Genomic DNA, 41,656 nt, shown 5'->3' with positions numbered 1-41,656 from the left:
TCGGAAGGCCTCGGCCACTATCCGGGCACCGACGCGCCGCGCCCTCCCACCACGGCTGCTGCGTCGCCTACACCCTCATCTGGGAAGAGCCCGTTTGTGGTCTATGCCGCCGAAGTGGGATACGGCTATGTGGGTGACGAGTACTGGACCACCTTCTCGTCGTTGACGCCTCACTGGACGAGCCAGGAACGGTCGATGATCCGGGAATGGTTTGAGTTGTTCCACGACCGTTACGGTGGTGCTCGCCCGACTGGTGCCTGGGCGAACCACTTTACGATCATATCGTGGCCTATTACGCATGCCGTCCTGCCGGTCTACCTGCAACGGCACCTTGCCCAGCTACTGTTTGATTTCAGAGGCGCTCTTACATCAGAACTTTTGGATGATCCCCGCGCCCTCGGCACCCGTCTTGCCCAGAGGGCGACGAATTACACAGAGCGGTTCCGCATCTTCTGCGAAAACAATACGTTGGTCGGGCAGGTAGCTGCTGCTCTGCTCTCCGGAGAGAACGAGCCAACATCATATCTCACAGGCCCGACGCTGGCGCGCCTTGTCGAGGGACTTTCTGAGGAGCAACAGGCACGCCGCTGGCTAAAAATGGCTCGTGCATCGGCCACTCGCTTGCGAGGTTTCCGCTCGGGTGGATCAGCCGCTGCCGTCAACACGACTGCCAAACGTCTGCCTCACGCCACAGATCCCCGACTCGTTCTGCGCCGCGACGGCGCTTGGAACGCCTACGCCGAGTTACCCGATTTGACCGGACCCAGCGCTGGCTTACCCAAGGTTTATGACCAATTACGGGTGTCACGTGTCTCGGTGAATGGCGGTGCACGTTCCATCCCACCAAGCGGCCTGCTCTATCCGGGGCAGGAAGTATGCCTTGTGCGGTGGCCACGGCCCGATCAGCCTTTTCTTCAGCTTGAACGCGGAGATGTTGAGATCAACCGCCTCTTATCCGAGTGGTGCGTCATTACGAAGGGACCATGGTGGCTGTTCCGTCACCAAAGCACGGGGCTCGCCATAGAGGTCAAGGGCAAGTTCGTTCGTCCTGGGCACCAGTACGTGCTCGTCGGATCCGACACTATCGATAAACCTCCGGTGCCGTGGTGCGCCGAGACCGCTATCGGTGCGAAGGGCATCAGGGCCTATGAGCTCTCGGTGCCGCCGCGCCTCAGCGAAAGTGAGGAGTCTGCCCTCCTTGCGGCAGAACTCTCTGTCGTTTCGCACGTAGCCATTCGTCCGGTCGGCATCGTCGCCAGCGCCTGGGACGGCGAAGGAGAAGCCGAGTGGCTGGCAGGTGAGCCAGCCCTGCTTGGCATCAAATCCGATCTCGTACTTCGACGCGCCCGCATTGTGGTCGATGGGGCGGTCTATTTCCTTGAGTGGACACCTGGCGAGCCCGAGTTACTGTTTGTGCTCGAAGGACTCACCGTTGGCACCCACGAACTCAACGTCGCTCTTCTCAGCCACGATGACCGCCAGATTGCATCCGGATCGCTAATGGCCACTATTCGCGATCCTCAGGTGCGGCCTCAGGGCGCCACTATGGGCGAAGGCATTCGCCTACTCGCGACTCCCTCCCGTCCCACGCTGGCGGAGTTGTGGGATGACCGCGCCGTTGTCACCATCGACGGCCCTGTCGGTACGGAGGCGGACCTCCGAGTCACGCTCCTCGACGGCCAGGGTGCCGTATTGACAGAACTTCACAGCACCCTGCGGTTGCCGATAGACAAAGCAGGTTGGCGGACGACAGCCAAGGCTGTTCGCACCGATCAGCGATTCAGCGACGCCTACGACGCGGCTGAATCATGTGCCCTTGCCGTCACCCGTGATGGCGTTGGATTCGCCGCACTAACCTGCGAGCGCGGCTTCCAACCCCTGCGCTGGCGCTTCTCACGTAACCACGATGGCGACGCAGTTGCCACACTCATTGATCAGGCTGACGGGGGCAGCACAACCTTAGCCTTTTATGATGTCGAGGCACCGCTCACCGCGGTGCAGATGAACCCGGCTAAGCCGTTCACTGTGCCCCCGCATGGCGGACTGGTCATCGCCAGATCAGGTGACGCCGTCGCCGCTACCATCCTGCCAACCAACCCGAACGCTGTGATAAACATGCCGCCGGCGCGCCCTGTCGTCACGTCGCAGTCCAATTCCGTCCGGGAGGTGCTGCATCTGGCCGAGGGCCACCAGCGCTGGATCGATGCTGCTCTCCCGGCGGACGCCTTTGCCGCCTATGAACGGCAGACCGTCGGTGATGCCATCGCCCAGGCGATTGGAATGCTCATCGGCGGCAGCCACTGGGCTGCTATTGAGCGCAAGCTGGCACATGCGCAGGAAAAGGCCGACTACCTTGGTGACATGCAGAATACAGTCGGCGTCTCGACCGAGCATAAAGCACTGGCGTCGACCATTGCCTTTAGTCTTTACAAATGGCTTAAACCCGAGGACCTGTTGCGAGGTTTCTACGACGCCATCACCCCCAGCTTGGCTGATTACGGCATTTCCGGCAAGCCGGCAGCATCACGCTTCCTCCTGTTACTCGCTGGGCGACCTGGCCACATCACCGAGTGGAAACCCGAAGACGCCTCTTTCATCCTAGAGAGAGTGTTGAAGTCGCCCGTGCTCTACCGAGCAGCGCGTTTCGCTGTACTTGGCACCCGCGCCCTTAACGACGCCGAAGGCGTGGAACGGAGCTTCTGATGAAACTGACCAAGCTGACAGTTGAGGACGCTTCGACCGTTGCCGTAGCGGCACTGGGGCTGGACACGGACGCCATTGACCTGTCTTCGCCCGAAGGCCTGGCAACTTCACTACGCCGGGCGGCCTCCTTCATGTGCCCGACCAGTCCTGGGCGCTTGGTGGACGCCGTGCTGGGAGCCCTGAAGCCGTTGCACGGGGACGAGCTGAAACGCGATGACCTCGTGGATCTACTCGATCATCTCGTGGCGTCGGGCGACTTACTCGAACTGCGTCAGGAGAGCGGGCGCTGGACTCGATTGCTGTATCTGGGACCGCCGTCCTACATTGAACGAGTGCCGGGCATCTACCTCCTCATGGGGGTGCGTCCCTTCGGGGCACCGCTCATTGGAGACGAACTAGCCGAGGCCATTGAGTACGAGGGACACACACGTACCCTGACTGCCGACTCAGACGGAGAACTGCGCTCGCGGGGGCTTCACCGGGTATCTATGGACAGTTGGGTGTCCAGCCCGAGCCCGGAGAGGGCAGCAGAGTTCATCGGACGGCACCGGGCGCGCCTAGACGTGGCAGCTGAAGGGGGCCAACTCGACGGGCTGTTGTTGCTCGATCCCTCATCTGAGGTCCGCTACTACCGGGGACGGTGGCGGCCACCTTGCCCGACTGACACCGGTGACTTCGTGGCGCGCAGGCCACAGGCCTACGGCGCGGACCTGTGGTGCCTCGTCCGCTTCCGAGCCGGGGAATCGCAGCGACTCATCGATTTCCCGGTGAACGATCCGGTCGTGCCAGGTCGGGATGAGGCTTGGCGTTACCAAGCGGCGGTAGACTCGCTGCGCGGCGCAGCGCAGCAGTTCCGTCTTCGTCGTGGCTTCGGTTCGAGCGCGTGCTTGACCATCGACTTCTTCTCGCCGCTGCCCGCTTTTGCAGAGCGCTACGTTCAGTTGGTCGGCCTCGCACTGCGCAAGACCCCAGGAACACTCTTTTCGTTCCGACTGCCCGCAGAAGCAGTCGGGGATGTGAGGGCCTTTCTGGCTGACATGCTTTGGATGACGGAGACGGAGGACAGCAGTGGTGACTGAAGTGCCCACGATCGCGGAAACAATCGACGAAATCCAGGCCGCTCTACGGGACTACATCGAGGCGACGTACCACGTAGGGCACCCGACGATCATTGAACAGCGCCGCCAACTCCTCACGACGGAGGGCGTCCTGTTCAGGGCACCATACATCGAGAGCACACCGCGATACCAGACCAACCGTCGATTTGCCGAGCTTGACCTCGATCCTCAGGTGCGTGCGCTACTCGGGCAACTCACTCAGAAAATGGGCGATCTTGACAAACTACTGTATGACCCGCCGTATACGCACCAGGCCGAGGCGCTGGAGTGGGCGTCGCGGGATGGCAAGAGCCTCGCGATCACGACTGGCACCGGTTCGGGTAAGACAGAGTCGTTCCTGCTGCCGATGCTGGCCAAGCTAGCAACTGAGGCTGCACACCACCCATCCTCGTTCGCAGCACCGGCTGTTCGTACCCTGATCCTCTACCCGATGAACGCGCTGGTGAACGACCAACTCGGACGCCTTCGGCTACTGCTCGGTGATCCGCGCGTAACGACCCAGTTCAACGCGTGGGCCGGACGACCGGCGCGATTCGCACGCTATACCAGCCGCACGCTATACCCGGGCGTGCGAACGGTCAAAAAGGATCAGCAACGGCTCGGCTCCATCGCGGACTTCTACCTGCTGCTCATCGACCTCGCTTCGGACCCCGCCGCACCGGGGCACACCCAAGCTAAGGCACTCAAAAAACAACTGCAAGAACGCGGGAAGTGGCCCGCTAAGCCAGATCTCAAGGGCTGGTTTGGGCCGACGGGGAGCCATTGGAAGGACCCCAAGACGGGCGAGTTCGTTCGGGCAGTAACACGTCCGCAGGACCCAGAGTTGCTCACGCGACATGAAGTCCTACAGGCGCCGCCAGATGTACTCATCACCAACTACTCAATGCTGGAGTACATGCTCATGCGGCCGTTGGAACGGCCGGTCTTCGACCACACGCGCCAATGGCTTGCCGAGAACCCGGAAGAGAAGTTTCTCCTGGTGGTCGATGAAGCGCATCTCTACCGGGGAGCGGCCGGAGCAGAAGTCGCCCTGCTGCTCCGACGCCTACGCTCACGGCTTGGCATCGCCTCTGAGCGCCTGCAGGTCATCACCACCAGTGCCAGCTTCAGTACCCCGGAACACGCTCTCTCTTTCTCGGCGCAACTCACCGGCAAAAACCGCGATGACTTCCGAACGGTGACCAGTGAGTGGGCGCTCCGCAGCAGAGCCTCCACCGGTTCGGGAGACGATGCGGCGTTGCTAGCCTCCGTCCCTTTGGAGGAGTTCTACGCCGGAAACACTGACGCTGATCGGACAGCCGCCATCTCCAGCTTCCTCAGCGAGCGAGTCGTCTCTGACCGCCACCGCAGCGTCGGTGCACTATTGCACGATGCGCTCGGTTCCTATGAACCGATGAATCTACTGGTTAATGAAACGATGCAGAAGGCCCAACCTGTCAGCGAACTCGGCAAGATCATCTTCCCGGGGGTCGCAGCGTCGCTTGCTGCCAAAGCCGTGACGACGCTGGTTTCGCTGGGGAGCGCAGCCCGACGAAGCCCAAGCGAGGCGGGTTTGCTGCCATGCCGCGTCCACGCATTCTTCCGCGGACTGCCCGGGCTCTGGGCGTGCCTAGACCCCGAGTGTAGCGCCCTGGATCGAAGCAACCTTCCACCAGGCCGTGGCCCCATCGGGAAGCTCTACGCACAGCCACAAGCCACCTGCGATTGTGGGGCACGCATTTTCGAGTTCTACACCTGTCGGCACTGCGGCGCAGCGTATGCGCGGGCCTACACAGATAATCTGCAGGATCCATCCTTTCTCTGGCACGAGCAAGGTGGCGCCTTCCAGTCCGCAAGCGGATCGGTCGCTGAGTTGTTCCCATTGGACCTCCTGCTCGAGGAACCGTCCCCAGAGAAGCAGGTTGAAGTCGCCGAAATCGACCTTGTGACGGGCCGGCTCAACCCGCCAAAGACACCCGTGCGGGGACGAACCGTTTTCATGCCTAAGTTTCGGAATGGCGAGACTGTCACGAGTGACGAAGAGGGTGGTGATGCCGATGACCATGCTAGGGCCAACGGTGAGTTCAAACCATGCGGCGTATGTGGACAAGTGGCTGGTTTCGGGCGGTCCTCAGTGCAGAACCATCAGACCAAGGGTGACCAGCCGTTTGAAGCATTGGTGGCGCGGCAGATTGAGGTCCAGCCACCCAGTGCACCGTACTCGGACTTCGCACCGCTTCGCGGTCGTAAGGTTTTAGTCTTTTCTGACTCGCGGCAGGTCGCCGCACGGCTGGCACCCAATCTACAATCCTACTCAATGCGCGACGTGATCCGCCCCCTCATTTTGAAAGGTTGGATGGACCTCGCCGCGCAACCAGGGGTCGGGCGACAGTTGAATCTGGAGCGGCTATACCTTGCCGTCACGGTGGCTGCCAAGGAGCTCAAGGTGCGTCTGCGTCCTGAACTGCGACAAGCAGAGTCCCTGCACGTCCTACAAGAAGTCGGCACGGCGATCGACCGTGGTGCTTTGTCAGGCGATGAAGATGCACGGTCGGAACTCTTGATGCTGACAGCGCGTCCGCCACAGTCCTTGCTTCGGGCCATGTATGCCGCGCTGACCGACAAGTATTACGGCCTAGCTTCGCTCGGGCTGGCTTCTCTACGTGAGAAGGCCAGCCTAACTGATGATCTATTGGCTCAGCTACCCGCCATTCCCGGGGTGGCTGAGACGGCCGAGGAGCGCCTGACGCTGCTCAGACTGTGGCTCGCTCAGTGGGCGACCCCGGCGCGAGGTATCTGGTTTCCCTCAATGACACAAGAGTGGTGGCAGCAGAAGGGCGGCGTCAAGCCGCATTCTGGGAAATTCCAGACCATTGACCGCTGGCTCGGCACCCCGGCTGCCAAGAAGGCATTCAAGAATTCCTGGCTACCTACGATCCTGCCGAGATTCTGTGAAGCCATGGGGAGCAAGTACCGACTGCTGGCCGGCAACGTCGCCCTCGAGGTTGGCGGGCTCTGGGGCTACTGCGAGCGCTGCCGCTTCACCCAACGGCCTTTTCCTGGGTCAACCAAGTGCGTTAGCTGCGGCGCCGATAGAGTGCGCACGCTTGACCCTGAGGTCGATGAGGTGTTCAAAGCGCGCAAGGGCTATTACCGGGAAAGTGCCGAGCGTGCTCTGAAGACTCCGGACAAGCCAATCATGAGTATCATCGCGGCCGAGCACACGGCACAGCTCAACGCCGCCCAGTCCGATGCCGTCTTCTCCCGAGCTGAAGAATACGAGTTGCTCTTTCAGGATGTCAACGTTGGTCTGCCTCGACCAGGCGAGCGAGAACGGGCGGCAATCGATGTGCTGTCTTGCACAACCACGATGGAGGTTGGAATCGACATTGGAAGCCTGTCCGGAGTGGCTCTGCGAAACATGCCGCCGTCACGGGCCAACTACCAGCAGCGGGCCGGTCGAGCGGGACGTCGCGGCAATGCAGTGGCGACTGTCGTCGCCTTTGGAGGCGCCGATACTCATGACGACCACTATTTCCGGAACCCCGACCTCATGATCCGTGGCGAAGTGGACGATCCAACCCTGACCCTAGACAACGACGAGATCGCCCGTCGCCATGTCATCGCCTATCTGTTGCAGCGCTACAACCAGGATCGCCTGCCGCAGATCGCGCCGGAAGATCAGCCACAACTGTTCGAAGTCCTTGGTACCGTGCGTGGCTTCACCGGGACTACGTCGCCGCTCAACCGCACCGACTTCGAAGAGTGGCTGAACCGCCATCGCGCGTCGCTCATCGCGGACGTGGATGCTTGGTTGCCGACCGAGCTCAAGCGCGAAGACCGCCAGGAGATCCTTGGCCACCTTGTGACGCGGACCCTTAGCGAGATCGATAAGGCCCTCGACCTCGAACCGACAGGAACTCTGTCCGAGCCAGAGGTCGGGGACGTTGCTCCGCAGGATGTTGAGGTGGAAGGAGGAGATGCCGGTGAGGACGGAGCCGAACTCCCGAGTGAGCTACGCAGCCAAACGAACCTGCTCGATCGGCTTCTCTACAAAGGGGTCCTACCACGCTACGCGTTCCCAACGGACGTCGCTTCATTTCATGTTTTCGATCGCGACAAGTCCGAACCGTTCCACACCGAATTCCGCTATGCGCCGAGTCAAGGACTACCCATCGCGCTCAGCCAGTACGCGCCGGGCAAGGTCGTTTGGATTGATAACAAGGAGTGGACCTCCGGGGCCATCTACGCGCCGATACGCAAGGAACTTTTTCAGGCCTGGCGTGACAAGCGACTGTACTTCGAATGTCAGGTCTGCCACTACGCCAAACTCTTCCCATACGAAGAGGCAGAACGGGGCAAAGTGCGAAAGTGCCCGGCGTGTGGGGCGGAGGGCAAGTTCGGTGAGGCAAAGAACTGGATGCGCCCACCTGGATTTGCCCACCGCGTGGGTGAGGACCCGGGGACCAGCCCCGACGATGCGCCTGCCAACAGCTACGCCACTCGGGCCAAGTTGGTCGCCGAAGGCCCTGAGGAGGACACTGCCTGGGATCATGTCACTGATCGGCTGGAGCAGATCTATCGCCGAGATAGGCTGCTGGTCACCAACACCGGACCGGGAAACGAGGGCTACACGTACTGCACACGATGCGGCTTGATCGAGCCGACGAAAGGTGCAACTGGCATTGTGTTGGGACCTCACCCGAAGCCTTACCCAGATGAGCGCCATCCCGATTGCCTGGGATCAGCCTCGACTCGGGGACTGGTCTTGGGAACTGATTTTATCTCCGACGTGCTGTTGGTGCGTCTGAAGGTCGAGAATCCGATCACGCTGCGGCCTGAGTTGCTTTCCACTCAAGTGGCGCTCAGAACGGTTGCAGAGGCACTAACCATCGCAGCGGCCGGCGAACTGGACATCGATGCCAGCGAGCTTCAAGCCGAATTCCGACCGGCATTGACACCTGCCGGGAACCATGGTCTGGAGGCCGAGATTTACCTCTATGACACTCTGCCCGGAGGAGCAGGCTTCACACGCCGCGTATATGGCTACGGCATTTCTATCTTTAGGAAGGCCTTGGAACGTCTCGAGAACTGTCCGGCGGACTGCGACGCATCCTGCTACCGCTGCCTGCGAAGCTTTCGCAACCGTTTCGAGCACGGATTGCTGGACCGCAAGGTGGGCGCGGCACTCCTCAGGTATGTGCTGGACGGCACAATGCCAACGTTGGGCGCTGAACGCATCAGTCAATCGATTGACAGACTTCTGGCCGATCTCCAATGCCGAGAAATCGAAGGCATCGAGTTTTTCAGAGATCATCCGGTTGTCGTCTCCGGGTTAGGAACTATCACTGCCCCCATTTTGGCTAGAGGCAAGGGACGCGACTATATCTTCTATGTCCAGAGTCCGCTGACGCGCGACCAGCCGCCCACGCGAGAGCTCTGGGACGCGAAGGAATTCGACGGTGTCTCCGTCTATCCGGTCGATGACATGGTGGTAATGCGCAATCTCCCCGTGGCCACCAATCAGGTGCTGGAGCGGCTGATTTGACGAAACCGCGAGTCTTCGAGACTAACATCACCTCTGGATAGGTGCTACTCGTTCATCAGTTGTCGGCGTGGAGTTATTCTTCACTCTCTCAAAGAGGCCACCGTGTGAGTACCGAGCACGATGACCTTGTTCGCGCCTGGGATAGCGTCGCCACGTGAGTCGAAGTGGTCGACGCCGCCGCGACTGCCGTCCCTGCCGCCGCGAAGCGATTCTGTCACCCTGCTCGACGAGGTAATCGTTGCGGCGCTTACGAGTACGTCCGCAGTACTTAAGCTGGCAAAGTTACGCTCAGATCTCGTGCGGGGCAGCGCGGGTTGTGCTGTCCGGCAAGGCTTCGTCGTCCTTTGGCAACGGAACCCGTGCGCCGTGACGGACAGGACGTACGAGGCTGTTCTGGCGCATGTTCTCCTGCACTCGTTCCTGGGCCGCGCGTCGCCGCCCCCATCGCTCGAGCCACCACTGTGCCACGGACTCGCCGGTATCGCGGGGTTCGGGATCGAAAAGATAGACCGGATCTGGGTCAATGCCGAGCGCGAAGTCACGGAGGTTCTCAACCAGTGGTACACCGTAGAGGATGCGTTTACGCCCGTGTCTCAATAATTCGTTTGTCGGCCAACCGAGTGCGGCCAGGCCGAGCCGAACTTTACGCAGGCGAGGACTGACCCCTTCACCGAAGATGCTGTTCACGCGTATTCGGTCTCCACTGAGTTCGGATAGACGTACCAGCGCCTGAACCGTAGCGTCGGAGAAATGTGATGTGCCAAATGACCGGGAGTGTCCCAATTCGTAGAACCCCATGCGGACGTCGCCAGCCCCCCCCATCACTGAAGCCGGCCAGAACAATCGATTGTATTGGCTGGAGCCCGTGCCATAGAGCGAGGTTGTGCCGACGAAAGCTAACCGGGCGTCGCGAGTGATCGGCCGTCCTGCCATCGCCGAGGCAATCTCGCTGGGGCGCGAATACTTGGCACGGTAAGCGGCGAGCGTAATGGGTGACACAGCAAGCGCGCCGACTAACTTACCCGCCGCTAATGAACTGTATGGCGCGATTGCCCCACACACCGTCAGATCGGCGATGACAGTGCCGACTCGTTCGCCACGAGCATGTCGGACCAGCCGCCCTATCTGTACCTTGGCCTTCGGGTCGTCAAGTGCTCGACGTAGGCCCATGGCCGTTGGCCTCGGGGTGAGATAAGTACCGAGCACTCCTTGGACTTCAAGTGTCTCGGCGAGTAGGGCTGATCGCTTCGACCGAAAGAGGTCGGTTTCGGCCCGAGCAACCCATGCGTCACTCTCGATGCTTCGGATTTTGCTGATCCGAGTGCCTTGGTAATGCTTAGCTCGGTGGCGCTTGGCATCCGCGCGGAGCCGCGCAATCACGTCCTGCGTGGGGTTCTTCAGGTCGTTTGGCTGCAGCAGGCCGTCGCGGAGCAGATCGTCCACATATATCTCAGAGCACTGAGCTTGGATGCGGTGCGCGAGCCAGCGGGCGATCTTGTCAGTAGGATTAGCTTGGAGCGCTTCCACGAAGTGCTTGGTGTCCCATTGCAACCAGCCGTCACGATCTGCGATCTGGACGATGGGACTGGAAATTGCGGCCAACCCGATGACCGAGTGATACTCGGTTGCCGCGTCACGGATCAGGATCGGCATGGACCGTCCGGGGACCGTCGAGTAGGCATTCGACCAGGTATGGCGGAAGTAGCGCCAGATGTCGTGCAGTTTGAAGCCGGTAAGCTCGCAAGTGCTTGTACCGTCCACGATTTGCACGTATGGCTGGATCGTGTGGGTCGCTCTGGGGTCTGCTTCGAGAGCATCAGCAAGTTCTCGTCCGTCTCGCATCAAGTTGAAGATCGACACGAGATGACCACCGTGGGGATGACCGTGCTCCATGCCTTCGATGAAGCGACGGACGCTGGGCTGTCGAAGTTGGGCGTCGCGGCGAAGGTGCTCTTGCCTGCGGACGCGAGCCTTTTCTGTGTCTCGATCCCCGTCGACGTGTGGAGGGCTAAGCAGAGGGACCTGTTTGTCGCCTCGCACGGTCCATCCCTGGTCGACGAGATCGAGAACTGTACGGGCAGCGGCGGCCAGTAGGGGCTTGTTGTAAAGGTCTCTAATCCCGGCCGCTCTGAACCAGATGCTTGGATTCATCTGCACTTCCGGGTCGAGGTGGGCGTGGACCAATAGCCTGCACAGACGAGTGAATGCCCTTCGTTCTGAGGCGCTTGCAGCGGCGGGGAGCGTGAGTGGGATAGACTTGGTGTCTTTTCCGGTCATGACTTCTGGAGCATCCGTCGGTATGTACTGCTCCATGCCTGTATCAAGTCGTTCAGCGGCTGTCCGGCTCGCTCCAACTGGACGGCGCTGCGAGCGAACGACAATAGGAACAACTCAATCGATGTGCGGAGTTGTTCTGCCACAGTCCCACATTCGAGTGCTTGGAGGGGCTGGTAGAGCGCAGCGAAAGCAGGATGGTCAGCGTTGAGCGTCAGGTCGAGCGTTCGCTGAGCCAGCGTTGATTGGAACATCACGTCCATCGGGAGGACGTCAGACCCCAACCGGTACTGGATTGCGCCACCTCGTCCGCGTGAGGTGATTACGGGAAGATCGGAGTCAGCTGCGGCCGCTATGCGGCATGAAGCCTCAGATACTGCTTGGAGCTTCACATTTTCAAAGGCTTGACGTACACGCGCGTTAAGGAGTCGAGCGATTGACTCCAGTTCGGGTTCAATGGCCTCACGCAACGTTGCAGAGGGGCGTATCCCTTGTTTGTTGTTCGTGATGCCGAAATGCTCATCAAGACTAGGTTCGAACTCGATCTCACAGCGCCACCAGTCATCGTAGTTTTCCTTACGCTTCCTCCCCATGAGGTGCCAGCCTCTGGCGATCTCACGCCCGGCGCGCAGAATGGATACCCCACCACCACCAACAATGCCGAGCCTGCGCTTCGTCACACTGTCGAGGTGATGCCAGCGCTGCAGGGGTAGCGTTGCGAACCGTACCTTGACGAAGGAGGTGCCGCCTTCGGTGGTCTCTAACTCGTACTGGAGTTCATCGAAAGCAAGCCGTGCCGTAGCGCCCTCGATCTTTGTCGTGAGTAGCATCGGATCGACCGCAATGACGGGCACCCCGTTGATCGTGATGTTCAGGCCGGCCACGAGAAAACGTCGGTACATCCGCCCCAGGTCACGGTGGAGCGACTTTCCAAGCCAAGCGAGTCGACGGTATTCAATACGATCGCACTGTATCCAGCGGACGCGGCACCCAGATTCACTGGTACTGTGGGCTCCACGATGGGCAACAAGCGTCGGACCGCTCCCAGCCACAATGGCATCGACGTCCAAGGCGACGGTGCTCTCGTACCCGCCGCTCTGCCAAGAGGTGACCTCTACGCGGCGCGCTTGGCTGAGACTGGCTGCTGGTAGCCCCATCCCAAATCGACCGAATGACTGGCGCGCGTCGAAACGCGACGAACCTCCGAAGCGCAGGCAAAACTCCAATTCAGCCTTGGACATGCCGGTTCCGTTGTCCTCGACCACAATTTCGGGAAACGCGTCCGCCGTATCGCGGCTGATTGTGACGGACACATCCGTGGCTGTCGCCTGCAGGGAGTTATCAATCAGTTCCGCCAACGCCGTGGCGATATTGAGATATCCGGACTCGCGTACGGCTCGGATGAAGTTCGACGAGACGAGGAGATCGTCGGCTCGGGTGGCCTGCGTGCTCATGCTCCTCCTGACATCTGTGTGAGCGTCCCTACATCTAGAGTAGCTGCTCGCGGCTGCCTCTCGCACGTCGTCGAGAGCACCTGGGTCCGCCATATGGCTTGGCTCGTATGGCTCTATGGTTGCCACAGCGGGCAAGAACTAGCATGACGATGCTGGTCGGGCCCATGATGAGGAACTTGAGAGCGTTCCACGTACCCCAGAGGACGACGAGGTTCAGCCATCCTGGGCCGCCGTTGGCGAACAGACTGGTGCAGGTGCTCGCGACGAGCAGGTACGGGAGAGCGAGCAGCATGGCGGGCGCACCCCACTTCAGGCCTCGCCTCGATCGGATCAGGTCGAGCAGGACGTTGCTGGGCATGTAGCGTCGCAGGTAGCAGCGAGCGTAGACACTCGTGGCCCAGAGCAGTCGGAACATGGTCTTGTCCTCTCGTCGCACGGATGTTGAGTGAGGCAGTGCGTCGGAGAGTGGCCGAACCGGCCTGCCCACGAGGGGCGCCATTGTGGAGGAAAAATCTGCCTCGTATTCAACTGTACGGCTCAGCGGTGACAGACGGAAGGCCTGGTCAGAGCGTCCGGCCGGCGGCGTGCCGCGGTGCGGGCCGTCGTGATGTTCTGTCACGGTCGTGGGACAGGTCGCGTAGCCGATCGACTGCAGCCCGGGCCCGCGCTGCGTCGATCTTCTGCATGTCTGTGTCGGCGGACGCTCCGAGCGGGGCGTCGCCGGTGATGCCGTAGCGGTCCCGGTAGGTGGCGATGGTGCGGGCCGCGTACCGCCAGGCTTGGGCTGCTCGTGCCTGCTTGGGCTGGGTGCCGAGTTTCATAATCCATTCGTGTTTGTCGGTGAGCGCAGCCTCGAGGAGTGCGTCGGCGCGAGTCTCGATGAGGCCACGACGCTCGGTGAGCGCCCTTCGGAACTCATCGTTCATGGTGCCGGTGGCTTCGGGGATGAGTCCGGCGATCAGGCGCGGTGCTTTGCGGGTGCGGCCGGATCCCGCCGGTCGGACGGTCGCCTTGGCGACGCGGTGGTGGAGGACGGCGGCGATGTCGTCGGCGTCACCAAATTCCCGGGCTTGCGTCAGCTGCGAGAGCAGAGTGTCGACGTCGTGGTGGTTGGCCTCGGCTCGGCGCAGTTCGGCGGTGAGTGCGCCGAACGCAGGTGAGGCGATCGCGGCGTCTTCGTCCTCATCGCTCAGACGGAGGTGCGGATAAGGGTGGCCCAGCGGTCATGTAGGGCTGCGGCGACGATGGTCTCGTATTCGGCGGCGAGTTGGCCGATGTTCGCCCAGGTGTTCTGCTCGCTGGTGATCGTCTCGTGAGCGGACTGTTCGGCGCCGTTGTGTTGGAGTACTCCGAACAGCGCCGATCGGGCGGTGGCCTCGGCGTTGTCGCCGGGGTGCGGACCAGCATGGTCCGATTCGGGCTTGTCGATGGCGACGTAGTCCATGTTCGTCTGCCGTCCGCGGGTGAGCGCGACGTACAGGTTCTCCCGCGTCATGCTCGCCTCGACCAGGACGTGCGAGGCGTCGACAGTGATGCCTGCGCCCGGTAGGAGGAGACGGCATAGCCGATGTACCCAAAACGCACTCGCCCATGATCGTGCGCGTGTGCACAGTCCCAGTCTACTGGTGACTCGGGTTATGGAACCCGGGTTCTCGCTGTAGTCGGTAGCGGTCGCCTCATCAGTATCAGTAACACTCAACCGTTCTGTGTTGCCCTTCCGACGTCAAGGGCGCGTCGAGACGTCTTGCGCTGAAGGGAACGTGACTGGCAGTAGTCCGCGCTCAGCGAAGACCTTCTTCGCGGTGAATGTCGCATTCAAAGCACGCGGGAATCCGCAGTAGACGGCTGAATGCAGGAGGGCCTCGATGATCTGTTGCGGGGTCAGCCCCACGTTCAACGCCGCGTTGATGTGAACATCAAGTTGTGGCTCGCAGCCGCCGAGGGCGGTGAGCACACCGAGGGTGACAAGTTGCCGGTCTCGGGGTTCCAGGCCTGGACGGGAGTAGATCTCCCCGAATCCCCAGGCCACGACCTGGTGAGCGAGTTCCGGGGAGATATCTTCCAGCGCGTCGATGACATTCGTACCGGCCTCTCCGTCGATTGCGTCTAGCACTCCCTTGCCGTGCTCGAAGCGTTGCTGTCGTTCGGTTTTCTCAGTCATCGTCATCCTCGTTCCTTCGGTGTGCATGGCGGGCGGCAAGGTCGTCGCGGTAGGTCGCGATCTTCGCCGCCAATGCCTTCTCGTGCGCGCGCAGCCTGGCGATCTGCTCGCGCAGACCCACTTGATGTGCTTCCAGCAACCGCAGGCGCGGTTCAGTGGTGATCGGGCCGTGTTCTCGGAGGGTCGCGTACTCACGCATCTGCGCGATCGGCATCCCCGTCTCGCGCAGACGCAGCAGGAACTTCACCCACTCCACGTCGGCTGGCGAGTACCGACGCTGATTGCCGGAGTTGCGTGCGACCGGACGGATCAGTTCAGCACGCTCGTAGTAGCGCAGGGTGTGCGCCGTGATGCCGGTCGCTGCGCTCATCTGTGCGACCGTGAGTTCCGTGTTTTCCTCTGCCACATCTACATGCTAAAAGTTAGAGCGCACTCTAAGTCAAACCCACCTATCAGGCTTCTCCGGAGCGGTGAGAATGACCGCATCGGTCGCACTCGGTTGCGCACAATCGCGTTGCGTGTGTCACAGACTGCGTTCTGGCCCGTCGCGGCCCGGATCGCGCCGGTGTGGTTCGCGGCCAAGCGGGTCAAGTTACCGCTCCCGCTGGGCTGCCCGCTGCCGCGCCTGCTCCTGCTCGGCGCGGATGGCCTTGATCCGCCGGGCGGCGTTGTTGACGGGGAGGCTGCGGAGTTCGTCAGCCTCGGTGCGGATCAGGGCAACTCTCGCTTTGGCGTCGCGAGCGTTGCGGTGGATTGATGGTGCGCATTCCGAACTGGTCGCCGCGTACCTGCTCGACTCCCAGTTCACGGGCCAGCAACGCGAACCGTTCTTGCTTGTGTCGGCGCCAGGTCATTCCTCGGTCCGTGCGCGCTGTTTCGACGATGCGAGCGGCATCAGGCACGCGGGGGTCTCTTTCCGCGTCGCCGCCTCGGCTACCCATGTGAGGAGCGTCTGGCGGGTGCGGGGCGGCTCGCTCTCCCACACGTCGCGCACTCTCAGCTCGCTGAGCCTGCGCCTGCTCCTTCGCGGCCTGGTGCTCAGCGCGGGCTTTTGCGTCTGCCGAACCTGCTGACGGTCGAGAGCTTGGCACTGGCGGTGGCTTCGCTCTCGACAGCGGCGACATAGGCCGCGCCGCCGATCTCGGCTTTCCGTACGAGCGGCCAGCGACCTCGGCACGGACCTGCTCGGCAGCATTCTGGGCCGCGTGGATCGCGGCACTGTCCTGCTCATCCTCGGCCCGGTGCGCGGCGCGTTGGGCGTCGAGGCGTGCGGCGATCTGCTCTCACCGCTCCGCCTGCCTCTGGGCACGCTCGGCCTCCCTGTCGAGACGAGCGAGTTCGTCAGTAACGAGCTGTACGGGCCCATCCGCAACAAGGCCGCGCACGGCTTTGACTGCTTGGGCGGTGGCGTGGTCGAGGCCACGGTCTGCCCGGTCGCGGTCCACCGCCTCGATGAACTGCGCCTTGGCTTCGGTCAGGTTCTTGGCAACTATGTGCAGATAGTTGGTGTCGCGGCCTCGGGTCATGCCGACGTAGATACCGGATGCGCTCGTCGCCTCCGAGAGGATCGTGTGTGAGGTGTTCATGGTTGCGGCCTTGGACGCCGTACGCGGTGGCCGCGTAGGAAAGGTGCGCATGCTCTCCCGCATCTCAGGCGGCAGGGCGACGGTGCGGGGGCTCCTGCGACAGCTGGCGGCTTCGCGGGCGTAAACGGTGCCATCCTCCATGACGTGCTGCACGATCCACTGTTGCCGATTCGTGACACCCAGCGCGGCGTCTTTCTTCCGCGTCTGGATCAAGTCACCAGCCCGATCGGCAACTCGTCGCTGCCGGTCGCGGTGATCGTGTCATCGACCTCACCACGCTCGATGCGGCCAGTACGGATGCGTTCGTTCAGCGCGGAGGCTTCGTCGTTCGTGGCGACCGTAATCGCCACATCCTCGCCCGCGTGTGCAGTGATGTGGTCGCGTGCATGCTTCTCATCAGCACGGAGGGTAACGAGCCCCATCGCGGCGAGTGGGTCGAACACTGCTCCGGGGTTCTCCCGGTTGCGCATCGCCAGCGTGAGGGCCGCGTGCTCAGCATCGGTGAAGCGGTGGAGTTCGGTCATGTCGTAGGTGCGGCCTCTGATCTGGGCGGCCATATCGAGCACACCGCCACGACCGACCGCGGGCAACTGTGCGCGGTCACCGACAAGTGCGACCGTCGCCCCCGCTTCGGCGGTGATCGTGGCGAGGGCATGGATCGCGCCCTGCTGCTTGAGCAGGGCCACCGTGTCCAGCGCCCGTCACTTCCCAGCCGCAAAGATACGCGTGCCGATCTGCATGTGGATATGCCGGTTCGGATCACCCGCCCGGGAGGTCTTTGTCGGATGCCGACGACCTGCACCCGCTCGATGAGGATGGTTTTCATCGGCCTCACGCGGCCCGACCCTGGTGACGGAGTGCTGACCGAGCTAACGCCGTATCTCCACAAGGGCGTCCTGCTGAGCCTGATCGAGGGCTTCGGAGACCTCTGGGTGGAGGGCGGCTGCGACGGAAAGGCTCTTTGCCGCGTTGATCGTCATTTCAGTGAACAACGGCGAGCCCTTCGACCTCTCGCCGGGCTCGCGCGGGGTACCCATCGACTCGCCCGTGATCGGCTCTGTCCAGTCCACCCATCCCTCGTATTCATCGGCGGTCAGGGATCGAGCGGCGGTGACCTCGCCGCGGGAGTCGAGCGTCGAGTACTCGGCCACGGCATCATCCGCACCCAGGTAGTACTCGTCCGCCCGCGAGCGATCGGCCTCGATATACCGGCGCGCGGCAGCCCCGCTGCCGTGGAACAGGATCACCCCCACCCTTCATCTGGGCCTCTCTCATGAGTCGTCTCATGAGAGAGGTGGGCACACCCCACCAACGGTGGAATACGTGCACAGTTGTTAGTCAGGATCAGACGGCTGTGGCAAGCCCTGATTCCTTCGGGGCGCTTACCGGGTGATCTAGTGCGGCGGGAATCGGTTCGAGGCCGGTACCGGCATTGCGGGGTTCGAGTGTGGCGAGGTAGTTCTCGATGGCGTTCGCGCTTTGGGTCAGCGCGGCTATGCGATCGTGGATGGTGTCGAGTTGGCGCCGCAACTCTGGGGTGACCATGGGACAGGCCCGTAGTCGCGTGCCGTCGGGCGCTGCACACGGCAACACAGTGCGGATGGACGAGAGGGTGAGCCCAGCCTCGGACAGAGCAACGATCTGCTCAGCCGTCTGCAAGTCTGCTCCGTCATAATCGCGGTAGCCGTTGAGGCCCCGTTGGGGAGTGAGTAGTCCTTCGTCCTCGTAGTAGCGCAGCATCCGGGGGGTCGTTCCCACCCGTCTGGCGAGTTCCGCGATTCGCATCATCGGTTCCTTCCAGGCTTGACCTTCACAGCACTGTCAAAGTTTAGCGTCGAACCCGTACCTCCACCAACGAACCGGAAGGGCGGGCATGGCAACGACACGGCGAACAGGGCGGGAGATCGGCGTCGAGACTGTGGGGTGGTTGTCGTTCGCGACGATGTTCATCGTCGGCACCGACACTTTCCTCGTCGCACCCCTGCTTCCCGAACTGCGAGAGCAGTTCCATGTGACCACTCAGGCGTCCGGGTGGCTGGTGAGCGCCTACGCGCTCGGCTACGCCCTATGCGCGCTGATTGCCGGCCCTATCTCGGACCGGATGGATCGCCGACGAATGCTCCTGGTCGGCATGACCGGCTTCGCTATACTCACCGCTTCCTGCGGTCTGGCATGGGGGTTCTGGTCGATGGCCGCGTTCCGGTTCCTTGCTGGCGCGGCCGCCGCACTGGCAACTCCACAGATCTGGGCATCCATCCCTCAGCTCGTACCTGCCGACCGGATCGTACGAACGATGGGCCGAGCCACTGCGGGCTTGGCGATCGCCCAGCTCGCCGGCATACCGCTGGGTGCGTTCCTCGCCGCCGCGTCGTGGCGGTTCTCCTTCTTCGCCATCAGCATCGCCGCCGCAATCGTCCTGGCGCTGCTGACGGTCTTCTTCCCGCCCGTGGCCCGGACGACAGCGCCCGTCGGCGCAGCTACCCGCGGGTATCGCGCGGTCTTGACATCCCGCCCGCTGGTAGTCGCCCTCATCGCTTACTTCGTGTTCCAGACCGGCAATTTCGCTGCCTTGTCGTTCTACGGCTCCTGGTTCGCCCGCGACTTCGGCCTGGACACCACAGGTATCGGCGTCGCCATGATCTTCATTGGAGGCGGCAACGCTGCCGGTTCTCTGTTCGGCCACCGCCTGGTCGCTCGCTGGGGTGCCTCCCGATCCCTTACCGTCGGAATAGTTGTCATGGCTGCCGGCTATCTCCTCGTCGCAGTGACCGGACTGCTTATGCCCGCCGTGGGGCTGCTGGCGATCATCATGCTTGCCGGAGGCTTTGTTTTCCCCGTCATGATGGCCACCCTCCAAGCCGGTGCAGGCCAGGCGCGCGGCACGGTGTCTTCCCTCTCGAACGTCGCCATGTACGCCGGCACCACCATCGGCGTCGGGATCGCTGGACCTGTCTTCGCCGAAACCAGCGGCTTCACCGGCGTCGCCATCCTCGCTATCACCGCCTACCTCGTCGCTCTCCTACTGTTCACCGCGGCGCGCTCGGCGCGCCCAACCTGACTGACGGTTCGCTAGAGCTCGCACCAATGCGAGTCCCCGTTCCGCAGCAGCGTTCCAATGCTCCTGTTGGGCACTCCGGGAGTGGAGAGTCCCGGTTCAACCATCACTGGGGTGATTCCGGCCGGGAGGGTTTCGAGTTCGTCGGGCAGGCCGCGAAACGGCCTTCTGACAAGTCGTGCTGCGCCAGCAGCGCGGCGCAAGCGGCACTCCCGCTGACGCACGGTTGTAGGGGCTCCCTGGCGCGCGCCTTCGCTTGGATCTCGGGGGCCACCTCCTTCGCGGGGGTGCTACCGTGACCAAACACACTCCACCCGAACCGAGCAACGGTGCTGGGTTCCAGGCCGGTACAACCGACTACGGCCTCGATACTCCGGAAGGGCTACGCGCTCTGCTGATCCGGCTTCATCAGTCCGGCCCGGGAGCGTGGCGGGATCCTGAAGCGGCCGAACTGATGCGTTACACCGCGGCCCGATACCGGCCGCTGGCCGGCAAGCACGGGCTGGACCCCTGGGAGATTGCTTCGGCAGCATTCGAGGTCATGCTCGTCCCTTCTACGCGAGAGGCTGACAATCTGTCAAGCCCTGGGTTTGTTAGAGACTCGCGTTGACCCGTTCGCCGACGGCGACGGGAGCAGGGTGGGCGGCGTAGTACGCCGTTTCAATCTCGACGGGTGGAACGTGGCCGATCTGGCCGTGCAGGCGTCGGTGGTTGAACCAGTCGATGTATTCGGCGATCGCGAACTCGAGGTCTTCGATGCTCTTCCAGGGACCGCGAATGCGGATCAGCTCCGCCTTGAAGAGCGAGGTGAACGCCTCCGCGAGAGCATTGTCATAGCTATCGCCCCGGCTTCCGACGGACGCGACTCGCCGGCGTCGGCGAGCCGCTGGGTGTAGCGGATGGCGCGATACTGGACGCCTCGGTCGCTGTGGTGGATCAGCGCGGACACGTCCCGGCCCCCGCGGGTGCGTGACCACAGGCCCCTCTTCAGTGCATCGAGGGCGAGGTCGGTGTGCAGGCTCGTGGACAGCTGCCAGCCCACCACGCGGCGGGAGAACACGTCGATCACGAACGACGCGTCGACCCAACCGGTGAACGTGCGGATATAGGTGATGTCCGCGACCCAGAGCCGGTTCGGCGCGGACGCGGTGAACTCCCGCTCGACGAGGTCAGCCGGTCGGTCTCTGGCGCCGGCTTCGTCTTTCGCGGCGTAGTAGGTCTGCGGGGCGATCGGCAGCTCCCCGCAGATCGGCTCGACCCCGAACTCATCCCTGTGCGCGCCGATGAAGCTGATCATCTGCTCTGTGGGCGGTCGAGCTCCGCCGCGAAGAAAGCCGACGCGCTGCGCAGGATCGCGTTCACCCGCCGCAGCTCACGGTTCTCCCGTTCCAACTCGATCAACCGCGCGTTCACGTCCGTCGGTGTGCCCGGCCGTGCCCCCTCATCGATCTCGGCGCGCTGCACCCAGCTGCGCAACGTGTCAACCGGGATCCCGAGCTGCTGACCGACGCGCGTACACACACCGCGGCGGCCACTGGACTCGTCGCGGGCGGCCAACACGAGCCGCACCGCACGCTCCTTCAACTCGGGCGGATACTTCTTCAAAGCAGGCATCTCCTCATCCTTCCGGGATGTTCAGAGCCTCCATCAAACCAAGAGCGAGACATACCCGGAGGCGCGGGAGAACCCGGAGGATTCGCTTGGCCTTTGGCGAATGTCTCGGACATCTACCAGCGGTGCGACGACCTGAACCGCGGACTGTGCAACCAGGCGTTCTTCACCAGGATCTGCATCGACGAGGACGGGGGCGGCGGGTCAGGGTCAAGTTCCAAAAGCCCTTCAACCTGCTGTGCGATCCCGAGGTGCAGGGCAACGCTCTGAACTGGGCGGCCGAAGCCAGGAAGAAGGGCCAAGCTCAAACCGGACCAAGGATGGTTCTTTTGGTCGAAAGTTTGAACTTGGCCCAAGCGGGGTGGATGACGAGACTTGAACTCGCGACCACCTGGACCACAACCAGGGGCTCTACCAACTGAGCTACATCCACCATTGCCGTCCGCGCTCGGACAGCTCGCTTATGATACCGGAACGAGCGACGTCTGCTCAAATCCACGGCGCTTTGTCTCGGATCGCACTGCGAAGGCCCGCAGACGCTGCGCGCCGTCAGGCGACGGTGCCGGTGTCCGGCTCGCCGGCGAAGTCTGCCTCCGGGGGCTCGTCGCGATCACTGAGCCCGGTGAGGCTGCCCTCGTAGCGGTGAGCGATGATCTTGGCTTCGGCGGTGGTGGGCCCGGGGGAGGCCACCATGACAGCCTCGCGGTAGTACTTGAGCTCCTCGATCGACTCCTGGATGTCGGCCAGTGCACGGTGGTTCCCGTGCTTGGCGGGCGCCTGGTAGTAGGCACGCGGATACCAGCGCTTGGCAAGCTCCTTGATCGAGCTGACATCGATGTTGCGGTAGTGCACCCACGCCTCGAGCTCGGGCATGTCCTTGGCCAGGAAAGTGCGGTCGGTGCCGATCGAGTTGCCGGCCAGCGGTGCCTTGCGCTCCTGCGGCACGTACTGCTTGATATAGGCAAGCACCTGCTGCTGAGCCTCCTGCACGCTCGTCGTGCAGTCCTTCAGCTCTTCGAGCAGGCCCGATGCGGTGTGCATCTGCGTGACGAACTCGCTCATATTGTCCACGGCGGCCTGGCTCGGCTTGACGAGTACGTCGACACCCTCACCCTGCACGTTGAGCTCACCATCGGTGACCAGGCAGGCCACCTCGATGAGCTCGTCGACGCTCAGGTCGAGCCCGGTCATCTCACAGTCGATCCACACCATCATGCCGTTGTTCACAGCGAGCAACTCTATCCCGCAGCCTTCCCCCCTTCGCCGGACGCCTTGCGAGCACGTTCCTCCAGGGCGGCCGTGCCGGTGCGCGGCACATATTTCGCGAGCCACCCGGCGCCGGCCAATCCGAGCAGCCCAACCACCAGCGAGCTGGTGGCCAGTCCTGCCACCGCTGCGACCCCGCTGATGATGAGCGGGCCCATCGCCGAGCCGGAATCCGAGAGCATCCGCCAGCCCGCGAGGAACGCCGCCCGCCCCTCCTCGGGAGAGAAGTCCGAGCCCAGGGTCAGGACGATTCCGCTGGACAGCCCATTGCCGATGCCCAGTATGCAGGCCACGAGCGTGATCGTGCCGAAGGAGTGCGTCAGCGGCATGAGAAGCAGACAGACGCTCATCGTCGAGATGGCCGGAATCGTCACCCACCAACGACCGAACGCGTCCATGATGGCCCCGCCGGGGAAGAAGAGCAGCACGTCGAATGCCATCGATATCGAATAGATGAGGCTCGTCGCCGCCGGTGACACCCCGTGCGCCTCTGCCCACAGCGGGATGATCGTCTGGCGCACCGAACGGATCAGCATGAGCGCCATGCAGCCGGTCCCCATCGTGAGCAGCACGTGGCTGTGCTTGCGCAGCACGCTCCACGTACTCATGTGGTGGGTGGCCCGCCGCTGCCGGATTGCCTGCACATTGTGTGCCGTCTCGCCGGGCAGATTGGGCATGAACAGCGTCACCAGGCCAGCGCCGAAGCTCATGAGGCCCGAGAAGGCGAAGGCCACGGGCATGCTCCAGCGGTTCACGACGGCCGCCGAGATGAGTGGCCCGACGAACCAGCCCACCCGGAAGACCCCGCCGAGGCTCGACATCGCCCGGGCCCGCCAGTGCAGCGGGATGTTCTCGGTGAGATAGGTCTGGCGGGCCAGATTGAACACTGACGCGGTGAAGCCCTGGAGGAAGACCGCGATGGCCAAAACCGGCAGCGAGTGCGTGAGGAAGATCAGGGCCATCGTCACTGCGTCGGTGAAGCAAGCCCCCGCGATGGCAATGCGCTCCCCGAGCAGCTCGGCCAGGATCCCCGCAGGCAGATCACCGACAACCTGGGCTATCCCGCGCAGGGCCGTGATGAACGCCGCGAGCCCCACGCTGGCACCCAGGTCGCGAGCCTGGATGGCGACCAGGGGGATGACAGCGCCGAAGCCGATGGAGGCGAGCAGGGTTGGCCCGTAGATGCCGAAGAGGGTCTTGCCCAGGGAGTGATTTCGTGTGGCCACGGTGCTTGAGTCTCTCACGGCTGCGCGAAGCCGTGGCCGGGCACTGCCATCCGGCACGCCCTCCTGCGGGCATCCGCTGCCACTGGCGCCGGCCACCCACCCACGCCCGGCGCCTGGAGGCAATGCCCAACCGCCGCTGGAGCACGACGGTGCCGAGCCCCTAGACTTGGCCACCGGAAGATTCACCACCGGGCCCGGTAGCTCAGGGGATAGAGCAGCAGCCTTCTAATCTGTCGCGCGTGGGTTCGATTCCCACCCGGGCCGCCACAGCGCACCGTCAGCTGCGCCCAGCTCATCCCAAGACTGCGCAGGTAGTCTGGCGCCGTGCCGAAGCCATCTCCTGCCATGGTCGTCGCCGACGCCAGGGCCCGCCGGTTGTCCGGTTTGCCCCGTGCCCACCGCCCCGGCGAAAGCCGACGCCAGCGCATCCTGCGCAACCCGCTGAGCTGGCTGGCGGCCGTGTTCTTCCCGCTCTGCGTGGTCCTGCTGTGGCAGGTCTACCTGAGCTACCGCCGCACCATCACCGAGGCAGTCGGGAACTACACCGCCGAACACGGTGGAGTGCGCTCCGAACCGACCGTCAGCCAGTTCAACGAGGCCCTGTGGCGCTGCACCAAGCTGGCCCTCGTCACCCTCGTCATCGGCGTGGTGGTCTTCTGGCTCATCGACCGGCTGCGCCCCACGAGCCTCTTGCTCAAGGCCGTCTGCCTGGCCTGGGGCGGTGCGGTGGCCGTGTACTTCGCCGCGAATGCCAACGACTGGGTGGCCAGCCGCCTCACTGTCGACAGGTCCGACCCGATGGGCAGCGCCCGCGCCGCCATCTACGTGGCTCCCTTCGTCGAGGAAGCCGCCAAGGCCACAGTGCTGTTCCTGCTGGCGATCCTGGTGCGCTACCGGATCGTTGGTGTCATGCAGTCGGTGGCGCTGGCGGGCATGTCAGCCGTCGGCTTCGCCGTGGTGGAGGACATCGTCTACTACGTCCGCACCTATCTGTACGGATCGATGGTCTATGGAGTGGACGCCAACCAGGCACTCCACGAGATCTACGTTGCCAGGGGCCTGCAGACCTGGTGGGGCCATCCGCTGTTCACCTCGTGCACCGCCATCGGCCTGGCAGTGGCGCTGCGCTCGCGCAGCACGTTCGTGCGCGTCCTCGCACCCGTTGCCGGTTACCTCTTCGCGGCAGGCCTCCACATGGCATTCAACGGCTCCCAGGTGGCCGGGGGCGGCCAGACGCTGTTGTTCATCGTGGGCGGTTCGATCATCCTCGCCCTTCTCGTGAGGCTGGTCGTGCACTGCCGCAGCGAGGCGCGGGTACTCGGTGCCCGGCTCCAAGACCTCGTGATCGCAGGTTGGCTCGACCCCCGGGACCCGATCGTGTACTCCAGCTTCTTGCGTCGGGGCAAGCTGCTGGTCGCGGCGCTGCTGCGTGGGCCACGGGTCTTCGGCGCCACGCATCGGATGCTGAGCCTCATGACCGAGGTCGCCTATCTTCGGGCGGCGGTCACTGCGGGCGTGGTCGATGGTGCGGCGAACCTGCACGGACGCGAGCTGCTCGCCGATATCGCCGCTCTGCGTCCGGTCGCGCTCCACGAGACCGAAGGGCTGTCCGTCAAACCCGACAACTGGACCTGGCAGAACATCGCCGCCCGGCTTCGCGGCTGGTGGCATGTCGTGCGCGGTCCTCGCCGGCCCCGTTTCGCCCCTCCCAGCGGCGCACCGGTACCAGTGGGCAGCGCCGCGCGCTGAGCGAGTCGTTCGGCTCGACGCCCGAGGGGTATCTCCCGTGCGAGAGTGGGACGGACACAGGAGGGAGCCCATAGTGGTGGCAGAGCACCTCAGCGGGGCATTGGTGCGGCTGCGCGATGCCCTGCGCGAAGTCGTCCTGCCATTGTCGGTGCCCGGGGCCGCGGAGCAACGGCAGGAGGCCGAACAGATCGTCGCCCAGCTCGACAACTACGTCGTGCCACGCCTGGCCCATCTCGATGCCCCGCTGCTGGCCGTGGTGGGAGGATCCACCGGTGCCGGCAAGTCGACCCTGGTGAACTCGCTGCTGGGGCGAGTCGTGAGTCCAGCTGGCGTCATCCGCCCTACCACGCGCAGCCCCGTCCTGGTTCACAACTCCGGGGACGCCCGCTGGTTCGAGTCCGATCGAATCCTTCCCGGTCTCGCACGGACCAGGGCGGTCTCATCGGGCCCCGGCGCCCTCCAGCTCACTGCCGACCCGAACCTTCCCGCCGGGCTCGCGCTGCTCGACGCCCCGGATATCGATTCGCTCGTGGACGAGAACCGGGCGCTGGCGGCCCAGCTACTTGACGCCGCCGACCTGTGGCTCTTCGTCACCTCCGCCGCGCGCTATGCCGACGCAGTTCCCTGGGAGTACCTCAACGCGGCTGCCAGCCGCGGCGCGAGCGTGGCGGTGGTCTGCGACCGCATCCCGCCTGCCGCGGCCCAGCTCGTGCCCGTCGACCTGGGCCGGCTCATGAGCGCCCGCGGGCTGGCCGATTCGCCGCTGTTCGCCGTGCCCGAAACCGTCACCGACGAGCACGGCAGGCTCCCCGAGACGGCCCTTGCACCGATTCGCAGCTATCTTGCGACGCTGGCGGCCGACAATCGGCGACGCGAGCAGGTGGTGCTGGCCACCCTTGACGGCGCCATCGGCGCGATCGTGCGTGCTGCACCCTCGGTTGCCGACGCTGCTCGGGCCCAGACCGAGGTGGTGCGCCAGCTCGCAGTCGATGCGGCGCACTGCTTCCATGAGGCCATTCATGCGGTGCGCCGGCAATCCGGCGACGGCACCCTGCTGCGCGGCGAGGTGCTGCTGCGCTGGCATGACTACGTGGGCACGAGCGAGTTCTCCCGCGTCATCGACGAGAAGGTGAGCTGGCTGCGCGACCGCATCACCCGCGCGCTGACAGGAGAATCGCCCCAGGGCGTTCATGCTGCCGCGGCCGCCGAATCGGGGCTGGAGGCTCTCGTGCGCGAGCAGGGCGAGGCGGCCTGCGAACGCGCCGCCGCCGCCTGGCGGGGCACCCCCGCGGGTCGCGCGCTCATGGCCGGTCATCCTGGGCTGGCACGCGCCAGCGACGAGTTCGCCACGCGCTGCGCCTCGGCGATCCGGCAGTGGCAAGCGGACGTGCTCGCCTTGGTGGCCGATCAGGGCAAGGGCCGCCGCAGGACCGCGCGGCTGGCCGCTGCCGGCGTCAATGGGGCCGGCGCGGCGCTCATGATCGTCATCTTCGCGCACACTGCGGGGCTCAGCGGCGCTGAGATGGGCGTTGCCGGTGGTACCACTGTGGTCGCCCAGCGGCTCCTGGAAGCGATCTTCGGCGATGAGGCGGTGCGCCGGCTGGCTGAGACTGCCCGGCAGAAGCTCGACGAGCGCGTCGTGGCCCTCATGGACACCGAGCTGGATCGTTTCACCGTGCTGCTCGCCGAACTGGGCGTCGACGACACTGTCGCCGAGCGGGTGGACGCCGCGATCGCCGAGGTGGTCGCCGTTCGGAGTGGTTCGCCCCGGCCGGGATCTCTCGCCGGATCGGGAGGTGGGTTCGCCCCCGCCGATGAACCCTCCGGGGCTGACGTCCGCCCGGCCCCTCGGCTCGACCAGGTGAGCGCCAGGGCGCAGGCCGGCGAGATCGTCGATGCCGAACTGGTGGACGAGCCACCGGCCCTGCCCCGTCCCAGCGGGGACGAGTCGGGCGAGGACGGGAGGCAGCGGTGAATAGGCGCGCAGCCGCCACGCCGCAGGCCTGTGATCTCGGTGCCCAGCTCGGCGCACTCGGCCAGGCTGCGGCACTGTGCCGGGGCAGGATCGACGAGAAGGCCGTCATGCGCGCCGAAGCGGTGGTGGCCCGCGCCGGCGCGCGCCTCTCGTTCAGCGGCGAGCGCAGCGTTGTCGCGCTGGCGGGTGCCACCGGTAGCGGGAAGTCGAGCCTGCTCAATGCCCTCGCCACAGCCCGCCTGGCCGAAGCCGGCGTGAAGCGCCCCACCACCTCGCGCACCTTGGCGGTGAGCTTCGGTGCTGGCGGCGATGACCGGCTGCTGGACTGGCTGGAGGTGCCGGTCCGCACCAGCGTCCACGGCATGCCCGAACTCGATGGGCTGGTGTTGCTCGACCTGCCCGACCACGACTCAATCCAGCTGGGCCACCGCCTCGAGGCGGACCGGCTCGTCTCCCTCGTGGACGCCCTGGTCTGGGTGGTCGACCCGCAGAAGTACGCGGACGCCGCGCTGCACCGGCGCTATCTCGTGCCGATGGCCGGATACGCCGAGATGATGATCGTCGTCCTCAACCAGGCCGATCGGCTCGCCGGCACCGAGCTCTCGCGCACCCTTGCGGACCTGAGGCGACTGCTTGACGCCGAGGGCCTGGGGGCCACCACCGTACTGGCCACCTCCACGCTCACCGGCCAGGGGGTCGACGCGCTGCGCGCACGCTTGGCGCATGTCGTTGCCGGCAAGCAGGCAGCTGCCCGCCGCAGCGCGGCCGACATCAGGGAGGCGGCCCAGATCCTGGCCGGCGAGCTGGGCGATGGTGTCTCGCCGGGTGTTGACCCGGCGCTCGCGGCGGCGCTCGAGGATACTTTCGCTCGCGCAGCCGGTATTGACATGGTGGGCCAGGCCGTTCTCGAGGCGACCCGCCGGCGCGGTGCTGCCGCCACCGGCTGGCCACTCGTCTCCTGGATCTCGGCAGTGCGCGCCGACCCCTTGAAGCGGCTTCATCTCGACCTGCCCCGCGCGGTTCGCGGCAGGCGACCGCGGCCCGAGGAGATCGCCCCGACCACCGTCCCCCGTACCAGCATCACCGCGCTGAGCGGGGGAGTGGAACGCGCCCGGATCGACAGCGCCGTGCGGGCACTGAGCGATCGTGCCTCGATGGGTCTGGCGCCACGGTGGGCCGAGGCGGTGCGGGCAGCATCGCTGTCGACGGCCGGGAGCCTGGCAGACGACCTGGACCGCGCAGTGGGATCGGCCGATCTGGGCATGGCATCCGGACGGGGCTGGTGGCGTCTCGTGCGGATCGCCCAGTGGACGCTGCTGACGGTGCTTGCGCTGGGCTGCGGCTGGCTCGCGGTGAACGCGCTGTTCTCCGGCACCTTGCCGATTCCGAGATGGCATGGCGCACCGGTGCCCACCGTGCTCGTGCTGGGCGGCGCGGGTGCTGGGATTCTGCTCGGTGTGCTCAGCCGTGCCGGGGTTGAGCTGTCGGCCAGGCGGCGCCGTGCTCGGGCGCTGGGCGCGCTGCGCGAAGCGGTCGCGAGGGTGGCTCGGGTTCACGTCATCGCGCCGGTGGCCGAGGAACTGGAGCGCCACGAGCAGGCGCGTACGTTGCTTGCGGCGGCAAGAGGCCAACGATGAATCCTGCGATGAGGACGGCACCCTACTGGCGCGTCGGCGCGCTGCCGCAGCGGGTGCCACGTCGTGTCCTCATGCTTCCCGGCGTGCGCTACAGCTGCGAGCGGCCGTTGCTCAGCTGGTGTGCCGCAATCGCCCATCAGCACGGCTGGTGGGTGCAACAGGCCTGGTGGTCGCTCGGTCCCGAGTCCAACAACGAGTCCGTGGTCGGCAGGGCCCTTGACCTGCTCGACGCGCAGGCACCGGATGCCGCTCACACGCTCGTCATCGCCAAGTCCATGGGCACCCGGGCCGGCGCCACCGCCAGTGAGCGGGGCTGGGACGGAATCTGGCTCACCCCCTTGCTTGAGGATGTCGGGGTGCGCGAGGCCCTGGTTGGGTACCGCGGGAACTGTCTGCTCGTCGGCGGCGGCGCGGACCACCACTGGACGCCCCCGCCCGGACGGGTGGATGAGCTGTTTGGCGTGCCCGGCGGGCTGGCGTCGTCGGGTCCGGCCGAGAAACCTGCGCATCCTCTGTACGCATGCGCGGCGGCCGATCGGCGCGCCCAGCGATGGGTGCAGGTAGACGGGGCGAACCATTCGCTGGAGGTCCCTGGTGACTGGCGCGCGTCTTTGGCGGTGCAGCGCACGGTCCTCGAGATCGTCGACCGTTTCGTGGCCACGATCGAGATCTGACCCGGCGGGTCCTGGCCCATGGGCCGGTTGTCCACAGAATCCGAGTGACTGACCGGCCGGGGTGATCGATGCACACAGTCATCGACACGGCCGGCAGTCATCGGCGCAGCCGGTCCAACCCGAAGGGAACAGCCATGGACACCAATGTCAGCCTCAGCGGATATGTGGGAACCGCCGTCGAGTACACCGCCGCCGAGGGCTACAGCTTTGCAACATTCCGGCTGGCGACCACTCCTAGGATCCGCCGCAACGGCGAATGGGTCGACGGCGAGACGACCTGGATCACCGTTGAGGCCTCGAATCGTGCTGCCGACAATGCGGCAGCGAGCATTCACAAGGGCGATCCGGTGATCGTCGTCGGCAGATTGCAGACCAAGCGCTGGCAAGGCAGAGACGGTGAGCCGCGCGAACGGCTCGTGCTCACCGCACTGGCGCTCGGTCACGATCTCGCCCGGGGCACGAGCCAGTTCACCCGTACCCCACGCCAGAGCGCCGATAGGGCTGCCAGCGCAGCGCAGGAGCAGCCGATGACCGAACCAGCCGACGCCGATTCCAGCGAGGGGGTGCATGTGGCCTGATTGGCACACGGGTGGGTCGAGCAGGGTCCCGGGCCAGCCGGTGGTGCCCACGGCAGCGACCAGGCCATGCCCGGTGAGATGGACATGAAGACGGCTTGGCCCGATATTTCGGGCTGGCGAGGCAGCGCTGGCATACTGGGGGCGCTGCGACGGCTTCCCGAGCTGTCGGCCATTGCCCCGGTTGTCGGCCCACCGCAGGCAATGGCACCCCAAGCAATGGCACTCATGCGGCGGTACCGAGGGCAACGGCACTGCAGGTATGGGCACGGCAGGCATGGGCACTGCAGGCATGGACACTGAAGGCAAGGGCACGGCAGGTAACGGCGCTGGGTCAACGGTGTTGGGTCAGCGGTGCCGGGTCAGCGGGACCACCTGCGGTGGCACGGAAAGCGGCTCCAATCGTGATGCGAAGGGTATCCACGCTCCTATGGCTGAATTCATCTATCAGATGCACGACGTGCGCAAGACGATCGGCGAAAAGCTCATCCTCGACAATGTGACGCTGTCGTTCTTCCCCGACGCGAAGATCGGTGTGGTGGGGCCCAATGGCGCTGGGAAGTCGACGCTCCTCAAGGTGATGGCCGGTCTCGAGCCCATCAACAACGGTGATGCCTTCCTCGCCAAGGGAGCCTCCGTCGGGCTGTTGCAGCAGGAACCGCCGCTCACCGAAGACAAGACGGTGCTCGAGAATGTCGAGGAGGCCGTCGGCTCGGTCAAGTCGATGCTCGACCGCTACAACGCCATCAGCGCCGAGCTCGCCGATCCCGACGCGGACTACGACACGCTGCTCGCCGAGATGGGCGAGCTCCAGGTCGAGCTCGACAATCGCAATGCCTGGGACATCGACTCCCAGCTCGAACAGGCGATGGATGCCCTGCAGTGCCCCCCGCCCGACACCCCTGTCTCGGTGCTGTCAGGCGGTGAGCGGAGGCGCGTGGCCTTGTGCAAGCTGCTTCTCGAACAGCCCGATCTGCTGCTCCTCGACGAGCCAACCAACCACCTGGATGCCGAGTCGGTGAATTGGCTCGAGGGCCACCTGCGCAGCTATCCCGGCGCCGTGCTGTGCGTCACCCACGACCGCTACTTCCTCGACCATGTCGTCAACTGGATCTGCGAGGTCGACCGCGGCCGCCTGTACCCCTACGAGGGCAATTACTCCACCTATCTCGAGACCAAGCGCAAGCGCCTGCAGATTGAGGGCCAAAAGGACGCCAAGCGCGCCAAGATCCTCGAGCGGGAACTCGAATGGGTGCGCTCGAGTCCCAAGGCCCGTCAGGCCAAGAACAAGGCCCGCCTGGCCCGCTACGAGGAACTGGCAGCGGAGGCCGAGCGCAGCCGCAAGCTCGACACCGGCGAGATCAACATCCCGCCAGGCAAGCGGCTGGGTTCCGAGGTGCTCCAGGCCACCGATCTCCACAAGGGCTTCGACGATCGGGTGCTGTTCAATGGCCTCGACTTCACGTTGCCGCGCGCCGGAATCGTAGGCATCATCGGCCCCAACGGCGTCGGAAAGTCCACCCTGTTCAAGATGATCGTCGGGGAGGAACAGCCCGACCGCGGAGAACTGAGGGTCGGCAAGACGGTCGAGATCAGCTATGTCGACCAGGGGCGAGCCGGCCTGGAACCCGACAAGACGGTCTGGGAGGTGGTCTCCGGCGGCCTCGACTACATCAAGGTGGGTACTTTCGAGGTGCCCAGCCGCGCCTATGTCGCCTCATTCGGCTTCAAGGGCCCCGACCAGCAGAAACCCGCCGGGGTGCTTTCCGGTGGCGAACGCAACCGGCTCAACCTGGCCCTCACCCTTGAGCAGGGCGGCAACCTCCTGCTCCTCGACGAACCCACCAATGACCTGGATGTCGAGACCCTGCAGAGTCTCGAGGACGCCCTGCTGGAGTTTCCCGGCTGCGCCGTGGTGATCAGCCACGATCGCTGGTTCCTCGACCGGGTCGCCACCCACATCCTCGCCTGGGAGGGAGCCGGCGAGGACGAGAACGATCCGTCGTGGTTCTGGTTCGAGGGGAATTTCGCCGACTACGAGGCCAACAAGCTTGCCCGGCTCGGCGAGGAAGCCTCCCGCCCCCATGCCAGCAAGCACCGCCGCCTGACGCGCGACTGACCGCGCGCCCCGCGCGCGAAAGACTGACCGTGCGCCCCGCGCGCGAACGGCTGACCGCGACCCCGAATTGCCCCGGAGCTCCCTGCTGGAGCCCCGGGGCAGGTACACGCCCCGGGGCTGCACAGTCGTGCGTTTCCTTGTGGGCCCCTGATGGCGATGCTTGACTTGAACCATGAAAGAGCTCATCAATGATGCCGAGCACGTCATCTTCGACTCACTCAAGGGCGTGGCTGCGGCCCACCCCGACACCCAGCGGGTCGATCTGGACAACCGGATCGTCTACCGCGCCCAGCCACCGCGTCCCGGAAAGGTCGGACTGGTTTCGGGCGGCGGCTCGGGGCATGAGCCCCTGCATTCGGGATATGTGGGAGCCGGCATGCTCGACGCCGCCTGCTGCGGGGAGGTGTTCACCTCGCCAGTGCCCGACCAGATCTCGGCCGCCACGAATGCGGTGAACACCGGAGCGGGCGTGCTGCACATCGTCAAGAACTACACCGGCGATGTCATGAACTTCGACATGGCTGCAGAGTTGTCGGCCGCCGAGGGCGTCGAGGTGGCCACTGTGCTCGTCAACGATGACGTGGCAGTCCAGGACTCGCTGTACACGGCAGGGCGGCGGGGCGTGGGCCTGACCGTCTTCGTCGAGAAGATTGTCGGAGCCGCCGCCGAGCAGGGGCGCGAACTGGGCGCGCTCAAGGAGCTCGGCGACCGTATCGTGGCCAATGGCCGCTCCTTCGGCATCGCGATCACGCCGTGCACCACCCCGGCCGCCGGCAAGCCGAGTTTCGAACTGGCCGAGGACGAGATGGAGCTCGGGATCGGCATCCATGGCGAGCCCGGACGTGAGCGCGTCAAGCTCGGCCCGGCCAGCGATGTCGCGCACCAGCTTGTCGAGCCGGTGCTCGCCGACCTCGACTTCACCGGCGCGCCGGTCATCGCGATGCTCAACGGGATGGGAGCCACCCCGCTTATCGAGCTGTACCTGCTCTACGGCGAGGTGGCGCCGCTGCTCGCCAGCAACGGCGTCGACGTGGCCCGCCACCTGGTGGGCAATTACATCACCGCACTCGACATGGGCGGCGCCTCCCTGACGCTGCTGCGCGCGGACGACGAGTTGCTGGACCTGTGGGATGCCCCCGTGAACACCCCCGGCCTGAGATGGGGCTGCTGATGAGCACGACATCTCTCGAGAAGATCTCCGCCTGGCTGCAGGAGTATGCCCGGGTGATCGGGGAGCACGAGGCGGAGTTGACCGACCTGGACCGTGAGATCGGCGACGGCGACCATGGCTCCAATATGGTCCGCGGCATGCGGGCGGTCGCCGGCCTTGACCTCGCCGCATTCGGCGATGCGGCCAGCTATCTCAAGAAGACCGGCATGACGCTGGTGAGCACGGTCGGCGGAGCGGCCGGGCCGCTGTACGGCACGCTCTTTCTGCGGATGGCCGGCCAGCTGGGTTCCGGCGATGCGCTCGATACGGCCGCCTTCGCCGGGGCGCTCAAGGCGGGAGTCGAGGGCGTCACCCAACGAGGGAAGTCCGCCGTGGGCGACAAGACGATGGTCGATGCGCTGGTGCCCGCCGTGGAATGCCTCGAGGAGCAGGCCAGCCGGGGAGCCGAGCTGGCCGCGGCGCTGCCCGAGGCCGCGAAGGCGGCCGACGCCGGACGCGAGGCCACCGCGGCCCTGGTGGCCAGGCGCGGGCGCGCATCCTATCTGGGGGAGCGCAGCGTGGGTCATATTGACCCGGGTGCAGCCAGCGCCGCCCTGCTCATCGAATCCGCCGCACGCACCCTGGTCTGAGGAGCTGTCCGGTGATTGCTCTGCTCGTCGTCTCGCACAGCCACCCGCTCGCTCTTGCGGCGGTCGATCTTGCATCCCAGATGGTGGCGCCACAGAGCCGTCCCCCCGTCAAGGTGGCCGCTGGCCTCGATGAGACCACGGTGGGTACCGACGCGACAGCCGTCGCAGCGGCGCTGGAGGAGTTGTCCGAGGCGCAGGGCATCCTTGTCCTGGTCGACCTCGGGTCGGCCATCCTCAGCGCCGAAATGGCGCTCGAGTTCGTGGATTCCGAGCTTGCCGCGAAAGTGCGGATCTCCTCGGCGCCCTTGGTCGAGGGCCTCATCGCGGCGGTCGTCACCGCCTCTTCGGGGGCTGGCCTCGACGAGGTCGATCGCGAGGCCCGGATGGCCCTGCAGGCCAAGGCACAGCAGCTGGATGGTGCCGGTGAGCCCGATGGCCAGGCCGGCGAGCCCGATGGCCAGGCCGGCGAGGCGCCTCGTCCGGGCCAGGGCTCAGCCGAACCCCTCGCAGCGGACGAGCAGTGGGATGTCGTGCTGGACAACCCCCATGGGCTCCACGCCCGCCCGGCCGCCGCGCTCGTCTCTGCCCTTCGAGGCTTCGACGCGCACGTGGAGCTGTCGAATGTCTCGACGGGCGCCGGCGCCGTCGACGCGTCCAGCCTCTCGGCCGTCACCGGCCTGCAACTGCGCGAGGGCCAGGTCATGCGGGTGAGGGCCACCGGGCCTGAGGCTGCCGGGGCCCGCGCCGCGCTTGAGCAACTCGCCGCAGACCACTTCGGCGATCACATCGAGAACCCCACGACGAACGAGGACACAGCGGCACCCACCGGCCCGGTACGCGGGCCGGTCCGGATCGTCGCACTCGATGCCGACATCAGCGGGTACCGTCCCGCAGATGCCGCCACCGAACAGCGCCGGCTCGACGAGGCCCTGGCGGCGGTCGACGAGCACCTTCGCGCCGCGGCACCCGGGCCCATGGCGGCGATCTTCGGTGCGCAGGCGGAAATGCTCGCCGACCCGGTGCTTGCTCGCAAGACCTCGCGGCGGATCGCCGCCGGCGATTCCGCGCTGGGCGCCGCGAGCGCCGTGCTGGGTGAGATGGCCACGGGCTTCGACAAGCTCACCGACCCCTATCTGCGCGAACGTGGTCAGGACGTGCGCTCCCTGCGCCGTCTGCTCGTGCTGGCTCTCACCGGCGCGGACTGGTCCGATGGGCGTGAGGTCGAGCCGGGCATCTGGGTGCTGCCTGAGCTGGACGCGATCACCGCCGCCACCGCCGATATGGAGCGCTGCCTCGGCATGATCACCACCACTGGGGGCCGTACCGGGCATGGCGCGATGATCGCCCGCAGCCGAGGGATACCGCTGGTTCTCGGGGTCCCCGATGCGTCAATGCTTGCCGACGGTGAGCTGGTCGAGATCGATCCATCGGCCAACAGTTTTCGCCGCGTCCGGTAGTGCGCATCGTGCCTCAGCATCGCAACTGAGGGTTGTAGCGCAGGCTGTTGTAGCGCGCCGGGCACTGATCGCCGATCGCAATCCCGGCGCCCAGCCGCCCGGCGTCGCGCAGGCCCGTCAGGCTCGCGACGAGGCGATCGCGGAGGTGCCAGGGGTCGAGCGTGTTCACATAGATCTTCGTGTCGCCCTCGAAACCTGCCAATGTCGAGATCCGCCACTTCAGGTTGATCCGCCAGGGCATCGCCATGTCCATGTCGGGGGAGCGATGGTGCCATTCCTCATTGGAGGCAACCTCGGTGCCGGTGCCCGCATGGCAGGCGTGCACGAGGGCTGACATGTCCGCGCGCTCGGCCTCGGTCTGCGCCCAGGGCTCGCAGATGGCCGATTTCGAGTAGATCTCGATCGTGGGGTAGCGGTGCCCGAAGCCGGCGAACGCAATCGCGTGCGCGTTCTCCGCAATGACGAGATCGTGCTGGACGGCCACGTTGAGCGCGAGGTCGTTGTAGGCGTTCGGGTTGGCCCGCAGCCGTGCGAGTTCCTGCTGGACCGACACCGGCCGCTCGTCGATCGAGACCAGCTGCTTGTGCACATGGTCGAAGGACGCTCCCGCTGCGCGCAGCCAGTTCTGGAAGACTGCCACATAGCGCACATGCCGGTTCTGCTCGTACAGATCGTGCAGGGCCTCGATGGTGACGTCCATGTACTGGGCATGCTCCGCCACGCTCAATGTGCCCGAACCGGCCAGCTGGGAGGAATCGGTGGCTCCGTCGACGAAGTGGCGGCGCGCCACGATGACGTCGTGGCCACCGGCGAACAGCCCGATCGCCCGGCGAGCCAGCGCTGCGTCGTCCAGAGCGGCGCAATCCGTGATCTCCTCACCGGTGGCCGCCTGCTTCGTGCGCAGGATCTGTTCCACGTGGAGGCGTCCCGCCGAGTCGGCGCAGTAGCGGTTGCAGCGCTGTGTCAGTGCATTGGGGGCGCGAAAGGCGTAGTTGCGCGCCCAGTAGTCGTAACCGACGATCTCGAAGAGATTGGGGATCCGGCGGAAGCACCACTGGGAGTCGTGCCATTGCCCGGGCAGTATCCCGCGCAGGGTCCGCCACCCCTGGTCTGTGCGTATCCGGCGGGCCTTCTCGGGCGGAGTCTCGGCGATCCGACCCGGACAGAACGGGCACTCGTGGTCCTCGTCGCCGGGTGCGAGCTTGCGGGCAGGGGCGCCGCTTCGGACCACGGGCCGGTCGGCCCGGCTGGGCACCGTCCAGACCTGGACCCCCGACAGAAGGCTGAGCTGCTTCACCGTCCCGTCCGGCATGACCCTCAGCGGGTCACCGGAGCCGAACTCACTCATGCCGCGAGTCTAGGAGTTGTCCGACGGTGTTGGATGAGGCCATGAGTTCCGCACTGCCCGAACAGGCCCATTTCCATCTGCCGGACTTCGGTTCGCTGGATCCGCAGCGTTTCGGTGAGGCTGTGCGCGCGGCGCTCGCCACCCAACGCCAAGGTCTCGACGAGATCGGCGAGGCGGTTGCGCCGCCCACTGAGGACTCGGTGATCGGTGCCTGGGAGCGCGCCGGGGTGGCCCAGCGGCGCGCCTGCGCCGCGCTGTTCACGGTGCGCGACGCCGATACCACGGCAGAGCTCGACGCGCTGTGTGACGAGCTTGCTCCCGAGCTGGCGGCACACGACGATTCGATCTGGCTCGACGCCAGGCTGTACGAGCGGGTGCGGGCCACGCAGGAGGCCGCGGACAAGGGGGCGCTCAATCTGGATGCGCAGGCCCGCTGGTGGCTCGCGGAGGTGCTGCGCGAGTTCGCGCGCCATGGGGTGCAGCTCGACGCGCCACACCAGGAGAGACTGCGCCAGCTCAATGCCACGATCGCCTCGCTCGAGTCCACATTCAGCCAGCTGCTCGTCACGGGACGCAATGCCGCAGCGGTGCCCATCGAATCCGAGGACGAGCTGGCGGGCCTGTCCGAGGAACAGAAGGACCGGGCGCGGCGCGCAGCGCAGGCCCGAGGCCGGCAGGGCTGGCTGCTCGAGCTGGTGAACACCACGAACCAGGACTGGCTGGCCGCTCTTGACCGGCAGGATGTGCGCCAGCGCGTCTTCGAGGCCTCCGTGTCCAGGGGCGCAACGGGCGCCGGCGCCACCGGGGCATCCGTCGTGAGACTCGCCCGGCTGCGGGCCGAGCGGGCGACGCTGCTCGGTTTTGACTCCCATGCCGCCTATGTGGCCTCGGCCGGGTGCGCCAAAACCGTCGAGGCCTTGCAGCCTCTGCTCGACCGCTTCTCCGAGCTGGCCGTGCGCCAGGCCCGGGCCGACGCCCAGCGCTACGAGCGGGCCTTCGCGCAGTGCGCTCCGGGACTGGACTTCCGCCCATGGGACTGGGCCTGGGTCGCCGCGAAGCTGCGCGCCGAGGATGCGGTCGACGATGGGGAACTGCGTCCCTATCTGGAATTCCACCGGGTTCTGCACGAAGGGGTCTTCGAGGCGGCCCGCCGGCTTTACGGCATCACCGTGCATCCACGAGGGGACCTGCACGGATACACCCCCGATACCAGCGTCCACGAGGTGCGCGAGGAGGACGGCACAGTGCTGGGCCTGCTCGTCATCGACCCCTGGGCGCGACCCAGCAAGCAGGGCGGGGCGTGGATGACCGACCTGGTGGCCCGGAGCCAATTGCTCGGGGACCTCCCGGTCGTCACCCTCAACACCAATATCGCCCGGCCCCGCAAGGGCGAGCCGGCGCTGCTAAGCTGGGACCAGGTGATCACCTGCTTCCACGAGTTCGGGCACTGCCTGCACGGTCTGTTCGCCGACAGCCGCTATCCCTCCATGTCGGGCACAAATGCCCCCACTGACTACGTCGAATTCCCGAGTCAAGTCAATGAGCACTGGGCCCTCGACCGCGATCTCATCTCCCACTACGCCCGCCACTGGAACACCGGCGAGGCGATCCCCGGTGAGCTCATCGATCGCCTCGAGCGCGGCCGGCTGGCTGACATCGGATTCGAGGACCTCGAAACCGCAGCCGCCATGCAGCTCGATCAGGCCTGGCATTCGGCACCGCTGGACGAACTGCCCACCGAGCCCCTCCAGGTGGACGACTTCGAGGCTCGGGCACTGGCCGCCCGAAAGGTCGACGTCGAACTCGTGCCGCCGCGCTACCGCACCCGCTATTTCAGCCATATCTGGGCCGGTGGCTACGACGCCGCGTATTACGCCTATCTGTGGGCCGAAGTGTTCGACGCTGACGCCTGCGCCTGGTTCGACGCGAATGGCGGGTTGAATCGGCAGGCCGGCGAACGCTTCCGTCGCGAGGTGCTGGCGCCGGGCGGCAGCGTGGACGTCATGGAAACCTATCGGGCCTTCCGTGGCGCCGATCCGGACGTGGAACACCTCATCGCACGCCACTGCCGGTAGTGGGGACTCTTCATGCCATCACACGCTGAACCCGAGAGCGGAGACTGGGATCAATCGTCGAGGGATCGTGGTTGGCAGTCAGTCTCGTTGGCTGCGAAACATCCTTGAGAATTCTCCGTTGGGCTGGGAAAGCAGTTCTTTGTAGCTGCCGACTTGAAGCAACGATCCTTGTTTCATGACATAAATCCTGTCCATGGCTTTCAATGTCCAGGAGCGATGTGACACTACTATTATTATGCGATCGTTTCGATTCTTGGAGAGGAACTGGAATATTTCCTCCTCCGTTTCGGCATCAATGGCACTGGTCGGCTCATCCAACAGCCATATTCCTGCATTGCGCAATATGATCCGCGAGAGAGCCAACCTCTGCCACTGACCACCCGACAGCCCCGCGCCGCCCCATTGCTCACCCAGCAGCGTGTCCAGCCCATCGGGCAACTCGCGAACGAATCCACTGGCATTGGTGAAGTCCAGGCTGAGCCAGTATTCCTCATCGCTGAGGGCATGACGCGAACCCATGCGGAGATTCTCCCGAACCGTGATCTCATAGCGTCCGTAGTCCTGATTCAAGACACCGAAATAAGACAGTCGTTCCTCAGGCCCTAGCGCTGTGATGGGAGAACCGTCGATCGTGATCTGCCCGGACGCCATGGGGGCGAGACCTATCAGCGCATTGACCAGGCTGGTCTTTCCTGCACCATTTGCCCCCACAATCGCAATCATCTCCCCCTTGTGGACAGTGAGCGAAAAATTGTTGACAGCCGGGCGAGTACTTTCTGCATATCGGACAGTCACATTCCGAATGTCAAGTTCATCAGATGATGTGCGAATGGGAACATATGTTGTCGGGACCGAAATTTTCGCGATGTATTCCCGGAATGAGTGCACTGCCGGGATCTCCACCATGATGGAACCGAGGGTGAACCCAAGGTTGGACACCGCAGATGTTGCGGAAAGAATCCCCATCGTCCCACCGGCAAGACCGCCAATGGATGTGCCGGACCGGTACAAGGAGAGCAATGCGCAGATGATGAGGCGCTTCCTACAACACCGCTCAATGTGTCACAGGAAAGTGATGTGCGTGCAAACTTCAGGTGGTTCGACAGCCACTCCTTCCTTTCTCTCGATGCCCTGTCCGCAAACATTGTGCGGGTCTGAAGACCGGCAAGTTCAACTGCTGACCGTTGATAGATGAGTTGGTTCTCGAAGTACTCTGCACGTTTTGAGTGCTCGATTGATGGGGGCCATAGGCGGTCCTGGAGACGCGACAGTTTCCAATTCCCAGCAACCGAAGGGGCCAAGGAGAAGAAGACGAACAGGGCCGCCAGCCAACTCAGTTTCCACAGCGAACCGCACAAGCTCACCACCATGACCGCGGTCATGATCACACGGATTGACACGACCGCAAGCGGGGCGATCGCATGTTCCACCGCTTCGCGGGCCTCGCCAGCTGACGATGCGGACTTCCTGTCTCCAACAAGCTTGAGGGGAACGTTCGCGAGCGTCTGATCGAGCCTGTCCCGCATGGCGGTAATAACCTTCCACTTTGCGGTGGCCTGCAAGGTGTTTGCTATTTCTTGGGCGGCAAAAACGCAGCCACTCGCGATACCGAGAAAGATGATGAGCGAGAGCAGACGGGTGGGGGTGTCCTGTACTTCGGGGATTTGATTGAGTATGAGTACCTGCAGCGCCGGGAAGAATGCAGCGATGATCGAGATGAGCAGAGCCAGCACCATGGCCCGAGGTGCCACCGCAATACCCTGAACCATGCACCACAGGGGGGCTGAACGAGTTTTATGAGCGTTTCGCAATGTCTTATGAGCGTTTCGCAATTATTGATCCGTCACGGACAAGAACAGATGAGCTATGAAATATCGAATAATTCTTGCACATATACATCCTGCGTACCATCCGAATACTTGGCGCATCCAGGTCCAACAACACTTGAGTCTTTTGCTGATACTCCCAGCGACCATCCTCACGTCGTCGTTCGACTTTGGCCGTGGGGCTGACCCCTTGTCCCGGACTGGCGGGTTGTGTGGTCAGGCGGACGGGTGGGCCTTCTGGGCGATCAGCTGTTGTTCGTACTGTAGTGGGCTGAGGTGGCCGATGGTGGAGCGGGGTCGGGCGTCCTCGACAAGATCGGCGCATAGCGGGTCGTCGACGGCAGGGTGAAGCGCCCCAGGTTTTCGGCCGCTCCTATGCGGGTTGCGGCTCTCGGTTGAGGGCTGCGTAGTGGGCGTGCTCGAACTCGGCGGGTGTGGCG

32 protein-coding genes, 2 tRNA genes, 2 pseudogenes and 1 other annotated feature are annotated in these 41,656 nt (G+C 64.7%); of the genes and pseudogenes, 19 read left to right on the top strand and 17 right to left on the bottom strand.

The window, feature by feature from the left end; genetic code table 11:
• From BMX93_RS12975 to BMX93_RS10745, 3 genes are all read left to right on the top strand, one after another.
• Window positions 1-2,703 (top strand): hypothetical protein (locus tag BMX93_RS12975; RefSeq protein WP_177170201.1); only part of this gene is annotated, 2,703 nt, incomplete at its 5' end.
• A complete protein-coding gene (locus BMX93_RS10750; RefSeq protein ID WP_091970897.1) occupies window positions 2,703-3,782 on the top strand; it encodes a hypothetical protein in 1,080 nt (359 codons plus the stop codon). The genes BMX93_RS12975 and BMX93_RS10750, both read left to right, overlap by 1 nt.
• Window positions 3,775-9,348: a DEAD/DEAH box helicase gene (locus BMX93_RS10745; protein ID WP_218139322.1), complete on the top strand. Its 5,574-nt coding sequence runs from the start codon at window positions 3,775-3,777 to the stop codon at window positions 9,346-9,348. The genes BMX93_RS10750 and BMX93_RS10745 overlap by 8 nt, the downstream gene beginning before the upstream one ends.
• Before the next feature lie 288 nt (window positions 9,349-9,636).
• Here BMX93_RS10745 and BMX93_RS10740 read toward each other — a convergent pair whose 3' ends face one another.
• Window positions 9,637-11,208: a Druantia anti-phage system protein DruA gene (locus tag BMX93_RS10740; RefSeq protein WP_218139321.1), complete on the bottom strand. Its 1,572-nt coding sequence runs from the start codon at window positions 11,206-11,208 to the stop codon at window positions 9,637-9,639.
• A gap of 3 nt (window positions 11,209-11,211) precedes the next feature.
• Between BMX93_RS10740 and BMX93_RS13170 the strand changes: the two genes are divergently transcribed.
• Window positions 11,212-11,442 carry a hypothetical protein gene (locus BMX93_RS13170; RefSeq protein ID WP_218139320.1) on the top strand — a complete coding sequence of 77 codons (231 nt, stop codon included), beginning with the start codon at window positions 11,212-11,214 and terminating at the stop codon, window positions 11,440-11,442.
• A 179-nt stretch (window positions 11,443-11,621) separates the two neighbouring features.
• Here BMX93_RS13170 and BMX93_RS10735 read toward each other — a convergent pair whose 3' ends face one another.
• Window positions 11,622-13,076, bottom strand: a complete 1,455-nt coding sequence (locus BMX93_RS10735; RefSeq protein WP_091970894.1) for an ATP-binding protein — start codon at window positions 13,074-13,076, stop codon at window positions 11,622-11,624.
• 563 nt (window positions 13,077-13,639) lie between these two features.
• The gene (locus BMX93_RS10725; protein WP_091970893.1) at window positions 13,640-13,897 is read right to left on the bottom strand and encodes a hypothetical protein; all 258 of its coding nucleotides are present in this window, start codon (window positions 13,895-13,897) and stop codon (window positions 13,640-13,642) included.
• A 9-nt stretch (window positions 13,898-13,906) separates the two neighbouring features.
• Between BMX93_RS10725 and BMX93_RS10720 the strand changes: the two genes are divergently transcribed.
• A complete protein-coding gene (locus BMX93_RS10720) occupies window positions 13,907-14,236 on the top strand; it encodes a hypothetical protein (protein WP_091970892.1) in 330 nt (109 codons plus the stop codon).
• Window positions 14,237-14,265: 29 nt separating this feature from the next.
• On the opposite strand, the gene BMX93_RS10715 is transcribed toward BMX93_RS10720, so the two are convergent.
• The 3 genes from BMX93_RS10715 to BMX93_RS10705 form a co-directional block, all read right to left on the bottom strand.
• On the bottom strand, window positions 14,266-14,571 hold the full coding sequence (locus BMX93_RS10715) for a hypothetical protein (protein ID WP_091970891.1): 306 nt from the start codon (window positions 14,569-14,571) through the stop codon (window positions 14,266-14,268).
• A 228-nt stretch (window positions 14,572-14,799) separates the two neighbouring features.
• On the bottom strand, window positions 14,800-15,237 hold the full coding sequence (locus BMX93_RS10710) for a carboxymuconolactone decarboxylase family protein (protein WP_091970903.1): 438 nt from the start codon (window positions 15,235-15,237) through the stop codon (window positions 14,800-14,802).
• Complete coding sequence (locus tag BMX93_RS10705; RefSeq protein ID WP_091970890.1) at window positions 15,230-15,643, bottom strand: MerR family transcriptional regulator; 414 nt, start codon at window positions 15,641-15,643, stop codon at window positions 15,230-15,232. The genes BMX93_RS10710 and BMX93_RS10705 overlap by 8 nt, the downstream gene beginning before the upstream one ends.
• A gap of 114 nt (window positions 15,644-15,757) precedes the next feature.
• Between BMX93_RS10705 and BMX93_RS13165 the strand changes: the two genes are divergently transcribed.
• Complete coding sequence (locus BMX93_RS13165; RefSeq protein WP_218139319.1) at window positions 15,758-15,994, top strand: hypothetical protein; 237 nt, start codon at window positions 15,758-15,760, stop codon at window positions 15,992-15,994.
• 526 nt (window positions 15,995-16,520) lie between these two features.
• Here BMX93_RS13165 and BMX93_RS13160 read toward each other — a convergent pair.
• From BMX93_RS13160 to BMX93_RS10695, 4 genes are all read right to left on the bottom strand, one after another.
• Complete coding sequence (locus tag BMX93_RS13160; protein ID WP_218139318.1) at window positions 16,521-16,823, bottom strand: hypothetical protein; 303 nt, start codon at window positions 16,821-16,823, stop codon at window positions 16,521-16,523.
• Window positions 16,824-17,032: 209 nt separating this feature from the next.
• Window positions 17,033-17,509, bottom strand: coding sequence for an AAA family ATPase (locus BMX93_RS13155; RefSeq protein WP_218139317.1), 477 nt, complete (start codon window positions 17,507-17,509; stop codon window positions 17,033-17,035).
• A 183-nt stretch (window positions 17,510-17,692) separates the two neighbouring features.
• Window positions 17,693-18,070, bottom strand: a complete 378-nt coding sequence (locus BMX93_RS13150) for a relaxase domain-containing protein (protein WP_218139316.1) — start codon at window positions 18,068-18,070, stop codon at window positions 17,693-17,695.
• A 97-nt stretch (window positions 18,071-18,167) separates the two neighbouring features.
• Window positions 18,168-18,611 carry a MerR family transcriptional regulator gene (locus BMX93_RS10695; RefSeq protein ID WP_218139315.1) on the bottom strand — a complete coding sequence of 148 codons (444 nt, stop codon included), beginning with the start codon at window positions 18,609-18,611 and terminating at the stop codon, window positions 18,168-18,170.
• Between the two features lie 85 nt (window positions 18,612-18,696).
• Between BMX93_RS10695 and BMX93_RS10690 the strand changes: the two genes are divergently transcribed.
• Window positions 18,697-19,881, top strand: coding sequence for an MFS transporter (locus BMX93_RS10690; RefSeq protein WP_177170200.1), 1,185 nt, complete (start codon window positions 18,697-18,699; stop codon window positions 19,879-19,881).
• A gap of 590 nt (window positions 19,882-20,471) precedes the next feature.
• Here BMX93_RS10690 and BMX93_RS10680 read toward each other — a convergent pair.
• From BMX93_RS10680 to BMX93_RS10665, 4 genes and pseudogenes are all read right to left on the bottom strand, one after another.
• Window positions 20,472-21,492: pseudogene (locus tag BMX93_RS10680) on the bottom strand (IS3 family transposase).
• Window positions 21,101-21,214: a sequence feature (AL1L pseudoknot), on the bottom strand. (Overlaps the previous pseudogene by 114 nt.)
• A gap of 357 nt (window positions 21,493-21,849) precedes the next feature.
• A tRNA-His gene (locus BMX93_RS10675) sits at window positions 21,850-21,922 on the bottom strand.
• Window positions 21,923-22,038: 116 nt separating this feature from the next.
• Window positions 22,039-22,704: an oligoribonuclease gene (orn, locus tag BMX93_RS10670; RefSeq protein WP_091970900.1), complete on the bottom strand. Its 666-nt coding sequence runs from the start codon at window positions 22,702-22,704 to the stop codon at window positions 22,039-22,041.
• 23 nt (window positions 22,705-22,727) lie between these two features.
• Window positions 22,728-23,981, bottom strand: coding sequence for an MFS transporter (locus BMX93_RS10665; RefSeq protein ID WP_245725832.1), 1,254 nt, complete (start codon window positions 23,979-23,981; stop codon window positions 22,728-22,730).
• Between the two features lie 191 nt (window positions 23,982-24,172).
• On the opposite strand from BMX93_RS10665, the gene BMX93_RS10660 reads away from it, so the two are divergent.
• From BMX93_RS10660 to BMX93_RS10615, 11 genes and pseudogenes are all read left to right on the top strand, one after another.
• Window positions 24,173-24,248 (top strand) — tRNA-Arg (locus BMX93_RS10660).
• Between the two features lie 57 nt (window positions 24,249-24,305).
• Window positions 24,306-25,730, top strand: coding sequence for a PrsW family intramembrane metalloprotease (locus BMX93_RS10655; protein WP_143052897.1), 1,425 nt, complete (start codon window positions 24,306-24,308; stop codon window positions 25,728-25,730).
• A gap of 73 nt (window positions 25,731-25,803) precedes the next feature.
• A complete protein-coding gene (locus BMX93_RS10650) occupies window positions 25,804-27,705 on the top strand; it encodes a P-loop NTPase family protein (protein ID WP_177170199.1) in 1,902 nt (633 codons plus the stop codon).
• On the top strand, window positions 27,702-29,342 hold the full coding sequence (locus BMX93_RS10645; protein WP_091970887.1) for a GTPase: 1,641 nt from the start codon (window positions 27,702-27,704) through the stop codon (window positions 29,340-29,342). The genes BMX93_RS10650 and BMX93_RS10645 overlap by 4 nt, the downstream gene beginning before the upstream one ends.
• Window positions 29,343-29,350: 8 nt before the next feature.
• The gene (locus BMX93_RS10640) at window positions 29,351-30,016 is read left to right on the top strand and encodes a hypothetical protein (protein WP_091970886.1); all 666 of its coding nucleotides are present in this window, start codon (window positions 29,351-29,353) and stop codon (window positions 30,014-30,016) included.
• Between the two features lie 68 nt (window positions 30,017-30,084).
• Window positions 30,085-30,594, top strand: a complete 510-nt coding sequence (locus BMX93_RS10635) for a single-stranded DNA-binding protein (RefSeq protein ID WP_091970885.1) — start codon at window positions 30,085-30,087, stop codon at window positions 30,592-30,594.
• Window positions 30,595-31,021: 427 nt separating this feature from the next.
• Window positions 31,022-32,710, top strand: a complete 1,689-nt coding sequence (gene ettA / locus BMX93_RS10630; RefSeq protein WP_091970884.1) for an energy-dependent translational throttle protein EttA — start codon at window positions 31,022-31,024, stop codon at window positions 32,708-32,710.
• Window positions 32,711-32,882: 172 nt separating this feature from the next.
• Window positions 32,883-33,881, top strand: coding sequence for a dihydroxyacetone kinase subunit DhaK (gene dhaK / locus BMX93_RS10625; protein ID WP_091970883.1), 999 nt, complete (start codon window positions 32,883-32,885; stop codon window positions 33,879-33,881).
• On the top strand, window positions 33,869-34,510 hold the full coding sequence (gene dhaL, locus BMX93_RS10620; RefSeq protein ID WP_091970882.1) for a dihydroxyacetone kinase subunit DhaL: 642 nt from the start codon (window positions 33,869-33,871) through the stop codon (window positions 34,508-34,510). Before dhaK ends, dhaL begins: the two co-directional genes overlap by 13 nt.
• Window positions 34,507-34,932: pseudogene (gene dhaM, locus BMX93_RS13355) on the top strand (dihydroxyacetone kinase phosphoryl donor subunit DhaM); the annotation flags it as partial. The gene dhaL and the pseudogene dhaM, both read left to right, overlap by 4 nt.
• Window positions 34,933-35,040: 108 nt before the next feature.
• Complete coding sequence (locus BMX93_RS10615; RefSeq protein WP_425438783.1) at window positions 35,041-35,967, top strand: phosphoenolpyruvate-utilizing N-terminal domain-containing protein; 927 nt, start codon at window positions 35,041-35,043, stop codon at window positions 35,965-35,967.
• Window positions 35,968-35,980: 13 nt separating this feature from the next.
• Here BMX93_RS10615 and BMX93_RS10610 read toward each other — a convergent pair whose 3' ends face one another.
• A complete protein-coding gene (locus BMX93_RS10610) occupies window positions 35,981-37,315 on the bottom strand; it encodes a DUF4921 family protein (protein ID WP_218139314.1) in 1,335 nt (444 codons plus the stop codon).
• 41 nt (window positions 37,316-37,356) lie between these two features.
• Between BMX93_RS10610 and BMX93_RS10605 the strand changes: the two genes are divergently transcribed.
• Window positions 37,357-39,390, top strand: coding sequence for a M3 family metallopeptidase (locus tag BMX93_RS10605; protein ID WP_091970879.1), 2,034 nt, complete (start codon window positions 37,357-37,359; stop codon window positions 39,388-39,390).
• 78 nt (window positions 39,391-39,468) lie between these two features.
• On the opposite strand, the gene BMX93_RS10600 is transcribed toward BMX93_RS10605, so the two are convergent.
• Entirely contained in the window at window positions 39,469-40,296 is an 828-nt protein-coding gene (locus BMX93_RS10600) for an ATP-binding cassette domain-containing protein (protein WP_281245668.1), read from the bottom strand.
• Entirely contained in the window at window positions 40,182-41,159 is a 978-nt protein-coding gene (locus BMX93_RS12970) for an ABC transporter ATP-binding protein (RefSeq protein ID WP_177170196.1), read from the bottom strand. Before BMX93_RS12970 ends, BMX93_RS10600 begins: the two co-directional genes overlap by 115 nt.
• Window positions 41,160-41,656 lie beyond the last annotated feature (497 nt).

This window comes from Propionibacterium cyclohexanicum (assembly GCF_900111365.1).
GTDB lineage: Bacteria > Actinomycetota > Actinomycetes > Propionibacteriales > Propionibacteriaceae > Propionibacterium > Propionibacterium cyclohexanicum.
Note: the sequence above shows the minus strand (reverse complement) of the source record. Positions and strands in the feature narration are given on the sequence as shown.

What these genes read in the sequence shown, in the direction of transcription:
- BMX93_RS10750 (WP_091970897.1), top strand. Translation starts at nt 2,703, where the DNA reads ATGAAACTGACCAAGCTGACAGTTGAGGACGCTTCGACCGTTGCCGTA.
- BMX93_RS13170 (WP_218139320.1), top strand. Translation starts at nt 11,212, where the DNA reads ATGACCACCGTGGGGATGACCGTGCTCCATGCCTTCGATGAAGCGACG.
- BMX93_RS10735 (WP_091970894.1), bottom strand. Translation starts at nt 13,076, where the DNA reads ATGAGCACGCAGGCCACCCGAGCCGACGATCTCCTCGTCTCGTCGAAC.
- BMX93_RS10725 (WP_091970893.1), bottom strand. Translation starts at nt 13,897, where the DNA reads ATGAAACTCGGCACCCAGCCCAAGCAGGCACGAGCAGCCCAAGCCTGG.
- BMX93_RS10715 (WP_091970891.1), bottom strand. Translation starts at nt 14,571, where the DNA reads ATGACGCGGGAGAACCTGTACGTCGCGCTCACCCGCGGACGGCAGACG.
- BMX93_RS10710 (WP_091970903.1), bottom strand. Translation starts at nt 15,237, where the DNA reads ATGACTGAGAAAACCGAACGACAGCAACGCTTCGAGCACGGCAAGGGA.
- BMX93_RS13160 (WP_218139318.1), bottom strand. Translation starts at nt 16,823, where the DNA reads ATGAACACCTCACACACGATCCTCTCGGAGGCGACGAGCGCATCCGGT.
- BMX93_RS10695 (WP_218139315.1), bottom strand. Translation starts at nt 18,611, where the DNA reads ATGATGCGAATCGCGGAACTCGCCAGACGGGTGGGAACGACCCCCCGG.
- BMX93_RS10690 (WP_177170200.1), top strand. Translation starts at nt 18,697, where the DNA reads ATGGCAACGACACGGCGAACAGGGCGGGAGATCGGCGTCGAGACTGTG.
- orn (WP_091970900.1), bottom strand. Translation starts at nt 22,704, where the DNA reads ATGATGGTGTGGATCGACTGTGAGATGACCGGGCTCGACCTGAGCGTC.
- BMX93_RS10640 (WP_091970886.1), top strand. Translation starts at nt 29,351, where the DNA reads ATGAGGACGGCACCCTACTGGCGCGTCGGCGCGCTGCCGCAGCGGGTG.
- BMX93_RS10635 (WP_091970885.1), top strand. Translation starts at nt 30,085, where the DNA reads ATGCACACAGTCATCGACACGGCCGGCAGTCATCGGCGCAGCCGGTCC.
- ettA (WP_091970884.1), top strand. Translation starts at nt 31,022, where the DNA reads ATGGCTGAATTCATCTATCAGATGCACGACGTGCGCAAGACGATCGGC.
- dhaK (WP_091970883.1), top strand. Translation starts at nt 32,883, where the DNA reads ATGAAAGAGCTCATCAATGATGCCGAGCACGTCATCTTCGACTCACTC.
- dhaL (WP_091970882.1), top strand. Translation starts at nt 33,869, where the DNA reads ATGGGGCTGCTGATGAGCACGACATCTCTCGAGAAGATCTCCGCCTGG.
- BMX93_RS10610 (WP_218139314.1), bottom strand. Translation starts at nt 37,315, where the DNA reads ATGAGTGAGTTCGGCTCCGGTGACCCGCTGAGGGTCATGCCGGACGGG.
- BMX93_RS10605 (WP_091970879.1), top strand. Translation starts at nt 37,357, where the DNA reads ATGAGTTCCGCACTGCCCGAACAGGCCCATTTCCATCTGCCGGACTTC.
- BMX93_RS10600 (WP_281245668.1), bottom strand. Translation starts at nt 40,296, where the DNA reads ATGGTGGAGATCCCGGCAGTGCACTCATTCCGGGAATACATCGCGAAA.
- BMX93_RS12970 (WP_177170196.1), bottom strand. Translation starts at nt 41,159, where the DNA reads ATGGTTCAGGGTATTGCGGTGGCACCTCGGGCCATGGTGCTGGCTCTG.